This window comes from Pseudomonas sp. MPFS (assembly GCF_022537035.1).
In the GTDB taxonomy this organism is placed as follows: Bacteria; Pseudomonadota; Gammaproteobacteria; order Pseudomonadales; family Pseudomonadaceae; genus Aquipseudomonas; species Aquipseudomonas sessilinigenes.
In genome coordinates, this window is the sequence record NZ_CP066123.1 from 4488714 (window position 1) to 4546384 (window position 57671).

The following is a 57671-nucleotide window of genomic DNA, read 5'->3' on the forward strand; positions in this document are numbered from 1 at the left end:
CTGCGATGGCGGCAGTGCGCAGGACGGCCCGGGGGCCACCGTTCTTGGCGATCTTCAAGGCAAATACCGAGGCGGCCCCTTCGCGGGCCAGGTTGAAGGCGTCTTCCACGCATTCAATGGATTCGTCGGCCATGATCGGCGCCGGGCTGCTGGCATTCAGGCGCACCATGCCGGCGCGGTTGTTGCGCGAGATGGGCTGCTCGATCAGGTCGATACCGTTGTCGCCCAGGATGCGACAGGCGCGCAATGCCACCGCCTCGTCCCAGGCCTGGTTGACATCGACCCGTACGCTGGCGCGCTCACCCAGGGCCTTCTTGATGGCGATCACGTGGGCCAGGTCACGGTCCACTTCACCGGCGCCGATCTTCAGCTTGAAGATGCGGTGACGGCGCAGGTCGAGCATTTTCTCGGCTTCGGCAATGTCCCTGGCGGTGTCGCCACTGGCCAGGGTCCAGGCCACCGGCAGGGCATCGCGCACCCGGCCGCCCAGCAACTCGCTGACCGGCAGGCCGAGACGCTTGCCCTGGGCGTCGAGCAGCGCGGTCTCGATACCCGACTTGGCGAAGGTGTTGCCGCGGATGCTCTGCTCCAGGCGCAACATGGCAGCGTTGATGTTGCTGGCATCCTGGCCGATCAGCAGCGGTGCGAAGAAGCGGTCGATATTGGTCTTGATGCTGTCCGGGCTTTCGTTGCCATAGGCCAGGCCACCGATGGTGGTGGATTCCCCCAGGCCTTCGATGCCATCGGCGCAACGCAGGCGGATCAGCACCAGGGTCTGGTTCTGCATGGTGTGCATGGCCAGCTTGTGGGGGCGAATGGTCGGCAGATCGACGATGATCGTTTCGATCGATTCAATGGCAGAAGCGTGCATGTCCATACCCGTCAGGTTCTTGAAGTTCTGCCAGCGATTCTGTCCCGGCTTTTTCTGGGGTTCCAATATAGAATTGGTCTGGCTTGATACCTAAAAGGTATGCAAAGCCACCAAGGAGGAATCATGGAACTGCGTCATCTGCGCTATTTCCAGGTACTGGGGGAAACCCTCAATTTCACCCGTGCCGCCGAACGCCTGCACATCGCCCAGCCGCCCCTGAGCCGGCAGATCCAGCAGCTGGAAGACGAGTTGGGGGTGCTGTTGCTGGAGCGTGGCCGACCGCTGCGCCTGACCGCCGCCGGACGTTTCTTCTACGAGCATTCCAACCGGGTACTGGAGCAGTTGGGCAAGGTCTGCGACAACACCCGGCGCATCGGCCTGGGGCACAAGACCTGGCTGGGCATCGGTTTTGCCCCCTCGACCCTGTACGGCGTACTGCCGCAACTGATCCGCCGCCTGCGCAACAACGAGACCCTGGAGCTGGAGCTGGGACTCTCGGAGATGACCACCTTGCAGCAAGTGGAAGCCTTGAAAGCCGGGCGCATCGATATCGGTTTCGGTCGGATCCACATCGACGACCCGGCCATCGTGCAGAAGGTGTTGACCGAAGATCGCCTGGTGGTCGCCCTGCCCGCCGGGCATCCGCTGCTGGGGCAAACCGTGAGCCTTGCACAATTGGCGCAGGAACCCTTCGTGCTGTACCCGGCCAACCCGCGGCCGAGCTACGCCGACCATGTGATCGCGCTGTTCAATGCCCGGGGCCTGAACCTGAAGATCGCCCAGTGGACCAACGAATTGCAGACCGCCATCGGCCTGGTGGGCGCTGGTATCGGCATCACCCTGGTGCCGGCCTCGGTACAGGTGCTGCACCGCGACGACATCGGCTTTTGCCCGCTGCTGGAAACCGAGGCCACCTCACCGATCATCCTCAGCCGCCGGATCGGCGAACCCTCGCCGGGCCTCACCCACTGCCTGCACCTGATCGCCCAGCTGCGCGCCGAGCTCGACCGGCCTGCCGTCGACACCTGAAAAAACGCCGGCCCTATCGTTCGACAGGGCCGGCGGTCAGTTCTGTGCCTATGGTTGGCAGCGTCCTAGAACGCCAGGCCGACCTTGAAGCCGTACTCGTCACGCTTGAGCTTGGTGTTGTCGGCCACAGGGGTATCCTCGTCCAACTTGTACTCGGTGTGGGTGTAGTAGACCCCGGCCATTACCGGCAACGAACCGTTCTGGTTCATCAGGAAATTGACTTCGGCATAGGGGTTGGTGCGGTTCTTCAGGTCCACGGTGTCGCTGCCGACATCATCCACCTTCAAGCGTGCCCGGCCATTGATGGTATGACGGGCCCCCAGCTCCACGCGCATGGTCACGTCGTCGAACTGGTGGTTATAGCCCAGGGCCGCCTTGGCGAAGGGTGACTTGTTGGTAAGTTTCATGTCGTAGTCGCCGGTGTCCGGCTCGTAGCGGGTCCAGGTGTAGCCACCGCCCACCAGCACATCGACGAAGTTGCGCGCGTCCAGGGCGGCGCGCCAGCCCAGGTCGAGGTCGGCCTGGCCTTCCTTGAGCTTGTTGTCGTTCTTCTTGCCGAACTTGGCTTCGATCCCGGCCTGGTAGATCAGGCCCGACTCGGCGGTCATCTTGTTGCCGAAGTTGTAGAACACGCCACCCTCGCCCAGGTGTTCCTTGTCACTCTTACTACCGCCTTCGAGCTTGAAGTCGTTGTAGCTGCCGAGAATCCCCAGGGTGGAGATCGGCCCGGTGTCCGGTGCGGCCATGGCATTGCTGGAAAGTGCCAGCAAGGTGGCGGCAGAAGTGCTGGCCAGAAGGGTTGCGAATACCTTAGACATCGTGTGTGAATCTCCCTGTTTGATAAAGAAAAATGCTGCAGGAGCCTTTTCGAGGGAAACCCAAAGCAAAAGGTTCTATTTATTTTTCACGCTTTTTTCACATCGCTATAGCTAGCGCCTCGTTCCCTGGGGTAATGCCGATCAGTCAAGGAAATGGCAGGAGCGAGGCTTGCCCGCGATGGACTTCAGAACGCTGGGTTTATCCCGTAAACATGCGCTAGCGTTAACGAGCATCGCGAGCAATCGAGCGTCGACCGACTGCTCCTACAAGGGACTCGTGAACAGGATTACGCTACCTGGGGAGACTTTAGGTCGTACAATAGACCGTTCAATACAGAGCGTAGTCTTGGGGCAATGCATGGAAGTATCGAGAGCCGGCCTGATCATCCGGCGCATTCTGGCCTACCTCGCCGACGGCATGCTGGTACTGCTGCTGTGGTTCGCCCTGTGCCGACTGGCCGAACGCCTCCAATACCCGGATCTGGAGCCATTCTCCACCTGGTGTCTGTTGGCCACCTGGTGCCTGTATTTTCCCCTCAGCGAATATCTGTTGCGTGGCTACACCGCCGGCAAGGCCCTTTGCGGCCTGCAAGTGATCAATGGCATCGGCCAGCCGCCCTCGCTGTTGCAGGTGCTGATCCGCTCGGCGACCCGACCGCTCGAAGCCGCCATCAGCCCCGCGACCCTGCTGATTTGCTGCGAGTCCAGCCGCGGCCAGCGCATCGGCGACCGGCTGGCGCGGACCTATGTCATCCCACGCAAGGACCTGGTGCGGCTCCGTGGCTTGATCGCCGCCCAGACGGGCCTGGCCTGAGCATCTGGCCGTAACGAACTCAATCGCGCGCCTTGGCGTGGCATTCTTTCCGGGAGTATTCATGGCAATCGATCAATACCCGCATGAACAGGCCTTGGGCAAGTTCCTCGAGCAGCGCCCCGAGTTGCGCGAACAACTGGACAACCTCAACCCGCTGGAAGCCCGGGCCCGGGGCGAAACCCCGGCGCAATACCGCGCCGAGCGCCTGCACGAAGCCTTCGAGGCCGAAGCCGAGCGCCTGGGGTTGTTCGCCTGGGAACTGAGCCTGCAACTGACCGCCGCCAGCCCGGAGGAATTCCAGGCCCAGCGCCTTGAAGTACACAAGGAGGTGGCGCAAATGGCCGGCATGCCCTGGGACGAATATTGCGCCCTGCATCACCTCGACCCACGGCCTTGAACCGCATCGCCCCCGCTGTCCCGGTACAGGAGAACCGCCGATGTTGCCTTCGACTTCCACTCACTCCGCCAGTGCCGCCTTGCAGCACACGCAGAAATGGCGCGGACGCGTCGGCCTGGCCCTGGTGGCCTGCCTGTCGGTGCTGGCGGGAATGACCGATGCCATTGGCTTCATGGCCACCGGGGATTTCGTTTCCTTCATGAGCGGCAACACCACCCGCCTGGCGGTAGCCATCAGCGACGGCGAGCCGGGCCTGGTACTGCGCCTGCTGATGCTGGTGGCGACATTCATCGTCGGCAATGCACTGGGGGTGATCGTCAGCCGCCTGGCCGGACATCGCACCCTGCCCTTGCTACTGGGCATCGCCGCCCTGTTGTGTGCGTCGGCGGCCTGGCCTTTCGAGCAGCAACTGCCGGCCCTGCTGGCGGCGATCACCGCCATGGGCATGCTCAACGCGGCGGTGGAGGAAGTAAACGGCCTGCCCATCGGCCTGACCTATGTCACCGGGGCGTTATCGCGCTTTGGCCGGGGCCTGGGGCGCTGGGCCCTGGGGGAGCGCCGCAACGGCTGGCGGGTGCAGTTGATTCCCTGGAGCGGGATGTTCGCCGGGGCGGTACTGGGGGCGTTGCTGGAGCAGCATCTGGGGCTGAAGGCACTGTACGCCAGTGGCGTGTTCGCAGCGCTGCTGGGCGTGGTCTCGTTGAAGATTCCACGCCGCTGGCAGCTGGGCTACAAGAGTCGCTGAGAGCTGTTGCGATCAGCTGAACAGACCTCCGCTGTCGGTATCGATGACGATGGACGACAAGCTGATGTGACGGGGTCGAGTCAAGGCGAAGACCACGGCCTCGACGACATCGCGGTTGGTACCCTGCTCACCCTTCTGCCGTGCCGGGACCTGCTGCCAGGCCGGGTCCAGCGGCGAGATGTCTTCCAGATAGGGCGGATGCACGCAAAGCGAACGCACCGGTGTGCCGTTGAGCACCTGCCGCAAGCCGTCGGCCAGCGCCAGCTGCCCGTGCTTGGCGGCATAGAACGGCAGCGACACGCTGTGCAGGGGTGCATTGGGCAAGCCGCTGATGGAGCCGATGGTGACGATGTCCGGGCGGCTGGAGGCCTTGAGTGCCGGCAGCAGGCCCTGGGTCAAGAGGAACGTGCCACTGAGGGCCGCGTCGATCACCCCGGTGACTTCGGCAACACTGTGGGGTTGCTCGCTCGCCTCCAGCCACATGGCACCGTTGTTGATCAGGATGTCCACCTGGGGATAGCGCACGTGGATCTCGGCCAGGGCCGCCTTGACGCTGTCGCTGTTGGCCAGGTCCACCACCACCTGCCCGGCAGCACGACCGGTGCGTTGCTCGATGGCGCCGCTGACCTCGGCCAGCGCCTGCGGGTTGCGCCCACAGAGGATCAACTGGCATCCCAGGTCCGCCAGGGCAATGGCCAGCGCTGCCCCCAGTCCACGCCCTGCCCCCGTTACCACGACCACCGCCGAATCCAGATTCATCTTCCCTCGCTCCTTGTCCCAGGCTGAATTGAAGGCGCGAGTCTAGCCGCCTTGACTGCCGGCGACCCGGACAAAGCTTTACTCGATATGTCCTGCAGCTGGAGCCCGGGCCAAACGGGTTTAGCCGATCCCCGGAGAAAGCTTTATCATGGCCGCCGAGTTATCCATCGAGGCCGTCATGAAGTTCGCCATCGCCCTGTTTTCCGCCGCCCATGCGCCCTCCTCGCGCCGCGCCCTGCTGTTCGCCCAGGCGGCGCTGGCCGGCGGACACGAGATCGTCCGGCTGTTTTTCTACCAGGACGGTGTGTACAACGCTGCCAACAGCATCGTCACGCCCCAGGACGAGCAGGACTTGCCCCGGGAATGGCGCGAGTTCGTCCATCAGCACCAACTGGATGCCGTGGTATGCATCGCCGCGGCCCTGCGCCGGGGTACGCTCAATGCCGACGAGGCCGAGCGCTACCAGCGCACGGCGGTGAACATCGAGGCGCCCTGGGAGCTTTCCGGGCTCGGGCAGTTGCATGACGCGGTGCAGAGCGCCGACCGCCTGATCTGTTTTGGAGGAGCCTGAGATGGCCAAGTCCCTGCTGCTGGTCAGCCGCCAGGCCCCCTGGTCCGGTCCGGCCGCCCGCGAAGCCCTGGATATCGTCCTGGCCGGTGGCGCCTTCGACCTGCCCATCGGCCTGCTGTTTCTCGACGATGGCGTGCTGCAACTGATGCCCGGCCAACAGGCCAAGGCCCTGCGCCAGAAGGACCTGGCCGCCAACCTTCAGGCATTGTCGCTGTTCGGGGTGGACGAGCTGTTCGCCTGCCGCACCAGCCTCGACGCCCGGGGCCTGGACCCGAACAGCCTGGGCCTCGATACCGTCCAATTGCTCAGCGCCCCGGAGCTGGCCGGGATCATCGACCGTTATGACCAGGTGATTACCCTCTGATGTCGACCTTGCATGTGTTGTCCCACTCACCCTTCACCGACGACCGCCTGGCCAGTTGCCTGCGCCTGCTGGGGAGCGCCGATGCGTTGCTGCTGTGCGGCGACGCGGCCTATGCCCTGCAACCCGGTACCGCGCCCTGCAACGAGCTGGAGGCACGCGACGGCCTGAAACTCTACGTGCTGGAAGAGGACCTGCGCGCCCGGGGGCTGGCCCTGCCCGCCTGGGCCGAGGCCGTGGACTATCCCGGCTTCGTCGAACTGTCGATCCAGCATGACAAGGTCAACACCTGGCTATGAACACCCTCACCGTGGGCGCGCGCGCCATCGAACTGGACAAGGACGGCTACCTGGCCGACCTCACCGACTGGTCCGCCGAAGTGGCCCAGGCCCTGGCGGCCACCGAGGAACTGGAGCTGGGCCCCGAGCACTGGGAAATCATCGAGCTGCTCCAGGCTTTCTACCGGGAGTTCCAGCTGTCGCCCGCCACCCGCCCGCTGATCAAGTACACCGCCCTCAAGCTGGGCCCGGACAAGGGCAACAGCCTGCACCTGAACCGCCTGTTCAAGGGCACTCCTGCCAAACTGGCCGCCAAGCTGGCAGGCCTGCCGAAGCCGACCAATTGCCTATGAACGATTTCGCCCCCCTGCTCACGCAAACCCCGGACGAGCATCCCTTCGCCCAGTTCGTACGAATTCTTGGCAAGGGCAAGCGCGGCGCCCGTGGCCTGACCCAGGCAGAAGCCCGACAAGCCATGGGCATGCTGCTGGACGGCAAGGTCGAGGACACCCAGCTGGGCGCCTTCCTCATGCTGCTGCGGCACAAGGAGGAAAGCCCGGAGGAACTGGCCGGCTTCACCCAGGCCCTGCGCGAGCGCCTGGATGCCCCGGCCATCCGCCTTGACCTGGACTGGCCGACCTATGCCGGCAAGAAGCGCCACCTGCCGTGGTACCTGCTGGCAGCCAAGTGCCTGGCCCAGAACGGCGTGCGCATCCTGCTCCACGGCGCTGGCGCCCACACCGCCGGGCGCCTGTACACCGAACAATTGCTGGAACCGCTGGGCATTCCCTTGTGCCGTGACTGGCAGGCGGTGGCTACGGCCCTGGACCAGGGCAACCTGGCGTTCATCCCCCTGGTGGACTGGGCACCACAACTGCAGCGGATGATCGACCTGCGCAACGTCCTCGGCCTGCGCTCGCCGATCCACTCCCTGGCCCGCCAGCTCAACCCCCTGGGCGCCCGTTGCGGGCTGCAGAGCATCTTCCACCCCGGCTACCAGGCGGTGCACCGCGAGGCCGCCAGCCTTTTGGGCGACAACGTCATAGTGATCAAGGGCGATGGTGGCGAGATCGAAATCAATCCGGACGCCATCAGCCACTTGTACGGCACCCGCGATGGCATCGCCTGGGACGAGGAATGGCCCGCGCTGTCGGCGCAACGCCATGTGAAACCGGCCAGCCTGGAACCCGAGCATCTCAAGGCGCTATGGCGCGGCGAGGTTGAAGACAGCTACCCGCAACTGGCGCTGCTGGCGACCATGGCCCTGGCCCTGCGCGGCCTGGGCACGCCCCGGGAGCAGGCCTTCGAGCTGGCCCAGCAGTATTGGGATGCCCGCGATAGATCGATCTGATCGATCCTGATCACCCAGGTTTTGCGCTTTTTGTTCGAGCGCCCAGGCATAGACTGCACGCCTACGCATAACAGCTGAGGAGCATTCCATGGGTTTGCTGATCGAAGGACGCTGGCATGACCAGTGGTACGCCAGCGGCAAGGACGGGTCTTTCCAACGAGAACAGGCCCAGCGGCGCCACTGGGTCACCCCCGATGGCCGCCCCGGGCCCAGCGGCGAAGGCGGCTTCGCGGCCGAAGCCGGGCGTTACCACCTTTATGTTTCGCTGGCCTGCCCCTGGGCCCATCGCACCTTGATCGTGCGCCAGCTCAAGGGCCTGGAGAGCCTGGTGGAGGTGTCGGTGGTGAGCTGGTTGATGCGCGAGCATGGCTGGACCTTCGACCCGTCCCAAGGCTCCAGCGGCGATCACCTGGACGGCCTGGATTTCCTGCACCAGCGCTATACCGCCGACACCCCGGACTATACCGGTCGCGTCACCGTGCCCTTGCTGTGGGACAAGCAGCAGCGGCGCATCGTCAGCAATGAGTCGGCGGAGATCATCCGCATGTTCAACAGCGCTTTCGATGGGTTGACCGGCAATCCCCTGGACCTCTATCCGCAGCCATTGCGAGCCCGTATCGACGAACTCAACGGGCGCATCTACCCGGCCCTGAACAATGGCGTGTACCGCGCCGGCTTCGCCACTTCGCAACAGGCCTACGAGGCGGCCTTCGATGAGGTGTTTGCCGAGCTGGACGCCCTGGAAGCCTTGCTCGATGACCAACGCTACCTCGCCGGCCAGTACCTGACCGAGGCGGATGTACGCCTGTTCACCACGCTGGTTCGATTCGACGCGGTGTACCACGGCCATTTCAAATGCAACCTGCGACGTATCGCCGACTACCCGAACCTGTCCAACTGGCTTCGCGAGCTGTACCAATGGCCGGGAATTGCCGCAACCGTGGACTTTACCCATATCAAGGGGCACTACTACGCCAGCCACGCCAGCATCAACCCGACCGGCATCGTGCCCAAGGGGCCATTGCAGGATTTCGAGGGCAGCCATGATCGACAGCGCTTGAGCGGACGCGGGATATGGCGCAGAGATTGAACGCACTCGCCGCCACGATGCAGGAACACCGTGACGGCGAAACGTTTCAGGCTTGAGGCTGGGCGCCTTCGAACCAGGCCAGCTTGTCGCGCAGTTGCACCACTTCGCCAACGATCACCAGGGTTGGAGCATGGACCTCGTGCTCCGCCACCAGGGCCGGCAGGTCCGCCAGAGTTCCGGTGAAGACTCGCTGGTTGCTGGTGGTGCCCTGCTGGATCAGCGCCGCCGGGGTGCTGGCAGCACGACCGTGCTTGACCAACTGCTCGCAGATGACCGGCAGTCCCACCAGGCCCATGTAGAACACCAGGGTCTGGGCCGGCGCCACCAGATCGGCCCACGGCAGGTTGGTGGTGCCATCCTTGAGGTGACCGGTGACGAAACGTACCGATTGCGCATAGTCGCGGTGGGTCAGTGGAATCCCGGCGTAGGCCGAGCAACCACTGGCCGCGGTAATCCCCGGCACCACCTGGAAGGCGATGCCCTGGGCCGCCAGCTCCTCGATCTCCTCGCCACCACGGCCGAAAATGAACGGATCACCGCCCTTGAGCCGTACCACACGCTTGCCCTGCCGGGCCAGGTCCACCAGTTGCTGGTTGATCTGGTCCTGGGGCACCGCATGGTCGGCACGACGCTTGCCCACATAGATGCGCTCGGCGTCGCGCCGGCACAACTCAAGGATGGCCGGGGCCACCAGGCGATCGTAGAGCACCACATCAGCCTGCTGCATCAGGCGCAGGGCACGGAAGGTCAGCAGGTCCGGATCGCCCGGGCCGGCCCCCACCAGGTACACCTCGCCCTGGGCACTGGGTGCCTGGCCGGCGATCCGCGCTTGCAGCAGGCGCTCGGCCTCGGCCCCTTGCCCGGCCAGTTGGCGGTCGGCGACAGGCCCCTGGAATACCTCTTCCCAGAACGCCCGGCGCTGCTGCACATCCGGGAACAGGTTCTTGACCTGGGTTCGAAAACGCGCGGCCAGGCCGGCCAGCTGGCCGTAGGTAGACGGGATCCAGGTTTCCAGCTTGGCCCGGATCAACCGCGCCAGCACCGGCGCATCGCCGCCACTGGAGACCGCGATGACCAAGGGTGAGCGATCGACAATGGCCGGGAAAATCACGCTGCACAGGGCTGGCGCATCCACCACGTTGACCGGCAGGCAACGCCGATGGGCATCGGCGGACACCTGGGCATTGAGGGACTGGTCGTCGGTGGCGGCGATGATCAGGGCGCAGCCGTCGAGATCCGCCTCGGCGTAGCCACGCAACAGCGATTCACCGCCGCTGGCGACGATCAACTCCTGCAATTGCGCTTCTATTTCAGGTGCGACCACCCGCAGCTGCGCACCGGCATCGGCCAGCAGACGGGACTTGCGCAAGGCAATCTCCCCTCCACCGACCACCAACACACGACTGCCGCGAAGCTTGTGAAACAGCGGCAGAAATTCCATTTAGCCGATGACCTCGACACCACCCATGTAAGGCTTGAGTACATCCGGCACGCGGATCGAACCGTCGGCCTGCTGATAGTTCTCCAGCACGGCTACCAGGGTCCGGCCTACGGCCAGGCCGGAACCGTTGAGGGTGTGCACCAGCTCCGGCTTGCCGGTTTCCGGGTTGCGGAAGCGCGCCTGCATGCGGCGGGCCTGGAAGTCGCCACAGTTGGAGCACGAGGAGATCTCGCGGTACTTGTCCTGGCTCGGAACCCAGACTTCCAGGTCGTAGGTCTTGAGCGCGCTGAAGCCCATGTCGCCGGTGCACAAGGCCAGTACCCGGTACGGCAGTTGCAGCAGCTGCAGGACCTTCTCGGCGTTGGCGGTCAGGCCTTCCAGGGCATCCATGGAGGTGGATGGCTCCACCACCTGGACCATCTCGACCTTGTCGAACTGGTGCTGGCGGATCATGCCGCGGGTGTCGCGGCCCGATGCGCCAGCTTCACTGCGGAAGCATGGGGTATGGGCGACGAACTTCAACGGCAGCTGCTTGGGATCGAGGATCTCGCCAGCGACGATGTTGGTCAGGGACACTTCGGCGGTCGGAATCAGGTACAGATCGGCCTCGCCTTCGCGAGTGATCTTGAACAGGTCTTCCTCGAATTTCGGCAACTGGCTGGTGCCTACCAGGGCCGGGGCTTGCACCAGGTACGGGGTATAGGCCTCTTCGTAGCCGTGCTCGCCGGTGTGCAGGTTGATCATGAACTGCGCCAGGGCGCGATGCAGGCGGGCGATGGGGCCGCGCAGCAGGGCGAAACGCGCGCCCGAGAGCTTGGCGGCGGTTTCAAAATCCAGCCAGCCATGGGTTTCGCCCAGGGCCACGTGGTCCTTGATCGGGAAGTCGAAGCTGGCCGGGGTGCCCCAGCGGCGTACTTCGACGTTGCCGTCTTCGTCTTCGCCTAGCGGCACCGACTCGTGAGGCAGGTTGGGAATGCCGAACAGGATCGAATCCAGTTCGCCCTGGATGCTTTCCAGCTCGGCCTTGCCGGAGGTCAGCTCGTTCCCCATGCGCTCGACGTCGGCCATCAGCGGGGCGATGTCTTCGCCGCGCTGCTTGGCCTGACCGATGGACTTGGAGCGCGCGTTACGTTCGGCCTGCAGTTGCTCGGTGCGGGTCTGCACGGTCTTGCGCTGTTCTTCCAGCGCCTCGATGCGTGCCACATCCAGGGCGAAGCCGCGGGATGCCAGGCGATCCGCTACGTCCTGAAGGTTGCTACGTAACAGTTTGGAATCGAGCATGTCGTTCTCTCGTTTATCAAAGTTTGGTCAGGGACAGGCCAGCCCAGGTGGCGAGCAGCCCGCCGAATACACTCAGCGCCGCGTAGCCCAGGGCCAGCGCCACTTGTCCGCTTTCCAGCAGACGCACGGTATCCAGTGAAAAGGATGAAAAAGTCGTCAGGCCGCCGAGGAAACCGACGATCAATCCGGCACGCACTTCGATCGGCACTTCCGGACGGATCAGGAACAGTCCGTATAGCACGCCGATCAGCAGGCAGCCCACGATATTAACGGCCAGCGTCGCGGTATAGAAGTGCCGCGGCCAATTGGCGCTGATCCAGTTGCCAGTGGCGAAACGCAACAGGGTGCCGGCCACACCGCCGGCACAAACCGCGAGGATCAACGGGATCAAGGTTTTCTCCGCTGCAGGGGGCTGGCCCGGTCGAGCGCAGCCAGGTGCTTGAGCTTCTCGCCGATCTTCAGTTCCAGGCCACGGGGCACCGGCTGGTAGAGGGCCAGGGGTTCGAGTTCCTCGGGGAAATAGTCCTCGCCGGCAGCGTAGGCATCCGGCTCATCGTGGGCGTAGCGATATTCGTCGCCATAACCGAGCTGCTTCATCAGCTTGGTCGGGGCATTGCGCAGGTGGATCGGCACTTCCAGCGAACCGTGCTCGGCAGCGGCCCGCATGGCCGCCTTGAACCCCATGTATACGGCGTTGCTCTTCGGCGCGCAGGCCAGGTAGGTAATAGCCTGGGCCACGGCCAACTCGCCCTCGGGACTGCCCAGGCGCTCTTGCACATCCCAGGCCGCCAGGCACAGGCTCAGGGCCCGGGGGTCGGCGTTGCCAATATCCTCGCTGGCCATGCGCACCACGCGCCGGGCCAGGTACAGCGGGTCGCAGCCGCCGTCGAGCATGCGGGCGAACCAGTACAGGGCACCATCGGGGTTGGAACCGCGCACCGACTTGTGCAACGCGGAGATCTGGTCGTAGAAGGCCTCCCCTCCCTTGTCGAAGCGCCGGCGGGTATCCCCCAGCAGGCTCTGCAACAGCTCGGTTCCAATCTCGCCACCGTCTTCGGCCAGGTCCGAAGCATTTTCCAAGAGGTTGAGCATGCGCCGGCCATCGCCGTCGGCCGCCGACAGCAGCATCTGCAAGCCTTCGTCACTGAGGCTCAGCTGGCGCTTGCCCAAGCCCTTTTCCTCGCTCAGGGCACGCTGCACCAGGCTACCCAGGGCCGCTTCATCCAGGCTCTTGAGTACATAGACCCGGGCCCGGGAGAGCAGCGCGTTATTGAGTTCGAAGGAAGGATTCTCGGTGGTGGCACCGATGAAGATCAGGGTGCCGTCTTCCACATAGGGCAGGAAGGCATCTTGCTGGGACTTGTTGAAACGATGCACTTCATCGACGAAGAGGATGGTCCGCCGGCCGTATTGCCCGGCCTGCTGCTTGGCGATGTCCACCGCCTGGCGAATCTCCTTGACCCCAGCCAGCACCGCGGAAACCGTTTCGAAATGCGCGTCGGACACCTCCGCCAGGAGTCGTGCCAGGGTGGTCTTGCCTACGCCTGGCGGCCCCCAGAAGATCATCGAGTGCAGGGCGCCCTGCTCCAAGGCCTCGCGCAGCGGCTTGCCCCGGGCCAGCAGGTGCTGCTGGCCGACATACTCATCCAGGTTGGTCGCACGCAAGCGGGCGGCCAGGGGCTGGGCGATCGGGGCACTACGAAACAGGTCCATGGGTTACCTTCAAGCCTGCGGGCAAAGCCTTATTCTTGGATCACGTCGGCACCCTTGGGGATGTCGAACTTGAACTTGGAGGCCGGGATCGATTCGTTGGCCTTGACCCCGGTGAACAGGATATTGGTGCGCTGGCCGACACTGTCGATCAACTGCATGTCATTGATCATACCGTTGCGAAACGACAGGCGCAGACTGTCGAACAGCGTATCGCGGGTCTTGGGCTTGAGGACGAAGTCCATCACACCACCGGCTTCCTTGGAAGTGATGTCGAAGCTTTCGCTGATCTTCGACACATCGCCGGAGAGCAGCAGGGCCGGGGTCTGGGTCAGGCGCTGGTCGAGCTTCTTGATGGTCACCTGCTCCAGGTCAGGGTCCCAGAGCGAAACCTTCTGGCCATCGGAAACCATCAACTGCTCCTGGGGAGCATCGGTGTGCCAGTAGAACAGGCCAGGACGCTGCAGGGACATCTCGCCCGCGGTTTCCTGCAACTGGGTGCCGCTGCCGTCGAGGGTCAGTTGCGAGAAACGCGCACTCAGGGTCTGGGATTTTTCCAGCAACTGGGTCAGGCGAGCCACGTCTTTCGGGTCGGCATGGGCCGACAAGGTGGTCACGGCCAGTACCGGCAGCAGCAACATGCGGATCAGGCGCATGGGATTCCTCATTAAGATGGATGGGTGTACAAGCGGCGTGGCCTCACGCCGCTGATATCAGAACCGGGATCAGTCGCGCGAAGGGCCGGGGGCCAGCACTTCTCGGGAGCCGTTGGTGTTCATCGCCGTCACCACGCCGGCCATTTCCATGGCCTCGATCATCCGGGCGGCGCGGTTGTAGCCGATCTTGAGCTTGCGCTGGACCGCGGAAATGGAGGCCCGGCGGCTCTCCAGCACGAACTGTACCGCTTCGTCGTAGAGCGCGTCGGCTTCCGGATCATCGCCATCACCACCGCCGCTGCTACCTTCGAAGCCACTGCCGGCCTCTTCGACGCCATTGAGAATGTCGTCGTTGTATTCCGGAGCGCCGCGCAGTTTCCAGGCCTCCACCACGCGATGCACTTCATCGTCGGATACGAAGGCGCCATGGACCCGGATCGGCAGGCTGGTACCGGGCGGCATGTAGAGCATGTCACCGTGGCCCAGCAGTTGCTCGGCGCCCCCCTGGTCGATGATGGTCCGCGAGTCGATCTTGCTCGACACCTGGAACGCCATGCGGGTCGGGATGTTGGCCTTGATCAGGCCGGTGATCACATCCACCGACGGCCGCTGGGTCGCCAGGATCAGGTGGATACCGGCGGCCCGGGCCTTCTGGGCGATACGGGCAATCAGCTCTTCGACCTTCTTGCCGACGATCATCATCATGTCGGCGAATTCGTCCACCACCACCACGATGGTGGGCAGCTTGCTCAGCAACGGCGCTTCGTCGTGGATGCTCTCGCGGTTGTACAGTGGGTCGGACAGCGGCGTGCCGGCATCGATAGCTTCCTTGACCTTGGCATTGAAGCCCGAGAGGTTACGCACCCCCATCTTGGCCATGAGCTTGTAGCGCCGCTCCATCTCCGCCACGCTCCAGCGCAGGGCGTTGGCCGCGTCCTTCATGTCGGTGACCACCGGGCACAGCAGGTGCGGGATGCCTTCGTAGATCGACAGTTCGAGCATCTTCGGGTCGATCATGATCAGCTTGGCGTCTTCCGGCCCGGACTTGAACAGGATCGACAGGATCATCGCATTGACCCCCACCGACTTACCGGAACCGGTGGTACCGGCCACCAGCAGGTGCGGCATCTTCGCCAGGTCGGTGATGATCGGCTTGCCGCCGATGTCGTGGCCCAGGGCCAGGGTGACCGGGGACTTGAAGTTGTCGTATTCCGGAGTGGAGAGTACTTCGGAGAACCGCACGATCTGCCGGTCTTCGTTGGGAATCTCGATGCCCACGGTGGTCTTGCCGGGAATCACTTCCACCACCCGCACGCTGGTCACGGCCAGGGAACGGGCCAAGTCCTTGGCCAGGTTGGCAATGCGGCTGACCTTGACCCCGGCCGCTGGCTGGATCTCGTAGCGGGTAATCACCGGCCCTGGGTGGATGGAGTCCACCGCGACCTCGACCCCGAACTCCTTGAGCTTGATCTCCAGCAAGTGGCCGACGGCCGCCAGGGACTCGGGGGAGTAGTTGAGCTGTTTCTTTTCCGCAGGGTCGAGGATCGAGATCGGCGGCAAGGTGCCTTCCACCGCGCTGTCAATGAACAGCGGTACCTGCTTTTCCTTCTGCACCCGCTTGCTCGGCTCCGGCGCCTTGGTGACTACCGGGGTGATCACCGGTGGCACCTGCTTCTCGCGCTCGGACATGTGCTTGCTCAGGGCCTGCTCGCGCTCGATCAGGCGCTCCTTGACCTTGGCCTGCTCGCGCTTGTCGGCAACGTTCGGGGTCACGACTTCGTCGACCCGGGCATCCACCTCGCGCAGTTGCGCTACCAGCTGCTTGCGCTCCATGCGTGCGTCCCACCAACGATTGGCGGCGCCATGGAACAACTCGAACAGGTCGAGGGTGATCTTGCCGGTGACATCCATGACCTTGAACCAGGAAAGGTCGGTGAACACCGTCAAGCCAAACAGGAACAGGGCGATGAACATCAGGGTGCTGCCCTGCACGTTCAGGGCATTCTTGGCCAGGTCGCCCAGGCTCTCGCCCAAGGCGCCGCCGGCACCGGCCGGCAAGCCCGTGGCGGCATGGAAATGGATATGCGCCAGCGCGGCCCCGGACAGGACCAGGAACACCAGGCCGATCAGTCGCCAGGAAAACAGCCAGCCGCTCCACTGCCAGGGCTCATGGCGTTGGCGGAAAATCTGGTAAGTCTTGACCGCCAGCAGCAGCGGGAAGATATAAGCGAAATACCCCAGCACCATGAACAGCATGTCGGCGCTGTAGGAGCCGGCAGGACCACCGAAGTTCTGCACATCCTCGATCTTGCTGTTATGGCTCCAACCCGGGTCGTCCTTACCGTAGGTCAAAAGCGCCATCATCAAGAACAGGCACAGGGCTCCAATGGCGATCAACGCACCTTCCTTGAGTCGGTAGTGCAATTGTTGTCGCCAGAGCGGAACTACAGGTTTGGGTGCTGCGGTGGATTTCTTCAAAACGCGTCTTTTCCTGCGCCAAGGGCGCGTCCAACGGGTGATTGACTACAAGATACTGCTCAATCCGAGCAGGTAAATAAAGTTGACCGGCGTAACTGGGGCTACTTTTAACACTCTGCCCCTTGCTTCTGAAACAGTGCAATTCTGAATAAGCCTGTTACATCGTCGCATTGTACGGGTTTGTTCAAGCCATGCCACGCTAGGACGCTCTTCCAGGCATGGCCAGCGGCCTGTCACGTACTGTTCAATTGGAGCATGCATTCTCTTTTGTGACAAAGGCTTATGAGGTGTTTTTTATGAACGAAGCGAAGCATTCACGCCTGATCATTCTGGGCTCCGGCCCTGCCGGTTACAGCGCCGCCGTCTATGCCGCTCGCGCCAACCTCAAACCGACCGTCATCACCGGCCTGCAAGCTGGCGGCCAACTGACCACCACCACTGAAGTGGACAACTGGCCCGGCGATGTCGAGGGCCTGACCGGCCCGGTTTTGATGGAGCGCATGCAAAAACATGCCGAGCGCTTCGACACCCAGATCGTCTATGACCACATTCATACCGCCCAGTTGCAAAAACGCCCGTTCATCCTCATTGGCGACAGCGGCACCTATAGCTGCGACGCCCTGATCATCGCCACCGGAGCCTCGGCGCAGTACCTGGGCCTGCCCTCGGAGGAGGCCTTTGCCGGCAAAGGGGTTTCAGCCTGCGCCACCTGCGACGGCTTTTTCTATCGCAATCAGGTCGTCGCGGTGGTTGGCGGCGGCAATACGGCCGTGGAAGAAGCCCTCTACCTGTCGAATATCGCCCGGGAAGTGCACCTGGTACACCGTCGCGACAAGCTGCGGGCGGAGAAGATCCTGCAAGACAAACTGTTCGACAAGGCCGCTAATGGCAATATCCGCCTGCATTGGAACCAGCACCTGGATGAGGTCCTGGGAGACGCCAGCGGTGTCACCGGGGCCCGGCTCAGGGACAGCCAAAGCGGCGCGACCACGGACCTGGCGCTGTCGGGGGTCTTCATCGCCATCGGCCACAAGCCCAATACCGACCTGTTCAAGGATCAACTACAGATGCGCGATGGCTACCTGCTGATCAAGGGTGGCAGCGAAGGCAACGCCACGGCCACGGGCATCGAAGGCGTATTCGCCGCTGGCGATGTGGCCGACCATGTCTACCGCCAGGCCATCACCTCTGCCGGCGCTGGCTGCATGGCGGCCCTGGATGCGGAAAAATTCCTCGACGACAACTGAGTCCTCACCCTACGCTTGTGGCGGGCCATCACAGGCTCGCCACCGCCCTCCCCTACCGCAAGCCTGAATACCATGCTGACCTGGCTACAACGCAACAACCTTGTCTTCCCCCCGCTGGAAAAAGCCATGCGCGAGCCCAACGGGCTGTTGGCCGCCGGTGGCGACCTGTCCGCCGAACGCCTGGTTCAGGCCTATCGCCACGGCTGTTTTCCATGGTTTTCCGAAGGCCAGCCGATCCTCTGGTGGTCGCCCGACCCGCGTACAGTGCTGTTTCCAGATGAACTGCATGTTTCCCGCAGCCTGGGCAAACTGCTGCGCAAACAACGCTACCAGGTCACCTTCGACCAGGATTTCGCGGGGGTAATCAGTGCCTGCGCCGAACCCCGAGCCTATGCCGACAGCACCTGGATCAGCCAGGCAATGCAACAGGCCTACTTGCGCTTGCACCAGCAAGGCCACGCCCATTCGGTAGAAGTCTGGGACCAGGGCACCCTGGTGGGCGGCCTGTATGGACTGGCAATGGGCCAACTGTTCTTTGGCGAATCGATGTTCAGCCGTGCCGACAATGCCTCGAAGTTCGGTTTCGCCACCCTGGTGGAGCGACTGAAGGCGTGGGGTTTCGTACTGATCGACTGCCAGATGCCCACTGAACACTTGCATAGCCTGGGAGCCCGCGCCATTACCCGCCTGGAGTTCGCCGGCTACCTGAGGCACCACCTGGATCAACCGAGCAGCGCCACATGGCTTTCCTAGGCGGGCTTGGCGGCGGTGGCTTACACTTAATTCCAAAGCTTATCCCGAGGGTTGACTCATGACCGAGTTGGCGCGCCTGAAGTTTTATGCCACTCAACCCCATTCTTGCAGCTACCTGCCCGGCGAACAGGCCACCACCTTGTTCCTCGATCCCAGCCAGCCCATGGACGTGCACGTCTACGCGGACCTTTCGGAAATGGGGTTTCGTCGCAGCGGCGATCATCTGTATCGCCCCCATTGCCAAAACTGCAACGCCTGCGTACCTGCGCGCATTCCGGCCGCACAGTTCCTGCCCAACCGCCAGCAAAAGCGCATCCTCAAGCGCAACAGCGACCTGAGCGTCCTGGCGACCAAGCCCAGCTTCAGCGAAGAGTACTTCGACCTGTATCGCCGCTATATCGAGCAACGTCATGCCGATGGCGACATGTTCCCCCCCAGCCGCGACCAATTCGCCACATTCCTGGTGCGCGACCTGCCCTTTTCTCGCTTCTATGAGTTCCGCCTGGAGGGACGACTGCTGGCCGTGGCCGTCACCGACCTGCTGCCCAACGGCCTATCGGCGGTGTACACCTTCTATGAACCCGACGAAGAGCGTCGCAGCCTCGGACGCTACGCGATCCTCTGGCAGATCGGCGAGACCCTGCGCCAGGGGCTGGATGCGGTCTATCTTGGCTACTGGATCAAGAACTGCAAAAAAATGAACTACAAGACCCAATATCGCCCCATCGAGCTGCTGATCAACCAGAGATGGGTGATCCTGAACTAGAAGGTCTTGGCTTGAACCCCACTTTTCGGGCACAATGCACGCCGCTTTTGCCTGGCGCAGTTGCACCGGGCCATTAACTGGACACCGAGGGCTTTACTGCATGTCGAAAGAAGACAGCTTCGAAATGGAAGGCACTGTCGTCGACACCCTGCCCAACACCATGTTTCGCGTGGAGTTGGAAAATGGGCACGTCGTAACCGCGCATATCTCCGGTAAGATGCGCAAGAACTACATTCGTATTCTTACCGGTGACAAGGTGCGCGTCGAGCTGACGCCCTATGACTTGAGCAAAGGGCGCATCACTTACCGCGCCCGCTAAGCGATTAATACAAGACGCCCGGCGATGCCGGGCGTTTTTGTTGGCGTCGAAACAACCGCCAGGGTCTCGTCATGAATCCTGGCCATCAAATCCCAGACAGCACAAAGGCACCTTTCGGTGCCTTTGGCGTTTCTGGATGACCTGTACGAGTATCAGGCCATTTCCGCAGTGGTCTCGAAATCGAAGACCAGCTCGCCATCCTTGATGTCGATGTGCACTACACCGCCATGGTCGGACAACTCGCCAAACAGGATTTCCTCGGCCAATGGACGCTTGATCTTGTCCTGGATCAGGCGCGCCATCGGACGCGCACCCATGGCCACATCGTAGCCACCGGCGGCCAGCCAGCTGCGAGCAGCATCGGTCACTTCCAGCTGCACGCGCTTGTCTTCCAACTGCGCCTGGAGCTCGGTAAGGAACTTGTCCACCACGCTCTTGATCACTTCATGACTCAGGCGACCAAACTGGATAATGGTATCCAGGCGGTTGCGGAACTCCGGCGTGAAGCTCTTCTTGATCACTTCCATGGCATCGGAAGAGTGATCCTGATGAGTGAAACCGATAGAGGCTCGCGCCGCGGTTTCGGCACCGGCGTTGGTGGTCATGATGATGATCACGTTGCGGAAGTCCGCCTTGCGCCCGTTGTTATCGGTCAGGGTTCCGTGATCCATGACCTGCAGGAGCAGGTTGAAGACTTCCGGATGGGCCTTCTCGATCTCGTCGAGCAGAAGCACGCAGTGCGGTTGCTTGGTGATGGCCTCGGTCAGCAGCCCGCCCTGGTCGAAACCGACATAACCGGGGGGCGCACCGATCAGGCGCGACACGGTATGCCGCTCCATGTACTCGGACATATCGAAACGTACCAGCTCGATCCCCATGGCCTTGGCCAATTGCCGCGCCGCTTCGGTCTTGCCGACACCGGTAGGGCCGGCGAACAGGAATGAACCGACCGGTTTGTCCGGCGATTTCAGGCCCGCACGGGACAGCTTGATCGCGGTAGCCAACGAATCGATCGCCGCATCCTGGCCGAACACCGTCAACTTGAGGTCGCGCTCGAGGTTGCGCAGCAGCTCCTTATCGGAACTGGTGACATGTTTCGGCGGAATACGGGCAATTTTCGCCACGATATCTTCGACCTGCGCCACTTCGATGCGCTTCACGCGCTTCTCGGCCGGCTGCAGGCGCTGGAAGGCGCCCGCCTCGTCGATGACGTCGATGGCCTTGTCCGGCATATGACGGTCGTTGATATAGCGCGAGGCCAACTCCGCCGCTGCGCGCAGGGCTTCATCGCTGTACTCGATACTGTGGTGCTGCTCGAAGCGCGCCTTGAGTCCGCGCAAGATGCCAATCGTGTCCTCGACCGAGGGCTCGGTGACATCAACTTTCTGGAAGCGCCGAGCCAAGGCCCGATCCTTCTCGAAAATCCCGCGAAATTCCTGGAACGTGGTCGAACCGATGCAACGGATATCACCCGAGGACAGCAGCGGCTTGAGCAGGTTCGACGCATCCATCACGCCGCCGGACGCGGCGCCGGCCCCGATGATGGTATGGATTTCATCGATGAACAGGATCGCTTGCGGGCGCTTCTTCAACTCACCCAGCAATGCCTTGAAGCGCTTCTCGAAGTCGCCCCGGTACTTGGTACCAGCGAGCAAGGCGCCAAGATCCAGGGAATAGACCACGCTATTGCTCAGCAGGTCAGGCACCTGGTTATCGACAATGCGCTTGGCCAGGCCTTCGGCGATGGCGGTCTTGCCCACGCCTGCCTCACCCACCAGCAATGGATTGTTCTTGCGCCGGCGAGCCAGGATCTGCGCCACGCGCTCGACTTCATGCTCTCGACCCACCAATGGATCGATTCGCCCCTGGCGGGCCAGTTCGTTGAGATTGCTGGCATAGGCATCCAGCGGATTGCCAGAGGAGGAAGGTTCGCCACCCTCCTCGTCCTGCATTTCCTGCTCACCTTCAGAATGATCGCCATGCCCCGGCACCTTGGAAATGCCATGGGCGATATAGTTGACCACGTCGATACGGGCAACGCTCTGCTGCTTGAGCAGGAACACGGCCTGGCTTTCCTGCTCGCTGAAGATCGCTACCAGCACATTGGCACCGGTTACTTCACGCTTGCCCGAGCTCTGCACATGGAACACCGCGCGCTGCAATACGCGCTGGAAGCCCAGGGTTGGCTGGGTCTCGCGATCTTCATCGTGCACAGGAATCAATGGCGTGGTGGAGTCGATGAACTCCTGCAGGTCATGCTTGAGCTTGTCGAGGTTTGCTCCGCAGGCACGGAGAACAGTTGCGGCGGCCTCATTATCCAGAAGCGCCAACAAAAGATGCTCGACAGTCATGAACTCATGACGCTTCGAACGAGCTTCCTTGAAGGCGAGATTGAGGGTGACTTCGAGCTCGCGGTTTAACATAGCTTCACCTCATACCCAAGTGGTCGGAGTTAACCGTCCTTCTCGATTTCACAGAGTAGCGGATGCTGGCTTTCCCTGGCGTACTGGTTGACCTGCATGGCCTTGGTCTCGGCGATGTCGCGGGTAAACAATCCACACACTGCCCGCCCTTCGGTATGGACGGCCAGCATGACCTTGGTCGCCAGCTCGCGATTCAGGTTAAAAAACATCTCGAGCACTTCGACGACGAAATCCATCGGCGTGTAGTCATCGTTGAACAAAACCACCTTGTACATTGGCGGCGCCTGCAATGCGGGCTTGGCCTCCTGTACCGCCAAGCCAGCGGAATCGTCGTCGTGCAAGTCCGGGCGATCCTGATTGAATGTTAGTCGAATCTGGCTGATTGCATGCATGGAAAGAAAGGTTCGTCAGTTGTGCAAATACAGTGGTGGGGGCGCTCTTTGAGGAATTCAACTCCGACCGCCGGGTCACCTTGACTATCGGCAAAACGGTGTTACAACCAATAGGGCCCACATTGGGTAATAAACGTCCGCGGCGTCAATCTTTTTACCAAGTTTGGCGGCGGATGAACTGGATGATACTCCAGTGATGGAGTCTGTTGCAGAGGGATATGAGTATGGCTAGCGGTAAGGTCAAGTGGTTCAACAATGCCAAGGGTTACGGCTTTATTAATGAGGAGGGCAAGAGCGATGACTTGTTTGCCCATTACTCGGCCATCGAAATGGATGGCTACAAGACCTTGAAAGCCGGACAGGCCGTGAGCTTCGAGATCATCCAAGGGCCCAAGGGACTGCATGCGGTCAAAATAAACTCCTTGAAGGCACCCGGCGAAACTGTCGCCACCGAAGTCCTCCATGAGAGCGCCTTGAGCTGATTCACCCAACATCCAGTCATAAAAAACCGGCCGATTCAAGGGATTGAATCGGCCGGTTCGTTTTGCCCGCAGCTCAGCTTACATGTGCGAGATCAGCGCATCACCGAAGGCCGAGGACGACAACAGGGTGGCACCGTCCATCAGGCGTTCGAAGTCGTAGGTCACGGTCTTGGCCGAGATAGCACCATTGGTGCCCTTGATGATCAGATCCGCCGCCTCGGTCCAGCCCATATGGCGCAGCATCATCTCGGCGGAGAGGATCAGCGAGCCCGGGTTGACCTGGTCCTTGCCGGCATACTTGGGCGCGGTACCGTGGGTCGCCTCGAACATGGCCACGGTGTCGGACAGGTTGGCGCCCGGGGCGATACCGATACCACCAACTTCCGCTGCCAGGGCGTCGGACAGGTAGTCACCGTTCAGGTTGAGGGTAGCGATCACATCGTATTCAGCCGGACGCAGCAGGATCTGCTGGAGCATGGCATCGGCGATGGCATCCTTGACGATGACGTTCTTGCCGGTTTTCGGGTTCTTGAACTGCATCCATGGACCGCCATCGAGCAAGGTCGCACCGAACTCCTCGGCCGCCACTTCATAGGCCCATTCCTTGAAGGCACCTTCGGTGAACTTCATGATGTTGCCCTTGTGCACGATGGTCAGCGAGTCGCGATCGTTGTCCACCACATACTGCAGCGCCTTGCGCGCCAGGCGCTTGGTGCCCTGCAGGGATACCGGCTTGACGCCGATGCCGCAATTCTCGTCGAAACGGATCTTGGTGACGCCCATTTCCTCTTTAAGGAACTTGATCACCTTGGTGGCCTCGGCCGAACCGGCCTTCCACTCGATACCGGCGTAGATGTCTTCGGAGTTCTCACGGAAGATGGTCATGTCCACATCGCCAGGCTTCTTCACCGGGCTGGGCACGCCTTCGAACCAGCGCACCGGACGCAGGCACACATACAGGTCCAGTTGCTGGCGCAGCGCCACGTTCAGCGAGCGAATACCGCCACCGACCGGGGTGGTCAGCGGGCCCTTGATGGAAACCACGTAGTCCTTCACCGCGTCCAGGGTTTCCTGGGGAAGCCAGGTGTCCTGGTCGTACACTTGAGTCGCTTTTTCCCCGGCATAGACTTCCATCCAGGAAATCTTGCGTTCGCCGCCGTAGGCCTTCTTAACTGCAGCATCGACAACCTTGATCATGACCGGGCTGATATCGACACCAATACCGTCGCCTTCGATGAAAGGAATAATCGGGTTGTTAGGAACATTGAGAGAATGGTCTGCGTTGACGGTGATTTTGTCGCCGACTGCTGGAACCTGAATCTTCTTGTATCCCATGCTGAACTCCGTTGTGTGGATTGAACATCTGGCTGCGTTCGAGCGTAACCCAGTTGCATCTGGACGGGAACCTCATGTTCCACCCATATGCCGCGAAAGCTGCGCAGCGCGCGGCCTACAAGCCTGAAAGCAAAGGGAAAACTGCCAAATTCGAGCACTGCAGACGACTCTACTCCGCCCCCTTGCCTGCGACCTTTAGACCAATGGACGAGCGCCCACGCCTATGAAGCGACGGCGTTTTGCTAGCTACCTATGTATAATGTCGCCGCTGACCACAGAGTCACGACGGCCGAACGCTCTGCAACCGGAAAAAGACTAGCCGAGACTGGCCGCCCAAAGCCGGGTTGTTACCGCAGCCCACCCGCTTGACGCTCGACTGATGCACCCAACATCACCGCGAAGAAACCTCGACATTCGGCTCATGGATGACCTTTGAACGAAAGCGCTTACCCGGCGCACCTCGAGTTTCTGCGCACGCTTTAGCAAAGAAGAGAGTTAATCCGAATATGCCCACCCGCTCGAAGATCATCTACACCTTCACCGACGAAGCACCCGCCCTCGCCACCTATTCCCTGCTGCCTATCGTAGAAGCCTTCACCGCTTCGGCTGATATCGCCGTGGAAACCCGCGACATCTCCCTGGCAGGCCGCATCCTCGCCAGCTTCCCCGAGCAGTTGGGCACCAAGGCCGTGCCGGACCACCTCGCCGAACTGGGCGAGCTGGCAGTCACTCCAGAAGCCAACATCATCAAGCTGCCGAACATCAGCGCCTCGGTCCCGCAACTGCAAGCGGCCATCAAGGAGCTGCAGGCCCAGGGCTATGCCCTGCCGGACTACCCGGAAAACGCCAGCACCGACGCCGAGAAAGACGCCAAGGCACGCTACGACAAGGTCAAGGGCAGCGCCGTGAACCCGGTCCTGCGTGAAGGCAACTCCGACCGCCGCGCCCCGCTGTCGGTGAAAAACTACGCCCGCAAGCACCCGCACAAGATGGGCGCCTGGACCCAGGACTCCAAGTCCCACGTTGCCCACATGAGCGACGGCGACTTCTACGGCAGCGAAAAGGCCGCGCTGATCGAAGCCGCCGACAGCGTCAAGATCGAGTTGATCGCCCAGGACGGTACCGCCACTGTCCTGAAGGAAAAAACCAGCGTACAAGCCGGTGAGATCCTCGACTGCGCCGTGATGAGCAAGAAGGCCCTGCGCGCCTTCATCGCCGCCGAAATCGAAGATGCCAAGGCAAAGGGCGTACTGCTGTCGGTCCACCTCAAAGCCACCATGATGAAGGTCTCCGACCCGATCATGTTCGGCCAGATCGTCGCCGAGTTCTACCAGGACGCCCTGGCCAAGCACGCCCAAGTGCTGCAGGAAATCGGCTTCAACCTGAACAACGGCATCGGCGACCTGTACGCCCGCATCAAGGCCCTGCCAGCCGAGCAGCAAGCTGCGATCGAGGCTGACATCCAGGCCGTCTACGCCGCCCGCCCTGCCCTGGCCATGGTCAACTCCGACAAGGGCATCACCAACCTGCACGTGCCGAGCGACGTCATCGTCGACGCCTCGATGCCGGCCATGATCCGTGACTCCGGCAAGATGTGGGGCACCGACGGCCAGCTGCACGACACCAAGGCGGTGATCCCGGATCGCTGCTACGCCACCATCTACCAGGCCGTGATTGAAGACTGCAAAGCCAATGGCGCCTTCGACCCGACCACCATGGGCAGCGTGCCGAACGTCGGCCTGATGGCGAAAAAAGCCGAAGAGTACGGCTCCCACGACAAGACCTTCCAGATCAAGGCCGACGGCGTGGTACGCGTCACCGACAGCAAGGGCGGCCTGCTGCTGGAGCAGAAAGTCGAAGCTGGCGACATCTTCCGCATGTGCCAGACCAAGGACGCGCCGATCCAGGACTGGGTCAAGCTGGCCGTCAACCGCGCCCGCGCCAGCAGCACCCCGGCGATCTTCTGGCTCGACCCGATGCGCGCCCACGACGGCGTGATGATCGAGAAGGTCCAGGCCTACCTGAAGGACCACGACACCAGCGACCTGGACATCCGCATCATGTCGCCGGTCGAAGCCATGAAATTCACCCTGGCCCGCACCCGCGACGGCAAGGACACCATCTCGGTGACCGGTAACGTGCTGCGTGACTACCTGACCGACCTGTTCCCGATCATGGAACTGGGCACCAGTGCCAAGATGCTGTCCATCGTGCCATTGATGAACGGCGGTGGCCTGTTCGAAACCGGCGCCGGCGGCTCCGCTCCGAAGCACGTGCAACAGCTGCTGGAAGAAAACTTCCTGCGCTGGGACTCCCTGGGCGAGTTCCTGGCACTGGCCGCCTCCCTGGAGCACCTGGGCAACACCTACGACAACGCCAAGGCCCTGGTCCTGGCCAAGACCCTGGACCAGGCGACTGGCCAGTTCCTGGACAACAACAAGTCGCCATCGCGCAAAGTCGGCAACATCGACAACCGCGGCAGCCACTTCTACCTGGCACTGTACTGGGCCCAGGCCCTGGCAGCCCAGACCGAGGACGCAGCACTGCAAGCGCAGTTCGCTCCTCTGGCCAAGGCCCTGAGCGAGAACGAAGCGACCATCGTCGCCGAACTCAACGGCGTACAAGGCAAGCCAGTGGACATCGGCGGCTACTACGCAGCCAACCCTGAGCTGGTGAGCAAGGCCATGCGCCCGAGCGCCACGCTCAACGCGGCTATCGCTGCACTGGCTTAAGCCATACCGCTGTAACGCAAACCCCGGCCCCGCGCCGGGGTTTGTGCTTTCTGGACAACCTCATGCCTGCAGAAGCTTGCTCGCGAAAAGGGGCCGCGATGGGTCAGGCGAAACGCGTTACCTTCATCGCGAGCAAGCTTCGCTCCTACAGGCACGGGTGTTCGTTTTATGATGATCGCCCACTCAAACAGAGCCCTACCTATGGAATGGCAACCCCATATCACCGTCGCCACCATCGTCGAGGACCAGGGACGCTTCCTGTTCGTCGAGGAGTTCCAGGGCGACCAGGCGGTCCTCAACCAGCCCGCCGGACACCTGGACGCGAATGAAAGCCTGCTGCAGGCAGCCGTGCGCGAAACCCTTGAAGAAACCGGCTGGGACGTGGAGTTGACCGGCGTAGTGGGCATCTACCTCTACACCGCCCCCAGCAACGGCGTGACCTACCAGCGCGTGTGCTTCGCCGCCAGGCCGTTGCGCCACCACCCCGACTACCCACTGGACGACGGCATCATCGGCCCACGCTGGCTGACTCCAGAGCAATTATTGGAGCAGCGCGCCCACTGGCGCAGCGAGCTGATCCTGCAGTGCCTGGACGATTACCTGGCCGGTCACCTGCACAGCCTGGCGTTGATCCGTCCGTCGCTTTGATCGCAGTTTCCCCCTTGCAGGCGTCAGCCTGTTAGAATCCCGTCCTTTTTCCAGACACCCGTTGAATTCCTATGCGTGATCCAGCCCCTTCTGACACCCAAAAGAAGCGCGTCATTGTCGGCATGTCCGGCGGCGTGGATTCTTCCGTTTCCGCCCTCCTGCTGATGGAGCAGGGTTACCAGGTGGAAGGCCTGTTCATGAAGAACTGGGAGGAAGACGACGGAACCGAATACTGCACCGCCATGGACGACTTGGCCGACGCCCAGGCCGTCTGCGACAAGCTGGGCATCAAGCTGCACACCGCCAACTTCGCCGCCGAGTACTGGGACAATGTGTTCGAGCACTTCCTGGAGGAGTACAAGGCCGGCCGCACGCCGAACCCGGACATCCTGTGCAACCGGGAAATCAAGTTCAAGGCGTTCCTGGACTACGCCATGATGCTCGGCGCCGACCTGATCGCCACCGGCCACTACGTGCGCCGCCGTGATATCGACGGTCGCACCGAGCTGCTCAAGGGCCTGGACCCGAACAAGGACCAGAGCTACTTCCTGCATGCCGTGGGCGGCGAGCAGATCGCCAAGACCCTGTTCCCGGTGGGCGAACTGGAAAAACCCGAAGTACGCGCGATTGCCGAGAAACACGATCTGGCCACAGCAAAGAAGAAAGACTCCACCGGCATCTGCTTTATCGGTGAACGACGCTTCAGCGACTTCCTCAGGCAGTACCTGCCGGCCCAGCCCGGCGAGATCAGGACCACCGAGGGTGAAGTCATCGGCCGCCATCACGGCCTGATGTACCACACCATCGGCCAGCGCCAGGGCCTGGGCATCGGCGGCCTGAAGGACGCCGGCGACGAGCCGTGGTACGTGCTGGCCAAGGACCTGGAGCACAACGAGCTGATCGTCGGCCAGGGCAACGACCACCCCTGGCTGTTCTCCCGCGCCCTGCTGGCCTCGGAGATCTATTGGGTCAACCCCGTCGACCTCAGCCAGCCTCGACGCCTGACCGCCAAGGTGCGCTACCGCCAGGGCGACCAGGCCTGCACTCTGGAACAGACCGCCAACGGCTACCGCGCCACCTTCGACGACCCGCAACGCGCCGTGACCCCGGGCCAGTCCGTGGTGTTCTACGACGGTGAAATCTGCCTCGGCGGCGGCGTCATCGAAGTGGCAGAGCCCTGGACCAGCAAGGACCAGCGTCCATGAGCCCGATCCAGGAGCAATTGACCGCACTGGGCGGGGTATTCCTCGCCGCGGTCCTGGTGGACCGGATCGCCAAGACCGGACAAGTCAGCGAGGCCGCCCTGAGCTGCATGCTCGGCAGCCTGCTGATCCGCGACCCGAAGGACACCCTGGAAGTCTATGGCGGCGACGATATCAACCTTCGCGAAGGCTATCGCGCACTGATCGGCGCCCTCGAGCGCGACCCCAGCACGCTACAGCGCGAACCCTTGCGCTATGCCCTGTCGATGCTGGGCCTGGAGCGCCAACTGGCCAAGCGCGACGACCTGCTGGAGACCATCGGCAAGCGTCTGCCCCAGATCCAGTCCCAGGTGGAGCACTTCGGCCCAGCCCACGAGAACGTCATCGCCGCCTGTGGCGGCCTGTACCAGGACACCCTGAGCACCCTGCGCCAACGCATCCAGGTCCACGGCGACATGCGCAACCTGCAGCAGCCGAGCAATGCCTCGAAGATCCGCGCACTGCTGCTGGCCGGTATCCGCTCGGCACGCCTGTGGCGCCAACTGGGCGGCCATCGCTGGCAATTGGTGATCAGCCGGCGCAAGTTGCTCAAAGAGTTGTATCCATTGATGCGCAGCAGCTGAGCTGCGCTCGCCCTACCCGCTTTTCAAGAGCTGCGCGTAAGACGCTGGTCAGTTGGCAACGGACCGGCGGATATTTTCATGTATGATACGCGCCCCATTTCGTTGCCCGACTGTCCGAGAACACCCCATGCAGCTCTCTTCGCTCACTGCGGTTTCCCCTGTTGACGGCCGCTACGCCGGCAAAACCCAGGCCCTGCGGCCTATTTTCAGCGAATACGGCCTGATCCGTGCTCGCGCCCTCGTTGAAGTACGCTGGCTCCAGCGCCTGGCTGCCCACAACGCCATCAGCGAAGTACCGGCCTTCTCCGCCGAAGCCAACGCCGTACTCAACGCGCTGGCAGAAAACTTCACCCTTGAGCACGCCGAGCGTGTCAAGGAAATCGAGCGCACCACCAACCACGACGTCAAGGCCATCGAGTACCTGCTCAAGGAGCAAGCTGCCAAGCTGCCCGAGCTGGCCAAAGTCAGTGAGTTCATCCACTTTGCCTGCACCAGTGAAGACATCAACAACCTGTCCCACGCCCTGATGCTGCGCGAAGGCCGCGACGAAGTGATGCTGCCGCTGATGCGCCAGACCGCCAACGCCATCCGCGAACTGGCGATCCGCTTCGCAGAAGTGCCGATGCTCTCGCGCACCCATGGCCAGCCGGCTTCGCCGACTACCCTGGGCAAGGAATTGGCCAACGTGGTGTACCGCCTGGAGCGCCAGATCGCTCAGGTCGCTGCCGTACCGCTGCTGGGCAAGATCAACGGCGCCGTAGGCAACTACAACGCCCACCTGTCGGCCTATCCGGACATCGACTGGGAAGCCAACGCCCGCGCCTTCATCGAAGACGAGCTGGGCCTGGCCTTCAACCCCTACACCACGCAGATCGAACCGCACGACTACATCGCCGAGCTGTTCGACGCCATCGCCCGCTTCAATACCATCCTGATCGACTTCGACCGCGATGTCTGGGGCTACATCTCCCTGGGGTATTTCAAGCAGAAGACCATCGCTGGCGAAATCGGCTCTTCGACCATGCCGCACAAGGTCAACCCGATCGATTTCGAGAACTCCGAAGGCAACCTGGGCATCGCCAATGCGCTGTTCCAGCACCTGGCCAGCAAACTGCCAATCTCCCGCTGGCAGCGCGACCTGACCGACTCCACCGTGCTGCGCAACCTGGGCGTCGGTTTTGCCCACAGCGTGATTGCCTACGAGGCCAGCCTGAAGGGCATCAGCAAGCTGGAGCTCAATGCACAGAAAATCGCCGAGGACCTGGACGCCTGCTGGGAAGTACTGGCCGAGCCGATCCAGACTGTAATGCGTCGCTACAACATCGAAAACCCGTACGAAAAGCTCAAGGAGCTGACTCGCGGCAAAGGCATCAGCCCCGAGGCACTGCAGACTTTCATCGACGGCCTGGACATGCCAGCCGCGGCCAAGGCCGAGCTCAAGCAGCTCACCCCGGCCAACTACATCGGCAACGCCGTGGCCCAGGCCAAGCGCATCTGACGTAGCGCTTGATTTTTCGACGCCCGGCCGCGCCGGGCGTTTTTATTCCTGCTAGAAAAATACATTTTTTCAATAGGTTACACATGAATCCTGATACTCCTCTGCAACTTCTGGGCGGCCTCACCGCACGGGAATTCCTGCGTGACTACTGGCAGAAGAAACCGCTGCTGGTCCGCCAGGCAATACCTGACTTCCAAAGCCCGATCGACGCCGACGAGCTCGCCGGCCTCGCCCTGGAAGAGGAAGTCGAATCACGCCTGGTGATCGAGAACGGCGAACGCCCCTGGGAACTGCGTCGCGGCCCCTTTGCCGAAGACGAGTTCAGCAAACTGCCGGAGCGCGACTGGACCCTGCTGGTCCAGGCCGTCGACCAGTTCGTCCCAGAAGTCGCCGAGTTGCTGGAGCAGTTCCGCTTCCTGCCCAGCTGGCGCATCGACGATGTGATGATCAGCTTCGCGGCCCCGGGCGGTAACGTCGGCCCGCACTTCGACAACTACGATGTGTTCCTGCTGCAGGGCCAGGGCAAGCGCAACTGGAAAGTTGGCCAGATGTGCGACTCCGACAGCCCGCTGATGCAACATGCGGACCTGCGCATCCTCGCCGAATTCGAAGAAACCGAAAGCTGGGTACTGGAGCCGGGCGACATGCTGTACCTGCCGCCGCGCCTGGCCCACTACGGCATTGCCGTGAACGACTGCATGACCTACTCGGTAGGCTTTCGCGCACCAAGCGCCGCCGAAGTGCTGACCCACTTCACCGACTTCCTCAGCCAGTTCCTGCCGGACGAAGAGCGCTACACCGACGCCGACGCACAACCGGCCATCGATCCGCACCAGATCCAGCGCGATGCCCTCGATCGCCTCAAGAGCCTGCTGGCCGAACACATGAGCGACGAACGCTTGCTGCTGACCTGGTTCGGCCAGTTCATGACCGAACCTCGCTATCCAGAACTGGTAGCAGGCCCGGAGGCGCTGGAGGAAGAGGACCTGCTCGACAGCCTGGAACAGGGTGCCGTGCTGATCCGTAATCCAAGCGCACGCCTGGCCTGGTCCGAGGTGGATGAAGACTTGTTACTGTTTGCCAGCGGCCAAAGCCGCCTGCTTCCCGGTAAACTGCGCGAACTGTTGAAAATGATTTGCGCCGCTGATGCCTTGCATGTCGACAATCTTGGCCCCTGGCTGGCAGATGACGATGGGCGCGGCCTGCTGTGCGAACTGATCAAGCAAGGGAGCCTGGGATTTGCCGATGAATAAGACTCACGTACGTGTCGCAGACTGGCAAAGGGATAACGCCGAGATCCGGCGCATTCGTGAAGCGGTATTCATTGCCGAACAATCGGTTCCACCCGAGCTGGAGTGGGATTCCGACGACAATGGCGCCGTGCATTTCCTGGCTTTCGAAGGCGATTTCGCCATCGGCACCGCACGCCTGCTACCCGACGGTCACGTCGGCCGGGTCTCGGTGCTCAAGGACTGGCGCGGCCTGAAGGTCGGCGATGCGCTGATGCGCGCAGTGATCGACGAAGCCGAGAAGCGCGGCCTGAAGCAGCAGATGCTCAGCGCCCAGGTCCAGGCCACGCCGTTCTACGAGCGCCTGGGCTTCTCCATCGTCAGCGAGGAATTCCTCGAAGCAGGCATCCCCCACGTCGACATGGTGCGCGGCGCCTGATAGCCCACTCGCCCACGCGTGCAACAGACGCCCCGCCATCCCCTGCGCCCTCGAGGCCAGGACCAGGATGGCGGGGCGTTTTGCCGTCCAGGATTCAACTTGCCCCACCCCAGGCCGACAAAGTGTCAAACTCAAAGCCTTACGCCAGCTATTCGCGGAGATAACGGATATGTCCCTACGCACCCTACTCACGACACTGCTGCTGACCTTCAGTTGCTCAGGCATGGCGGCCACCGAAATCGTGCCCCTGAACAATCGCACCAGTGCCGACCTGCTGCCGGTGGCACAGAATTTCCTCGGCAAGGATGGCAAGGTCAGCACCTATGGCAACCAGTTGATCGTCAACGCCGAGCCGGGCCGTATCGCTGAACTGCGCGCCTTTCTCGCCCAACTCGACACCCCCGCCAGACGCCTGCTGATCACCGTCGACACCAACGAGAACAACTTCCAGGACAACCAGGGCTACACCGTCAACGGCGCACCGCAGGCCCGCATCATCAACCGCAGTACCGAGAGCCGCGACGGCGGAATCCAGCAGGTCCAGGCCAGCGAAGGCGTACCGGCGCTGATCCAGGTCGGCCAGAGCGTGCCCCTGACCAGCACCCAGACCGACTCCTATGGCCGCCTGCTCAATCAGACCCAGTACCGTAATGTCACCCAGGGGTTCTATGTCACGGCCAGCGTGACCGGGCAAACCGTGCACCTGGCCATCAGCACCAATCGCGACCGCATGAGCCAGGAGCGCCCCGATGTAGTGAACGTGCAAAGCACCGACACAACGGTCAGCGGCCGGCTGGGCGAGTGGATCACCCTGGCCGGCGTCAATCGCCAGACCCAGGCCGACAAACAGGGCCTGGGCCGCAGTTACTCGACCCAAGGCCGGGATGACATGACGTTGCGAGTCAAGGTCGATGCCCTGGACCAAAGCACCGAAAACTGACTGATTAGTCGTCTTAGACCAAAGATGTAGTGCCTTGAAAAAAGCACTACAAAACATTTGACGAGGCAAAAAACCGCGGGCATGATGGCCTCGCTCCCGCTAATCAGGGGCCCTGGCAAGGGCCTTCGGATCGTTGCTCTAACCCACCCACCTGAGCCGATTCGTGTCTGTACCGCCCACAAGGTGTGTTTGACGAGATTGCGACTGGAACGAAGTTGTCCCGAGGGACGGAAGCGTAATTAGGTAGATCGGCAACACACTGAAGGAACGCACCAAGGCCCACGACGCCCGAATGCGCCCGCAGCTCGCCTCCACCTGCTCACTTTCCCCTCGAGCCCATCGTTCGACCGTCGCACTCCCGCCAGACTCGACTTGAGCATCCAGCCTCTGGTCAGCGAGCAGCCTTCTACGCACTTTTTCAGGACCTGCGTAATCGGCGGAGCAGGAATTTTCCACCAAGACCTATGCGACGAGGTTTATCTCCATGGCACTGACACGCGAACAGCAAATTGCAGCCCTCGAAAAAGACTGGGCCGAAAACCCGCGCTGGAAAGGCGTGACCCGTACCTACTCCGCCGCCGATGTCGTTCGCCTGCGCGGTTCCGTCCAGCCAGAGCACACCCTGGCCCGCATGGGTGCGGAAAAACTGTGGAACCTGGTGACCAAGGGTGCCCACCCATCCTTCCGCCCGGAAAAAGACTTCGTCAACTGCATGGGCGCCCTGACCGGCGGCCAGGCCGTGCAACAGGTCAAGGCTGGCATCCAGGCCATCTACCTGTCCGGCTGGCAAGTGGCTGCCGACAACAACTCGGCCGAATCCATGTACCCAGACCAGTCGCTGTACCCGGTGGACTCGGTTCCAACCGTGGTCAAGCGCATCAACAACTCGTTCCGTCGTGCCGACCAGATCCAGTGGAAAGCCGGCAAGAACCCAGGTGACGAAGGCTACGTCGACTACTTCGCACCGATCGTGGCTGACGCCGAAGCCGGTTTCGGCGGCGTCCTGAACGCCTACGAGCTGATGAAGAACATGATCGAGGCAGGCGCCGCCGGCGTTCACTTCGAAGACCAGCTGGCTTCCGTGAAGAAGTGCGGCCACATGGGCGGCAAGGTACTGGTTCCAACCCAGGAAGCCGTACAGAAGCTGACCGCTGCCCGCCTGGCGGCCGACGTTGCCGGCGTACCGACCATCATCCTGGCCCGTACCGACGCCAACGCCGCTGACCTGCTGACCAGCGACTGCGATCCATACGACCAGCCATTCGTGGTGGGCGAGCGCACCCAGGAAGGTTTCTACAAAGTACGCGCCGGCCTCGACCAGGCTATCGCCCGCGGCCTGGCCTACGCGCCATACGCCGACCTGATCTGGTGCGAAACCGCCAAGCCGGACCTGGACGAGGCCCGTCGCTTCGCCGAGGCGATCAAGAAGGAGTACCCGGACCAGATCCTGTCGTACAACTGCTCGCCTTCCTTCAACTGGAAGAAGAACCTGGACGACGCCACCATCGCCAAGTTCCAGCGCGAACTGTCGGCAATGGGCTACAAGCACCAGTTCATCACCCTGGCCGGCATCCACAACATGTGGCACGGCATGTTCAACCTGGCACACGACTACGCCCGCAACGACATGACCGCCTACGTGAAGCTGCAGGAGCAGGAATTCGCCGACGCCTCCAAAGGCTACACCTTCGTGGCACACCAGCAGGAAGTGGGCACTGGCTACTTCGACGACATGACCACCGTGATCCAGGGTGGCAAGTCCTCGGTAACCGCCCTGACCGGCTCCACCGAAGAAGAGCAGTTCCACTGATCCAGGCATCACGCCCTGATCAAGCGGCCAATGCAGACCCGGTAAGAACAACTGCATTGCTGTAAATCTGACGCCCCGACTGGTTCGGGGCGTTTTTTTGCCCGCGGCTTCCCCGATCACTCCACGCAACGCACTTGCGGGACACAGGGCATCGATCTGCCGGGCGCAGGATCCCGACACAGGACCACTGCGGCATAAAAATCATCGAAACATTGACCCAGGGCGGTATCGCCGCCGGTAAAACGGGTTAAAAGGTGCGCCCCTGCTACTTGCAGTAACAGGGATATAACAAGCAACTTTCCCGCTCATCGAAGGGAAGCACTTTTAAATAGCCTCTAAACAATATTGATTATCATTTAGATATTGCATTCTTCGTTACAGCAGCAACAAAACATAATTAACGAAATCTCCGCTAATGCCCGCAGGCTGCGGCTTGCGGGGCTGCTGAGGTGAGCTATGTCCTTATTACGATAAACAATTTCGCTTCAGAAATTTTACTTGCCCGGTGTTTAGCCATAAAATCAGCGCGATTGATTGCACTGCGACATATCGTCACTGTTTTATCTCTTTTTCAAGCTCAGAGACTCTTGCTCTCTGTTAAGGATTACCAGCATGCCCGAAGCGACAGGACTCATGGCCCACAACTGGGGCTTTGCCATTTTCCTTCTGGGTGTTGTCGGCCTCTGCGCCTTCATGCTCGGCCTCTCCAGCCTGCTCGGGTCAAAAGCCTGGGGCCGCAGTAAAAACGAACCGTTCGAGTCCGGCATGCTACCTACCGGTGGCGCCCGCTTGCGGCTCTCAGCCAAATTCTATCTGGTCGCGATGCTCTTCGTGATCTTCGATATCGAAGCCCTATTTCTCTTTGCCTGGTCTGTGTCCGTCCGCGAAAGCGGCTGGACCGGATTCGTCGAAGCTCTCGTTTTCATAGCAATTCTGTTGGCAGGTCTTGTCTACCTTTGGCGAGTGGGGGCTCTTGACTGGGCTCCGGAAGGTCGTCGTAAGCGGCAGGCGAAGCTAAAACAATGAGGCTTTGGCGATGCAATACAATCTCACCAGGATCGACCCTGATGCTCCTAACGACCAATATCCAATCGGCCAACGGGAAACCGTTGCCGATCCGTTAGAGGATCAGGTCCACAAAAACATCTTCATGGGCAAGCTGGAAGACGTGCTGAGTGGCGCGGTCAACTGGGGTCGCAAGAACTCCCTGTGGCCGTACAACTTCGGTCTCTCCTGCTGCTACGTGGAAATGACCACCGCCTTCACGGCGCCCCACGACATCGCGCGCTTTGGCGCCGAGGTTATCCGGGCATCGCCACGCCAGGCGGACTTCATGGTCATTGCCGGTACCTGCTTCATCAAGATGGCACCGATCATCCAGCGTCTCTACGAGCAAATGCTCGAGCCCAAGTGGGTCATCTCCATGGGTTCGTGCGCCAACTCCGGTGGCATGTACGACATCTACTCCGTAGTTCAGGGGGTGGACAAGTTCCTGCCCGTGGACGTCTACGTACCTGGCTGCCCGCCCCGTCCCGAGGCATTCCTGCAGGGCTTGATGCTCTTGCAAGAATCCATTGGCCAGGAGCGTCGCCCACTTTCCTGGGTCGTCGGCGACCAAGGCGTGTATCGCGCTGAAATGCCGTCGCAGAAGGAACAGCGCCGCGAACAGCGTATTCAGGTCACCAACCTGCGCAGCCCTGACGAAGTCTGATCCAGATCTGTTCTTAACCAAGAAACGACACTGGCTTCACTCTTTACGTTGACCGAAAGCGATAAAAAACCATGACTACAGGCAGTGCTCTGTACATCCCGCCTTATAAGGCTGACGACCAGGATGTGGTCGTCGAACTCAATAACCGTTTTGGCGCCGAGGCGTTCACCGCCCAAGCCACCCGCACCGGCATGCCGGTGCTTTGGGTTACCCGCTCCAAGCTCGTCGAAGTCCTGACCTTCCTGCGCAACCTGCCCAAGCCATACGTCATGCTCTATGACCTGCACGGCGTGGACGAGCGCCTGCGCACCAAGCGCCAGGGCCTGCCGGATGCCGACTTCAGCGTCTTCTACCACCTGTTGTCGATCGAACGAAACAGCGACGTGATGATCAAGGTGGCCCTGTCCGAGGGCGACCTGAACCTGCCCTCCGTCACCAGCATCTGGCCCAACGCCAACTGGTATGAACGCGAAGTCTGGGACATGTTCGGCATCGATTTCGCCGGCCACCCTCACCTCTCGCGGATCATGATGCCGCCGACCTGGGAAGGTCACCCGCTGCGCAAGGACTTCCCGGCCCGCGCCACCGAATTCGACCCGTTCAGCCTGAACCTGGCCAAGCAGCAACTGGAAGAAGAAGCCGCCCGCTTCCGCCCTGAAGACTGGGGCATGAAGCGTTCCGGGGCCAACGAGGACTACATGTTCCTCAACCTGGGACCGAACCACCCTTCGGCCCACGGTGCCTTCCGCATCATCCTGCAACTGGACGGTGAAGAGATCGTCGACTGCGTACCGGACATCGGCTACCACCACCGTGGTGCCGAGAAGATGGCCGAGCGCCAGTCCTGGCACAGCTTCATTCCCTACACCGACCGTATCGACTACCTCGGCGGGGTGATGAACAACCTGCCGTACGTGCTCTCGGTCGAGAAGCTGGCCGGCATCAAGGTGCCGGAGAAGGTCGACACCATCCGCATCATGCTGGCCGAGTTCTTCCGGATCACCAGCCACCTGCTGTTCCTGGGTACCTACATCCAGGACGTGGGCGCCATGACCCCGGTGTTCTTCACCTTCACCGACCGCCAGCGCGCCTACAAGGTCATCGAGGCCATCACCGGCTTCCGCCTGCACCCGGCCTGGTATCGCATCGGCGGCGTGGCCCATGACCTGCCGCGCGGCTGGGACAAGCTGGTCAAGGAGTTCGTCGATTGGCTGCCCAAGCGCCTCGACGAATACACCAAGGCCGCCCTGCAGAACAGCATCCTCAAGGGCCGGACCATCGGTGTCGCCGCCTACAACACCAAGGAAGCCCTGGAGTGGGGCACCACCGGTGCCGGCCTGCGTTCCACCGGTTGCGACTTCGACCTGCGCAAGGCCCGTCCATACTCGGGCTACGAGAACTTCGAGTTCGAAGTCCCACTGGCCCACAACGGCGATGCCTACGACCGCTGCATGGTCCGCGTCGAGGAGATGCGCCAGAGTATCCGCATCATCGACCAGTGCATGCGCAACATGCCGGAAGGCCCGTACAAGGCGGATCATCCGCTGACCACGCCGCCGCCGAAAGAGCGCACCCTGCAGCACATCGAGACCCTGATCACGCACTTCCTGCAAGTTTCGTGGGGCCCGGTGATGCCGGCCAACGAATCCTTCCAGATGATCGAGGCCACCAAGGGCATCAACAGTTACTACCTGACGAGCGACGGCGGCACCATGAGCTACCGCACCCGGATCCGCACCCCAAGCTACGCGCACCTGCAGCAGATCCCTTCGGTGATCCGCGGCAGCATGGTCGCGGACTTGATCGCGTACCTGGGCAGTATCGACTTCGTTATGGCTGACGTGGACCGCTAAGCATGAACAGCACGCTTATCCAGACAGACCGTTTCGCCCTGAGCGAAACCGAGCGCTCGGCCATCGAGCACGAGATGCATCACTACGAGGACCCGCGCGCGGCGTCCATCGAGGCCCTGAAGATCGTCCAGAAGGAACGTGGCTGGGTGCCGGACGGCGCCATCTATGCCATCGGCGAAGTGCTGGGCATCCCCGCCAGCGACGTCGAGGGCGTGGCCACCTTCTATAGCCAGATCTTCCGCCAGCCAGTAGGCCGCCACATCATTCGCGTGTGCGACAGCATGGTTTGCTACATCGGTGGCCACGAGTCGGTAGTCAGCCAGATCCAGAGTGAGCTGGGCATCGGCCTCGGCCAGACCACCGCCGACGGTCGCTTCACCCTGCTGCCGGTGTGCTGCCTGGGCAACTGCGACAAGGCCCCGGCGCTGATGATCGACGACGATACCTTTGGCGACGTGCAACCTGCCGGCGTCTCCAAGCTGCTGGAGGGTTACGTATGACCATTACTTCCTTCGGCCCGGCCAACCGCATCGCGCGCACCGCCGAAACCCACCCGCTGACCTGGCGCCTGCGTGACGACGGCGAGCCGGTCTGGCTGGCCGAGTACGAGTCCAAGAACGGCTATGCCGCTGCCCGCAAGGCACTGGCGCAGATGTCCCAGGACGATATCGTCCAGGCCGTCAAGGACTCCGGCCTCAAGGGGCGTGGTGGTGCAGGCTTCCCCACTGGCGTGAAGTGGGGCCTGATGCCCAAAGACGAATCCATGAACATCCGCTACCTGCTGTGCAACGCGGACGAAATGGAACCCAACACCTGGAAGGACCGCATGCTGATGGAGCAACAGCCCCATCTGCTGGTCGAAGGCATGCTGATCAGCGCCCGTGCGCTGAAGGCCTACCGCGGCTACATCTTCCTGCGTGGCGAGTACACCACCGCGGCCAAGCACTTGAACCGTGCCATCGAGGAAGCCAAGGCCGCAGGCCTTCTGGGCAAGAACATCCTCGGCTCGGGCTTCGACTTCGAGCTGTTCGTGCACACCGGTGCCGGTCGCTACATCTGCGGTGAAGAAACCGCGCTGATCAACTCCCTGGAAGGCCGTCGCGCCAACCCGCGCTCCAAGCCGCCCTTCCCTGCCGCCGTCGGCGTGTGGGGCAAGCCGACGTGCGTGAACAACGTCGAGACCCTGTGCAACGTGCCGGCCATCGTCGCCAACGGCAACGACTGGTACAAGTCGCTGGCCCGCGAAGGCAGCGAAGACCATGGCACCAAGCTGATGGGCTTCTCCGGCAAGGTGAAGAACCCGGGCCTGTGGGAACTGCCGTTCGGCGTTACCGCCCGCGAGCTGTTCGAAGACTACGCCGGCGGCATGCGCGATGGCTTCAAGCTCAAGTGCTGGCAGCCAGGCGGCGCCGGTACCGGCTTCCTGCTGCCCGAGCACCTGGATGCGCAAATGTACGCCGGCGGCATTGCCAAGGTGGGCACCCGTATGGGTACCGGCCTGGCCATGGCGGTGGACGACAGCGTCAACATGGTGTCCTTGCTGCGCAACATGGAAGAGTTCTTCGCCCGTGAGTCGTGCGGCTGGTGCACCCCGTGCCGCGACGGTCTGCCATGGAGCGTGAAGATGCTGCGCGCCCTGGAAAAAGGCCAAGGCCGCGCCGAAGACATCGAGACCCTGCTGGGTCTGGTCAACTTCCTCGGCCCAGGCCGTACCTTCTGTGCTCACGCACCGGGTGCCGTCGAGCCATTGGGCAGTGCCATCAAGTATTTCCGGTCCGAGTTCGAGGCCGGTGTCGCTCCGGCAAGTGCTGGCGACGCCCTGCGCCCGAACCTGGCCAAGCCAATCCAGGCCGGGCCGATCGTGGTCGGCGCATAACAAGATGAATCGCGGATGGTCCGTGCCATCCGCCGGCCTCGCGGCCCGCCCGACTCGTTCGGTGCGGGCCGCAGGCCCACCGATTTCCATTAGCCACGCCCGCTCACGCGGGCCAACGAAGAACTTTGAACCATGGCCACTATCCACGTAGACGGCAAAGCGCTCGAAGTCAACGGTGCGGACAACCTGCTACAGGCTTGTCTGTCACTCGGCCTCGACATCCCCTATTTCTGCTGGCACCCGGCGCTCGGTAGCGTCGGCGCCTGCCGGCAGTGTGCGGTCAAGCAGTACACCGACGAGAACGACACCCGCGGTCGTATCGTCATGTCCTGCATGACCCCTGCCTCCGACGGCACCTGGATCTCCATCGAAGACGAGGAATCCAAGGCGTTTCGCGCCAGCGTCGTCGAATGGCTGATGACCAACCACCCGCACGACTGCCCAGTGTGCGAGGAAGGCGGTCACTGCCACCTGCAGGACATGACGGTAATGACCGGCCACAATGAACGCCGCTACCGTTTCACCAAGCGTACCCACCAGAACCAGGAGCTCGGCCCGTTCATCGCCCACGAGATGAACCGCTGCATCGCCTGCTATCGCTGCGTGCGCTACTACAAGGATTACGCTGGCGGCACCGACCTGGGTGTCTACGGCGCCCACGACAACGTGTACTTCGGTCGCGTCGAAGATGGCGTGCTGGAAAGCGAATTCTCCGGCAACCTCACCGAGGTCTGCCCGACCGGTGTGTTCACCGACAAGACCCACTCCGAGCGCTACAACCGCAAGTGGGACATGCAGTTCTCGCCGAGCATCTGCCATGGCTGCTCCAGCGGCTGCAACATCAGCCCCGGCGAGCGCTACGGTGAACTGCGACGCATCGAGAACCGCTTCAACGGTTCGGTCAACCAGTACTTCCTCTGCGACCGTGGCCGCTTCGGTTATGGCTACGTCAACCGCAAGGACCGTCCTCGCCAGCCACGCCTGGCCGACGGCACCCAGCTGAACCTGGACCAGGCCCTGGACCAGGCTGCCGACCTGCTGCGCGGACGCAACATCGTCGGTATCGGCTCGCCACGCGCCAGCCTGGAAAGCAACTATGCGTTGCTGGAACTGGTCGGCGCCGAGCACTTCTACTCTGGCATCGAAGCCAGCGAGCTGGAGCGCATCCGCCTGGCGATGCAAGTGCTCAAGGACAGCCCGCTGCCGATTCCCAACCTGCGTGAAGTCGAAGACCACGACGCGGTGTTCGTCCTCGGCGAGGACCTGACCCAGACCGCCGCCCGCATGGCCCTGGCCCTGCGCCAGTCGGTCAAGGGCAAGGCCGAGGAAATGGCCGACGCCATGCGCGTCCAGCCATGGCTCGACGCCGCGGTGAAGAACATCGGCCAGCACGCGCTGAACCCGCTGTTCATCGCCAGCCTGGCTGCAACCCGCCTCGACGACGTCGCCGAAGAGTGTGTGCACGCCGCTCCCGACGACCTGGCCCGCATCGGTTTCGCCGTGGCCCACGCCATCGACGCCAGCGCGCCGGCAGTGGAAGGCCTGGACCGCGAGGCCCAGGAACTGGCCCAGCGTATCGCCGATGCCCTGCTGGCAGCCAAGCGCCCGCTGATCGTGTCCGGTACCTCCCTGGGTTCCAAGGCACTGATCGAGGCCGCGGCCAACATCGCCAAGGCCCTGAAGCTGCGCGACAAGGCCGGCTCCATCAGCCTGGTGGTGCCAGAGGCCAACAGCCTCGGCCTGGCCATGCTCGGTGGCGAATCGGTGGACGCGGCCCTGCAAGCGGTGATCGACGGCCGTGCCGACGCCATCGTGGTCCTGGAAAACGACCTGTACACCCGCACCGACGCCGCCAAGGTGGATGCCGCACTGAGCGCCGCCAAGGTAGTGATCGTGGCCGACCACCAGCAGACCGCTACCGTGGAACGCGCGCACCTGGTGCTGTCCGCGGCGAGCTTCGCCGAAGGCGATGGCACTCTGGTCAGCCAGGAAGGCCGCGCCCAGCGCTTCTTCCAGGTCTTCGACCCGACCTACCTGGACGCCAGCATCATGGTCCACGAAGGCTGGCGCTGGCTGCACGCCCTGCGCAGCACCCTGCTGAACAAACCGGTGGACTGGACCCAACTGGACCAGGTGACCGCTGCCTGCGCCGCGAGCAACACGCAACTGGCCAGCATCGTCGATGCCGCGCCGTCCGCTGCGTTCCGCATCAAGGGCTTGAAGCTGGCCCGCGAACCGCTGCGCTACAGCGGCCGGACCGCCATGCGCGCCAACCAGAGCGTGCACGAACCGCGTACTTCGCAAGACCCGGATACCGCCTTCGCCTACTCCATGGAAGGTTACTCGGGCTCCGCCGAGCCGCGTTCGCAAGTGCCATTCGCCTGGTCGCCGGGCTGGAACTCGCCGCAAGCCTGGAACAAGTTCCAGGACGAAGTCGGCGGCCACCTGCGCGCCGGTGATCCGGGTACCCGCCTGATCGAAAGCCAGGGCGATCGCCTGAGCTGGTTCGCCAGCGCACCGAAGGCTTTCTCCCCGGCCCAGGGCACCTGGCAGGCCGTGCCGTTCTACCACCTGTTCGGCAGCGAGGAGAACTCCTCGAAGGCCGCTCCGGTACAAGAACGCATTCCAGCCGCCTACGTGGCCCTGGCCAAGTCCGAGGCCGACCGCCTGGGTGTCAACGATGGCGCCATGCTCGCGATCAACCTGGCTGGCCAGACCCTGCGCCTGCCACTGCGGATCAACGAAGAGCTGGGTGCCGGCCTGGTGGCCCTGCCTGCCGGCCTGGCCGGAATTCCTCCGGCATTCGCAGGCAAATCCGTTGACGGTCTGCAGGAGGCGGCGCAATGAGTTGGTTTACCCCTGAAGTGATCGACGTGATCCTCACAGTCGTCAAGGCGATCGTCATCCTGCTGGCGGTGGTGATCGCCGGTGCGTTGCTGAGCTTCGTCGAACGTCGCCTGCTGGGCTGGTGGCAGGACCGCTACGGTCCGAACCGCGTTGGCCCGTTCGGCATGTTCCAGATCGCTGCCGACATGCTGAAGATGTTCTTCAAGGAAGACTGGACCCCGCCGTTCGCCGACAAGGTGATCTTCACCCTGGCACCGGTGGTGGCCATGAGCGCCCTGTTGATCGCCTTCGCGATCATCCCGATCACCCCGACCTGGGGTGTCGCGGACCTGAACATCGGCCTGCTGTTCTTCTTCGCCATGGCTGGCCTGTCGGTCTACGCGGTGCTGTTCGCCGGCTGGTCGAGCAACAACAAGTTCGCCCTGCTGGGCAGCTTGCGTGCCTCGGCCCAGACCGTGTCCTACGAAGTGTTCATGGGCCTGGCGCTGATGGGCATCGTGGCCCAGGTCGGTTCGTTCAACATGCGCGACATCGTCGAGTACCAGGCGCAGAACCTGTGGTTCATCATTCCGCAGTTCTTCGGCTTCTGTACCTTCTTCATCGCAGGCGTGGCCGTGACTCACCGTCACCCCTTCGACCAGCCCGAAGCGGAACAGGAACTGGCCGACGGTTACCACATTGAATATGCCGGCATGAAGTGGGGCATGTTCTTCGTTGGCGAATACATCGGCATCATCTTGATCTCGGCACTGCTGGTCACCCTGTTCTTCGGTGGCTGGCACGGTCCGTTCGGCATCCTGCCGCAACTGTCCTTCGTCTGGTTCGCTTTGAAAACCGCGTTCTTCATCATGCTGTTCATCCTGCTGCGCGCCTCGATCCCGCGCCCACGCTATGACCAGGTGATGGACTTCAGCTGGAAGTTCTGCCTGCCGCTGACCCTGATCAATTTGCTGGTGACCGCTGCGCTCGTGCTCTACAACGCGCCAGCCGTTGCGGCCCAGTGAGGATTTGACCCATGTTCAAATATATTGGCGACATCGTGAAGGGTACTGGTACCCAGTTGCGCAGCCTGGTCATGGTCTTCGGCCATGGCTTTCGCAAGCGCGACACCCTGCAATACCCGGAAGAGCCGGTGTACCTGCCGCCCCGCTACCGTGGTCGCATCGTACTGACCCGCGATCCCGACGGCGAAGAGCGCTGCGTAGCCTGCAACCTGTGCGCGGTGGCCTGCCCGGTGGGCTGCATCTCGCTGCAAAAAGCTGAAACCGAAGACGGTCGCTGGTACCCGGACTTCTTCCGCATCAACTTCTCGCGCTGCATTTTCTGTGGTCTCTGCGAGGAAGCCTGTCCGACCACCGCGATCCAGCTGACACCGGATTTCGAGATGGCCGAGTTCAAACGTCAGGACCTGGTTTACGAGAAGGAAGATCTGCTGATCTCCGGTCCCGGAAAGAACCCTGATTACAACTTCTATCGTGTTGCAGGTATGGCCATTGCCGGTAAGCCCAAAGGCACCGCGCAGAACGAAGCCGAGCCGATCAACGTGAAGAGCTTGCTGCCTTAAGGAAGAACGATGGAATTCGCTTTCTATTTCGCGTCAGGTGTTGCGGTGGTCTCCACGCTTCGTGTGGTGACCAATACCAACCCTGTGCACGCCCTGCTCTACCTGATCATTTCGCTGATCGCCGTGGCGATGACCTTCTTCAGCCTCGGCGCGCCGTTCGCCGGAGCCCTGGAAGTGATCGCCTACGCCGGCGCCATCATGGTGCTGTTCGTATTCGTGGTGATGATGCTCAACCTCGGTCCGGCTGCCGTCCAGCAAGAGCGTATCTGGCTCAAGCCGGGTATCTGGATCGGGCCGGTGATCCTCGCTGCCCTGCTGCTGGCCGAACTGCTGTACGTCCTGTTCAGCCACCAGAGCGGTGCCGGTATCGGTCAAACCACCGTAGGCGCCAAGGCCGTGGGCATCAGCCTGTTCGGTCCTTACCTGCTGGTAGTCGAACTCGCCTCGATGCTGCTGCTCGCCGCAGCCGTCACGGCGTTCCACTTGGGCCGCAACGAGGCGAAGGAGTAATACGATGCCTACTATCCCTCTCGAGCATGGGCTGGCGGTTGCCGGCATCCTGTTCTGCCTCGGTCTGGTCGGCCTGATGGTCCGCCGTAACATCCTCTTCGTGTTGATGAGCCTGGAAGTGATGATGAACGCCTCGGCACTGGCCTTCATCGTCGCTGGCGCCCGCTGGGCGCAGCCGGATGGACAAGTGATGTTCATCCTGGTGATCAGCCTGGCAGCCGCCGAGGCCAGTATTGGCCTGGCGATCCTGCTGCAGCTGTATCGCCGCTTCCACACTCTCGACATCGATGCTGCCAGTGAGATGCGCGGATGAACCTTCTCTTCCTGACTTTCGTCTTCCCCCTGATCGGCTTCCTGCTGCTGTCGTTCTCCCGCGGGCGGTTCTCGGAGAACCTGTCCGCGCTGATCGGCGTAGGCTCGGTAGGCCTCTCGGCCGCCACCGCCGCCTACGTGATCTGGCAGTTCAATGTCGCCCCGCCAGCAGGCGGCGCGTACAGCCAGCTGCTATGGCAGTGGATGTCGGTGGACGGCTTCGCGCCGAACTTCACCCTGTACCTGGACGGCCTCTCGGTGACCATGCTCGGCGTAGTCACCGGCGTCGGCTTCCTGATCCACCTGTTCGCGTCCTGGTACATGCGTGGCGAAGCCGGCTACTCGCGGTTCTTCTCCTACACCAACCTGTTCATCGCCAGCATGCTGTTCCTGATCCTCGGCGATAACCTGCTGTTCATCTACTTCGGTTGGGAAGGCGTGGGCCTGTGCTCGTACCTGTTGATCGGTTTCTACTACAGCAACCGCAACAACGGTAACGCCGCACTCAAGGCCTTCATCGTCACCCGTATCGGCGACGTGTTCATGGCCATCGGCCTGTTCATCCTGTTCCAGCAACTGGGCACCCTGAACGTCCAGGAACTGCTGGTGGCCGCGCCGCAGAAGTTCCAGGCAGGTGACTTCTGGATCACCCTGGCGACCCTGATGCTGCTCGGCGGCGCGGTCGGTAAATCGGCCCAGCTGCCGCTGCAGACCTGGTTGGCGGACGCGATGGCGGGCCCGACCCCGGTTTCGGCACTGATCCACGCCGCGACCATGGTGACCGCGGGTGTCTACCTGATCGCCCGTACCCACGGCCTGTTCACCCTGGCGCCGGAAATCCTGCACTTGGTGGGCCTGGTCGGCGGCGTGACCCTGGTACTGGCCGGCTTCGCCGCGCTGGTACAGACCGACATCAAGCGCATCCTCGCCTACTCGACCATGAGCCAGATCGGCTACATGTTCCTGGCCCTGGGCGTGGGTGCCTGGGATGGCGCGATCTTCCACCTGATGACCCACGCCTTCTTCAAGGCCCTGCTGTTCCTGGCCTCTGGTGCGGTGATCGTGGCCTGCCACCACGAGCAGAACATCTTCAAGATGGGCGGCCTGTGGAAGAAACTGCCCCTGGCCTACGCCAGCTTCATCGTCGGTGGTGCGGCCCTGGCGGCCCTGCCTCTGGTGACCGCCGGCTTCTACTCCAAGGACGAGATCCTCTGGGAAGCCTTCGCCAGCGGCAACCAAGGCCTGCTGTATGCCGGCCTGGTGGGTGCGTTCATGACCTCGCTGTACACCTTCCGCCTGATCTTCATCGCCTTCCACGGTGAAGCCAAGACCGAAGCCCACGCCGGCCACGGCATTTCCCACTGGCTGCCGCTGGTGGTGCTGATCGTGCTGTCCACCGGTATCGGCGCGATGATCACTCCGCCCCTGCACGGCGTGCTGCCTCTGAGCGCCGGCCATGCTGGCGGCGAAGCCAAGCACAGTCTGGAAATCGCCTCGGGCGCCATCGCCCTGGCCGGTATCCTGCTGGCTGCCCTGTTGTTCCTTGGCAAGCGTCGCGTGGTAACCGCCATCGCCAACAGCGGCATCGGACGTCTGCTCTCGGCCTGGTGGTTCGCCGCCTGGGGCTTCGACTGGATCTACGACAAACTGTTCGTCAAGCCATACCTGGCGATCAGCCATGTACTGCGCAAGGACCCGCTCGATCAGACCATCGGTTTGATCCCGCGTATGGCCAAGGGGGGCCACAACTCCCTGAGCCGTACCGAAACCGGTCAACTGCGTTGGTACGCCGCTTCGATGGCCGCCGGTGCCGTGCTGGTCATCGGTGCCATTGTGCTGGTAGCGGTCTGATATGAACCTTGCGAACTTGCGAAAGGAATTGAGCCCGTCATGATTCTGCCTTGGCTAATCCTGATCCCCTTCATCGGCGGCCTGCTGTGCTGGCTGGGTGAGCGCTTCGGCGCCACCCTCCCCCGCTGGATTGCGCTGTTGACCATGACCCTGGAACTCGCCCTCGGCCTCTGGCTGTGGGCCCACGGTAACTATTCATTTGCTCCGGCGCCTGGCGCCGATCCAACTTGGGCCATCGAGTTCAAGCACCAGTGGATCCAGCGCTTCGGCATCAACGTGCACCTGGCCCTGGACGGCCTGTCGCTGTTGATGATCCTGCTGACCGGCCTGCTGGGTATCCTCTCGGTACTCTGCTCCTGGAAAGAAATCGAGCGTCACGTGGGCTTCTTCCACCTGAACCTGATGTGGATCCTGGGCGGCGTTGTCGGCGTGTTCCTGGCGCTGGACCTGTTCATGTTCTTCTTCTTCTGGGAAATGATGCTGGTGCCGATGTACTTCCTCATCGCGCTCTGGGGTCATAGCTCGGCCGATGGCAAGAAGACCCGGATCTACGCGGCGACCAAGTTCTTCATCTTCACCCAGGCTTCCGGCCTGATCATGTTGGTGGCGATCCTGGGCCTGGTGCTGGTCAACTTCAACAACACCGGGGTAATCACCTTCGATTACGCCCAGTTGCTGAAGACCAAGATGTCCACCGCCACCGAGTACATCCTGATGCTCGGCTTCTTCATCGCCTTCGCGGTGAAGCTGCCGGTGGTGCCGTTCCACTCCTGGTTGCCTGACGCTCACGCCCAGGCACCGACCGCCGGTTCCGTGGACCTGGCCGGTATCCTGCTCAAGACCGCGGCCTATGGCCTGCTGCGCTTCGCCCTGCCGTTGTTCCCCAACGCTTCGGCGGAGTTCGCACCGATCGCCATGACCCTGGGCCTGATCGGGATCTTCTACGGTGCCTTCCTGGCCTTCGCCCAGACCGACATCAAGCGCCTGATCGCCTTCTCCAGCGTGTCCCACATGGGCTTCGTGCTGATCGGCATCTACTCCGGCAGCCAGCAAGCCCTGCAAGGCGCGGTGATCCAGATGCTGGCCCACGGTGTTTCGGCAGCCGCGCTGTTTATCCTCAGCGGCCAGCTGTACGAGCGCACCCATACTCGCGACATGCGTGAAATGGGCGGCCTGTGGTCGCGTATCGCCTACCTGCCGGCCATCAGCCTGTTCTTCGCAGCCGCCTCCCTGGGCCTGCCGGGCACCGGCAACTTCGTCGGCGAGTTCCTGATCCTGATCGGTACCTTCGTCAGCGCGCCATGGATCACTGCGATCGCCACTTCCGGCCTGGTGTTCGGCTCGGTCTACTCGCTGATCATGATCCACCGTGCCTACTTCGGCCCGTCCAAGTCGGATGCGGTGCTGCACGGCATGGATGCTCGCGAACTGATCATGGTGCTGGGACTGGCGGTACTGCTGATCTACATCGGCGTATACCCGCAACCGTTCCTCGATACCTCTGCCGCCACCATGCATGGCGTGCAGCAATGGCTCAGCACCGCCTTCACTCAACTCGCTTCGGCCCGGTAAGAGCGCTATGGACTTTACGATTCAACACTTTATCGCCCTGGCGCCGCTGTTGATCACCAGCGCCACCCTTGTGGTGGTGATGTTGGCGATCGCCTGGCGTCGCAACCACTCCCAGACCTTCCTCCTCTCGGTGGCGGGTCTGAACCTGGCATTGCTGTCGATCTTCCCGGTGCTGAAAGTGGCACCCTTGGCGGTCACGCCGCTGTTGCAGATCGACCAGTTCGCCTGCCTGTACATGGCCCTGATCCTGGTGGCCACCCTGGCCTGCGTCACCCTGGCCCACGCCTACCTGGGCGATGGTGGCAGCGGTTACCCGGGCAACCGCGAAGAGCTGTACCTGCTGATCCTCCTGGCCGCCGCCGGTGGCCTGGTGCTGGTCAGCGCGCAGAACCTGGCCGGCCTGTTCATCGGCCTGGAACTGCTGTCGGTACCGGTCTACGGCCTGGTGGCCTATGCCTTCTTCAACAAGCGCTCCCTGGAAGCCGGCATCAAGTACATGGTGCTGTCGGCCGCCGGCTCGGGCTTCCTGTTGTTCGGCATGGCCCTGCTCTACGCAGAAGCCGGCAGCCTGAGCTTCAGTGGCATCGGCCATGCCCTGGCGGCCACCGGCCTGCCAAGCCCGCTGGCGCAACTGGGCCTGGGCATGATGCTGATCGGCCTGGCGTTCAAGCTGTCGCTGGTGCCCTTCCACCTGTGGACCCCGGACGTCTACGAAGGGGCCCCGGCACCGGTGGCGGCCTTCCTGGCCACCGCCAGCAAGGTCGCGGTGTTCGCCGTGCTGGTGCGCTTGTTCCAGCTGTCGCCAGTGGCCAGCAGCGGCGTCCTGAGCAACGTCCTGACCGTGATCGCCATTGCCTCGATCCTGGTGGGTAACCTGCTGGCGCTGACCCAGAGCAACCTCAAGCGCCTGCTGGGTTACTCGTCCATCGCCCACTTCGGTTACCTGCTGATCGCCCTGGTGGCGAGCAAGGGCCTGGCGATGGAAGCCATCGGCGTGTACCTGGTCACCTACGTGATCACCAGCCTGGGCGCCTTCGGCGTGATCACCCTGATGTCCTCGCCCTACAAAGGTCGCGACGCCGACGCCCTGTACGAGTACCGCGGCCTGTTCTGGCGCCGTCCGTACCTGACCGCCGTGCTCACCGTGATGATGCTGTCCCTGGCCGGTATCCCGCTGACCGCGGGCTTCATCGGCAAGTTCTACATCATCGCCACCGGTGTCGAAGCGCACCAATGGTGGCTGGTAGGCTCGCTGATCCTGGGTAGCGCCATCGGCGTGTTCTACTACCTGCGCGTGACGGTCACCCTGTACCTGATCGAGCCGAACCTGCGTCGCGTCGATGCCCAACTGCACTGGGAACAGAAAGCCGGTGGCGTCATGCTGCTGGCCATCGCGGTGCTGGCGTTCTTCCTCGGCGTGTACCCGCAGCCACTGCTGACCCTGGTCCAGCATTCCGGCCTGGCGGGCTGATCGCCCAAGCGACAACGCTCCAAACAGAACGGCACCTTCGGGTGCCGTTTTTTATTTCAGGCGCCACGCCCTCCCCTCTTCCCACGCACCGCCACCGAGGTGATGAATATCCGCCAGCAACTCAACCTCTCGCGCTCGGTATTCGCCATGTACCTGCGCACCAACACCCGGACCCTGGAGAACTGGGAACAGGGCCGCGCTCCCCCCAATGCCCAGGCCACTACCCTGATACGCCTGGTGGAGCGCTATCCCGACACGGTGGAACGCCTCGCTTCGCTGGCCTGAGCCAGCAGGCAGCGTTCAACAGGCAACAAAAAACCCGCGCCAGGCGGGTTTCTTGTTGTAGCGAACGTCGGCTCAGTCAGCCAGGCGCCAGGTAGTGCCGCCCTTGCCATCTTCCAGGATCACGCCCATGGCGGTGATCTGGTCGCGGATTCGGTCGGATTCGGCCCAGTCCTTGTTGGCACGAGCCGCCAGGCGAGCCTGGATAAGCGCCTCGACCTGCTCTGCATCGACCCGATTGCCAGCACCGGCCTGCAGGAAGTCCTCGGCCTCCAGCTGCAATACGCCCAGCACATCGGCCAGTTGCCGCAAGCGGGCCGCCAGGCCAGCCGCCGCATCGAGGTCGCTCTCACGCAGGCGGTTGATCTCGCGCACCATCTCGAACAGCACGGCACAGGCTTCCGGGGTACCGAAGTCGTCGTTCATCACCTGGGTGAAACGCTCGACGAAGGCCTCGCCGCCGGCAGGGGCCACTTTCGGCAGGCCCTTGAGCGCGTGGTAGAACCGCTCCAGGGCGCCCTTGGCGTCCTTGAGGTTGTCTTCCGAGTAGTTGATCGCGCTGCGGTAGTGGCTGGACACCAGCAGGTAGCGCACCACCTCCGGATGGTACTTGTCGAGCACGTCGCGAATGGTGAAGAAGTTGTTCAAGGACTTGGACATCTTCTCGCCGTTGATGCGAATCATGCCGCAGTGCATCCAGGCATTGGCGTAGGTCTTACCGGTGGCTGCCTCGCTCTGGGCGATCTCGTTCTCGTGGTGCGGGAACTCCAGGTCGCTGCCACCGCCATGGATGTCGAAGGTCTCGCCCAGGCAGCAGGTGGACATCACCGAGCACTCGATATGCCAGCCCGGACGCCCGGCGCCCCACGGCGACTCCCAGCTCGGCTCGCCCGGCTTGGTGGCCTTCCACAGGACGAAGTCCAGCGGGTCCTGTTTCGCTTCGTCGACCTCGATCCGCGCACCGATACGCAGGTCCTCGATCTTCTTGCGCGACAGCTTGCCGTAGCCCATGAACTTGGCGACGCGGTAGTACACGTCACCATTGCCAGGCGCGTAGGCATAACCCTTGTCGATCAAGGTCTGGATCATGCTCAGCATGCCAGGGATATGATCCGTGGCCCGTGGCTCCAGGTCCGGCTTCTTGATGTTCAGCCGGGCCTCGTCCTCGTGCATGGCCGTGATCATGCGCTCGGTCAACGCGTTGTACGGCTCGCCGTTCTCCCGTGCCCGATTGATGATCTTGTCTTCGATATCGGTGATGTTGCGCACGTAGGTCAAGTTGTAGCCGCTGAAACGCAACCAGCGGGTCACCAGGTCGAAGGCGACCATGCTGCGGCCGTGGCCGATGTGGCAGTAGTCGTACACGGTCATCCCGCACACGTACATGCGCACATTGTTGCCATCCAGGGGCTTGAAGACTTCTTTGCTCTTGGTGAGCGTGTTGTAGATCGTTAGCACGTTAGTTCCTTGACTGAATCACTGACCCCAGGAGTCGCGCAGGGTCACGGTACGGTTGAATACCGGGGCACCTGGTTTCGAGTCCTTGATATCCGCGCAGAAGTAGCCTTCGCGCTCGAACTGGAAACGGTCCTCCGGCTGTGCGTTGCCCAACGAGGGTTCGGCACGACAACCAGTGAGCACTTGCAGGGAGTCAGGGTTGATGTTGTCCAGGAAACTGGCGCCGTCCTCGGCCTTCTCCGGGTTCGAGGAACGGAACAGGCGATCGTACAGGCGTACTTCGCACTCGACGCTGGCGGCGGCCGGCACCCAGTGGATCACGCCCTTGACCTTGCGGCCCTCCGGGTTCTTGCCCAGGGTGTCCGGATCGTAGGAGCAACGCAGTTCGACGATGTTGCCATCGGCATCCTTGATCGCCTCGTCGGCGCGGATCACGTAGCTGCCGCGCAGGCGCACTTCACCGGCCGGCTCCAGGCGCTTGTAGCCTTTTGGCGGCTCTTCCATGAAGTCGTCACGATCGATGTAGATTTCACGGGCGAATGGCAGCACGCGCACGCCCATGTCTTCTTTCGGATGACGCGGCAGCTCGAGGTTCTCGACCTGGCCTTCCGGGTAGTTGGTGATCACCACCTTCAATGGACGCAGCACGCACATGGCACGCGGGGCGCTCTGGTCGAGGTCGTCACGAATGCTGAATTCGAGCATGCCGAAATCCACCACGCCGTCGGAACGGTTGGTGCCGATCATCTCGCAGAAGTTACGGATCGACTTGGGGGTGTAGCCACGACGGCGGAAGCCCGACAGGGTCGACATGCGCGGGTCGTCCCAGCCGTTGACGTGCTGCTCGTCCACCAGTTGCTTGAGCTTGCGCTTGCTGGTGATGGTGTAGTTCAGGTTCAGGCGGCTGAACTCGTACTGGCGTGGCTTGCACGGCACCGGCAGGTTGTCCAGGAACCACTCGTACAGCGGACGATGGCTTTCGAACTCCAGGGTGCAGATCGAATGGGTGATGCCTTCGATGGCGTCCGACTGACCGTGGGTGAAGTCGTAGATCGGGTAGATGCACCACTTGTCACCGGTCTGGTGGTGATGGGCATGGCGAATGCGGTAGAGGATCGGGTCGCGCAGGTTCATGTTCGGCGAGGCCATGTCGATCTTGGCCCGCAGTACGCGTTCACCGTCCTTGAACTCGCCGGCCTTCATGCGGGCGAACCAGTCCAGATTCTCTTCCACCGAGCGCTCGCGGAACGGGCTGTTCTTGCCCGGCTCGGTGAGGGTGCCACGGTATTCCTTGGCCTGCTCGGGAGTCAGGTCGTCGACATAGGCCTTGCCCGCCTTGATCAGCTCCACCGCCCAATCGTGCAACTGGTCGAAATATTGCGAGGCATAGCGCACTTCACCGGCCCACTCGAAGCCCAGCCACTTGACGTCGCGCTCGATGGCGTCGATGTACTCCTGGTCTTCCTTGGCCGGGTTGGTATCGTCGAAACGCAGGTGGGTGACGCCGCCGAATTCCTGGGCCAGGCCGAAGTTCACGCAGATCGACTTGGCATGACCGATGTGCAGGTAGCCGTTGGGCTCCGGCGGGAAGCGGGTCACGATCTGAGAGTGTTTACCCGAATCCAGGTCCGCCTGGATGATCGGGCGCAGGAAGTTGACCGGTACGGCCGGTCCAGTCTTGGAATTGGAGGTAGGGTCGACAGTGGGCTTGCTCATAGGATCCTTGAACGTACAAGTGCGCGGCCGGATGCGGCCTGATAAATCAAAACGGATATCATAGCCGATGCTGTCAAGTGCCTGACAGAGCGCAGCTTTAAAACTGCGGCTATTAATAGCAGGCAAGTTAAAAAACCACCTCGAAATTCGCGGCTCTCAGGCTAAACTGCGCTCCTTGGCCGCAGGATGCGCCAGATCGGTCCGGACCGCTTGCCTGTCCCGGCCCCGAAGATTTCTTGAAAACGCTTTCCTTATAAAGAGTACCGACCATGACCCAAGTCAAACTGACCACCAACCACGGCGAGATCGTGCTGGAACTGAACGCCGAGAAAGCCCCGTTGACCGTGGCCAACTTCGTCGAATACGTGAAAGCCGGTCACTATGAAAACACCGTCTTCCACCGCGTCATCGGTAACTTCATGATCCAGGGCGGTGGTTTCGAACCTGGCATGAAAGAGAAGAAAGACAAGCGTCCAAGCATCCAGAACGAAGCGGACAACGGCCTTTCCAACGACAAGTACACCATCGCCATGGCCCGCACCATGGAGCCGCATTCGGCCTCCGCGCAGTTCTTCATCAACGTCACCGACAACAGCTTCCTCAACCACAGCGGCAAGACCGTGCAGGGCTGGGGCTACGCAGTATTCGGCAAGGTGATCGCCGGCACCGAAGTGGTCGACAAGATCAAGGGCGTGGCCACCACCATGAAGGCCGGCCACCAGGACGTACCCGCAGAAGACGTGATCATCGAGAAAGCCGAGATCATTGAGTGATACTGCTGATTTCAGACCTGCATCTGGAAGAGCAACGCCCGGACATCACCCGGGCGTTTCTGGATTTACTCGGTGGCCGCGCCCGCGGCGCCGAGGCGCTGTACATCCTCGGCGACTTCTTCGAGGTATGGATCGGCGACGATGCCATGACCCCCTACCAGCTTTCTATCTGCCAGGCATTGCGGGAACTGAGCGACAGCGGTACGCAAGTCTTCCTGATGCATGGCAATCGCGACTTCCTGCTCGGCAAGGCCTTCTGCAAGGCCGCCGGCGCCACCCTGCTCAAGGACCCCTGCGTCGTCGAGTTATACGGCGAACCGGTGCTGCTGATGCACGGTGACAGCCTGTGCACTCGGGACGAGGCTTACCAGCGCATGCGCCGTTACCTGCGCAACCCGCTGAGCCTGTGGATCTTGCGAAACCTGCCACTGCGCACCCGGCACAAGCTGGCACGCAAGCTGCGCAACGAAAGCCGGGCGCAGACCCGCATGAAGGCCAACGATATTGTCGATGTGACCCCCGACGAAGTACCGAGGGTGATGCAACAGCACGGTGTACGCACCCTGGTGCATGGCCATACCCATCGTCCGGCGATCCACAAGCTGCAAATCGGCGAGCAAGCGGCCAAGCGCATCGTACTGGGCGACTGGGATCGACAGGGTTGGGCGTTGCAAGTGGATGAACAAGGCTTCCACCTGGCGGCCTTCGACTTCATGCCCTGCGTACCGGCCCTGCCCGACTCACCCTAGGCACTTGCTGCCCGGGTGATGGAGCCGACTGGCCAAGAGCCGGTTGAACCGGTGACGGATTCAACGAGCTCTTGGCTGGCACCCGGCCTTGGCCAGGCCTCAGTGCCCGGCCGACGCCGGCCCCGCCTTGGCGGCGAACGGCGGCTTGGCCAGCCACACCAGCAGGATCAGCCCCATGAAACTCCAGCCCAGCAACGTGAAGTAATCCACCGTGGACAGCATGTAGGCCTGGCTGGTGAGGATCTGGTCAAGTTGTGCATAGGCCTTGGTGCTCGCCCCGCCCAGGCTGCTCAGGGTATCCCGGGTAGCCGGATCGAAGGTGCTGATGTGCTCGCTCAGATAGGCATGGTGCTGGTCCGCCCGGCGAATCCAGATCCAGGTGGTCAGCGATGCCGCGAAGCTCCCGCCCAGGGTCCGCAGGAACGTCGCCAGGCCGGCACCATCGGCAATTTCGTGGGGCGGCAGGTCCGACATCAGGATGCTCAGGGTCGGCATGAAGAACAGCGCCACGCCAATGCCCATGAACAACTGCACCAGGGCGATGTGCTGGAAGTCCACCTCGTTGGTGAAACCGGCGCGCATGAAGCAGCTCAGGCCAATGGCCAGGAACGCCAGGCCGGCGAGCAGGCGCAGGTCGAACCGGTGGGCGTACTTGCCGACGAAGGGCGACATCACGACCGGCAGGATCCCGATCGGCGCAACGGCCAACCCGGCCCAGGTGGCGGTGTAGCCCATCTGGGTCTGCAACCATTGCGGCAGGATCAGGTTGATCCCGAAGAACCCGGCATACCCCCCTACCAGCACGATGGTGCCGATCCGGAAGTTGCGGTGGGCAAACAGCCGCAGGTTGACCACCGGATGCCGATCGGTCATTTCCCAGATCACGAAGACCGCCAGGGCGATCACCGAGACCAGCGTGCCGATAATGATGAAGCTGGACTCGAACCAATCCAGGTCGTTGCCCTTGTCGAGCACGATCTGCAACGCCCCGACCCCGACGATCAGGCTGAGCAGGCCGATGTAGTCCATCGGCTGGCGACTGGTGACCACCGGCCGCGCCTTGAGCTGCTGCATCACCACCCAGGCGGCGAACAACCCGATGGGGATGTTGATGAAGAAGATCCAGGGCCAACTGTAGCTGTCGGTGATCCAGCCCCCCAGGATCGGCCCGGCGATCGGTGCCACCACCGTGACCATCGCCAGCAATGCCAGGGCCATCCCCCGTTTCGCCGGAGGGTACACGGCAATCAGCAGGGTCTGGGTCATTGGATAAAGAGGACCGGCCACCACTCCCTGCAATACCCGAAAGCCCACCAGCTCGGGCATCGAGGTGGAAATACCACACAGGAACGAGGCCAGCACGAACAGCAGCGTGGCCCAGATGAACAGCTTCACTTCACCGAAACGTCGGCTCAGCCAGCCGGTCAACGGCAAGGCGATAGCGTTGCTCACGGCGAACGAGGTAATCACCCAGGTGCCCTGCTCCGAGCTCACGCCCAGGTTGCCGGAAATGGTCGGCAACGCCACGTTGGCGATAGTGGTGTCGAGCACTTGCATGAAGGTTGCTAGCGACAGGCCGATGGTACTCAGCAGGAGGCTGGGGGGCGTGAAAGAGGCATTATTGCTCATCGCGAATCC

54 protein-coding genes and 1 pseudogene (1 of these 55 only partly in view) are annotated in these 57671 nt (G+C 62.3%); 40 read left to right on the forward strand and 15 right to left on the reverse strand.

Going from position 1 to position 57671, the window contains the following annotated elements; translation table 11 throughout:
- A protein-coding gene (locus I9018_RS20570; protein ID WP_241110181.1) for a muconate cycloisomerase family protein crosses the window boundary here: on the reverse strand, positions 1-871 show its 5' portion. Its footprint begins 278 nt before the window's first position; only the first 871 of its 1149 coding nucleotides appear in the window; the start codon lies at positions 869-871; its stop codon lies off the left edge, out of view.
- A 123-nt stretch (positions 872-994) separates the two neighbouring features.
- Here I9018_RS20570 and I9018_RS20575 point away from each other — a divergent pair, with 123 nt between their 5' ends.
- Entirely contained in the window at positions 995-1900 is a 906-nt protein-coding gene (locus I9018_RS20575) for a LysR family transcriptional regulator (protein WP_241107380.1), read from the forward strand.
- Positions 1901-1965: 65 nt separating this feature from the next.
- Here the strand turns inward: I9018_RS20575 and I9018_RS20580 are convergent, their stop codons facing one another.
- The gene (locus I9018_RS20580; RefSeq protein WP_068582333.1) at positions 1966-2718 is read right to left on the reverse strand and encodes an outer membrane beta-barrel protein; all 753 of its coding nucleotides are present in this window, start codon (positions 2716-2718) and stop codon (positions 1966-1968) included.
- Between the two features lie 358 nt (positions 2719-3076).
- Here I9018_RS20580 and I9018_RS20585 point away from each other — a divergent pair, with 358 nt between their 5' ends.
- From I9018_RS20585 to I9018_RS20595, 3 genes are all read left to right on the forward strand, one after another.
- Complete coding sequence (locus I9018_RS20585) at positions 3077-3532, forward strand: RDD family protein (RefSeq protein WP_241107381.1); 456 nt, start codon at positions 3077-3079, stop codon at positions 3530-3532.
- Positions 3533-3593: 61 nt separating this feature from the next.
- Positions 3594-3929 (forward strand): DUF6388 family protein, encoded by a 336-nt coding sequence (locus I9018_RS20590; RefSeq protein ID WP_124348067.1) that lies wholly within the window; start codon positions 3594-3596, stop codon positions 3927-3929.
- A gap of 40 nt (positions 3930-3969) precedes the next feature.
- Positions 3970-4674: a YoaK family protein gene (locus I9018_RS20595; RefSeq protein WP_241107382.1), complete on the forward strand. Its 705-nt coding sequence runs from the start codon at positions 3970-3972 to the stop codon at positions 4672-4674.
- Positions 4675-4686: 12 nt separating this feature from the next.
- Here the strand turns inward: I9018_RS20595 and I9018_RS20600 are convergent, their stop codons facing one another.
- Positions 4687-5433 (reverse strand): SDR family NAD(P)-dependent oxidoreductase, encoded by a 747-nt coding sequence (locus I9018_RS20600; protein ID WP_068582322.1) that lies wholly within the window; start codon positions 5431-5433, stop codon positions 4687-4689.
- 178 nt (positions 5434-5611) lie between these two features.
- Here I9018_RS20600 and tusD point away from each other — a divergent pair, with 178 nt between their 5' ends.
- From tusD to I9018_RS20630, 6 genes are all read left to right on the forward strand, one after another.
- The gene (gene tusD, locus I9018_RS20605; RefSeq protein WP_241110182.1) at positions 5612-6004 is read left to right on the forward strand and encodes a sulfurtransferase complex subunit TusD; all 393 of its coding nucleotides are present in this window, start codon (positions 5612-5614) and stop codon (positions 6002-6004) included.
- Between the two features lies 1 nt (position 6005).
- Entirely contained in the window at positions 6006-6368 is a 363-nt protein-coding gene (gene tusC, locus I9018_RS20610; RefSeq protein WP_241107383.1) for a sulfurtransferase complex subunit TusC, read from the forward strand.
- Positions 6368-6664 (forward strand): sulfurtransferase complex subunit TusB, encoded by a 297-nt coding sequence (gene tusB, locus I9018_RS20615; protein WP_068582317.1) that lies wholly within the window; start codon positions 6368-6370, stop codon positions 6662-6664. The genes tusC and tusB overlap by 1 nt, the downstream gene beginning before the upstream one ends.
- Positions 6661-6996, forward strand: coding sequence for a TusE/DsrC/DsvC family sulfur relay protein (locus I9018_RS20620; RefSeq protein WP_068582314.1), 336 nt, complete (start codon positions 6661-6663; stop codon positions 6994-6996). The genes tusB and I9018_RS20620 overlap by 4 nt, the downstream gene beginning before the upstream one ends.
- A complete protein-coding gene (locus I9018_RS20625) occupies positions 6993-7994 on the forward strand; it encodes a glycosyl transferase family protein (RefSeq protein WP_241107384.1) in 1002 nt (333 codons plus the stop codon). The genes I9018_RS20620 and I9018_RS20625 overlap by 4 nt, the downstream gene beginning before the upstream one ends.
- A gap of 88 nt (positions 7995-8082) precedes the next feature.
- Positions 8083-9084, forward strand: coding sequence for a glutathione S-transferase family protein (locus I9018_RS20630; RefSeq protein ID WP_241107385.1), 1002 nt, complete (start codon positions 8083-8085; stop codon positions 9082-9084).
- A 46-nt stretch (positions 9085-9130) separates the two neighbouring features.
- On the opposite strand, the gene cysG is transcribed toward I9018_RS20630, so the two are convergent.
- The 6 genes from cysG to I9018_RS20660 form a co-directional block, all read right to left on the reverse strand.
- Positions 9131-10525 carry a siroheme synthase CysG gene (gene cysG, locus I9018_RS20635; RefSeq protein WP_068582306.1) on the reverse strand — a complete coding sequence of 465 codons (1395 nt, stop codon included), beginning with the start codon at positions 10523-10525 and terminating at the stop codon, positions 9131-9133.
- Positions 10526-11806 (reverse strand): serine--tRNA ligase, encoded by a 1281-nt coding sequence (gene serS, locus I9018_RS20640; protein WP_068582303.1) that lies wholly within the window; start codon positions 11804-11806, stop codon positions 10526-10528.
- 16 nt (positions 11807-11822) lie between these two features.
- Positions 11823-12197, reverse strand: coding sequence for a fluoride efflux transporter CrcB (gene crcB / locus I9018_RS20645; RefSeq protein ID WP_068582300.1), 375 nt, complete (start codon positions 12195-12197; stop codon positions 11823-11825).
- The gene (locus I9018_RS20650) at positions 12194-13519 is read right to left on the reverse strand and encodes a replication-associated recombination protein A (RefSeq protein ID WP_068582298.1); all 1326 of its coding nucleotides are present in this window, start codon (positions 13517-13519) and stop codon (positions 12194-12196) included. The genes crcB and I9018_RS20650 overlap by 4 nt, the downstream gene beginning before the upstream one ends.
- 29 nt (positions 13520-13548) lie before the next feature.
- The gene (gene lolA / locus I9018_RS20655; RefSeq protein ID WP_068582295.1) at positions 13549-14172 is read right to left on the reverse strand and encodes an outer membrane lipoprotein chaperone LolA; all 624 of its coding nucleotides are present in this window, start codon (positions 14170-14172) and stop codon (positions 13549-13551) included.
- Positions 14173-14241: 69 nt separating this feature from the next.
- Positions 14242-16650, reverse strand: coding sequence for a DNA translocase FtsK (locus I9018_RS20660; RefSeq protein WP_124348072.1), 2409 nt, complete (start codon positions 16648-16650; stop codon positions 14242-14244).
- A 296-nt stretch (positions 16651-16946) separates the two neighbouring features.
- Here I9018_RS20660 and trxB point away from each other — a divergent pair, with 296 nt between their 5' ends.
- From trxB to infA, 4 genes are all read left to right on the forward strand, one after another.
- Positions 16947-17897: a thioredoxin-disulfide reductase gene (gene trxB, locus I9018_RS20665; protein ID WP_241107386.1), complete on the forward strand. Its 951-nt coding sequence runs from the start codon at positions 16947-16949 to the stop codon at positions 17895-17897.
- Positions 17898-17969: 72 nt separating this feature from the next.
- Positions 17970-18650 carry a leucyl/phenylalanyl-tRNA--protein transferase gene (gene aat, locus I9018_RS20670; protein ID WP_068582284.1) on the forward strand — a complete coding sequence of 227 codons (681 nt, stop codon included), beginning with the start codon at positions 17970-17972 and terminating at the stop codon, positions 18648-18650.
- A 58-nt stretch (positions 18651-18708) separates the two neighbouring features.
- Positions 18709-19416: an arginyltransferase gene (locus I9018_RS20675; RefSeq protein WP_068582281.1), complete on the forward strand. Its 708-nt coding sequence runs from the start codon at positions 18709-18711 to the stop codon at positions 19414-19416.
- 100 nt (positions 19417-19516) lie between these two features.
- Positions 19517-19735: a translation initiation factor IF-1 gene (infA, locus tag I9018_RS20680; RefSeq protein WP_002553999.1), complete on the forward strand. Its 219-nt coding sequence runs from the start codon at positions 19517-19519 to the stop codon at positions 19733-19735.
- 152 nt (positions 19736-19887) lie between these two features.
- Here infA and clpA read toward each other — a convergent pair whose 3' ends face one another.
- Positions 19888-22158, reverse strand: a complete 2271-nt coding sequence (clpA, locus tag I9018_RS20685) for an ATP-dependent Clp protease ATP-binding subunit ClpA (RefSeq protein WP_068582278.1) — start codon at positions 22156-22158, stop codon at positions 19888-19890.
- Positions 22159-22187: 29 nt separating this feature from the next.
- Positions 22188-22550, reverse strand: a complete 363-nt coding sequence (clpS, locus tag I9018_RS20690; RefSeq protein ID WP_011062173.1) for an ATP-dependent Clp protease adapter ClpS — start codon at positions 22548-22550, stop codon at positions 22188-22190.
- A 224-nt stretch (positions 22551-22774) separates the two neighbouring features.
- Between clpS and cspD the strand changes: the two genes are divergently transcribed.
- Positions 22775-23032, forward strand: coding sequence for a cold shock domain-containing protein CspD (cspD, locus tag I9018_RS20695; RefSeq protein ID WP_068582275.1), 258 nt, complete (start codon positions 22775-22777; stop codon positions 23030-23032).
- A 78-nt stretch (positions 23033-23110) separates the two neighbouring features.
- Here cspD and icd read toward each other — a convergent pair whose 3' ends face one another.
- Positions 23111-24367, reverse strand: coding sequence for an NADP-dependent isocitrate dehydrogenase (icd, locus tag I9018_RS20700; protein WP_011062175.1), 1257 nt, complete (start codon positions 24365-24367; stop codon positions 23111-23113).
- A 506-nt stretch (positions 24368-24873) separates the two neighbouring features.
- Here icd and I9018_RS20705 point away from each other — a divergent pair.
- The 23 genes and pseudogenes from I9018_RS20705 to I9018_RS20815 all read left to right on the forward strand — a co-directional run.
- Positions 24874-27099 carry an NADP-dependent isocitrate dehydrogenase gene (locus I9018_RS20705; protein ID WP_241107387.1) on the forward strand — a complete coding sequence of 742 codons (2226 nt, stop codon included), beginning with the start codon at positions 24874-24876 and terminating at the stop codon, positions 27097-27099.
- Between the two features lie 201 nt (positions 27100-27300).
- Positions 27301-27747, forward strand: a complete 447-nt coding sequence (locus tag I9018_RS20710) for an NUDIX hydrolase (RefSeq protein ID WP_068582269.1) — start codon at positions 27301-27303, stop codon at positions 27745-27747.
- A gap of 71 nt (positions 27748-27818) precedes the next feature.
- Complete coding sequence (mnmA, locus tag I9018_RS20715) at positions 27819-28952, forward strand: tRNA 2-thiouridine(34) synthase MnmA (protein WP_241107388.1); 1134 nt, start codon at positions 27819-27821, stop codon at positions 28950-28952.
- Positions 28949-29572: a high frequency lysogenization protein HflD gene (gene hflD, locus I9018_RS20720; protein ID WP_011062179.1), complete on the forward strand. Its 624-nt coding sequence runs from the start codon at positions 28949-28951 to the stop codon at positions 29570-29572. Before mnmA ends, hflD begins: the two co-directional genes overlap by 4 nt.
- A 127-nt stretch (positions 29573-29699) precedes the next feature.
- A complete protein-coding gene (gene purB, locus I9018_RS20725) occupies positions 29700-31070 on the forward strand; it encodes an adenylosuccinate lyase (RefSeq protein ID WP_068582263.1) in 1371 nt (456 codons plus the stop codon).
- Between the two features lie 83 nt (positions 31071-31153).
- On the forward strand, positions 31154-32323 hold the full coding sequence (locus I9018_RS20730; RefSeq protein ID WP_068582261.1) for a cupin domain-containing protein: 1170 nt from the start codon (positions 31154-31156) through the stop codon (positions 32321-32323).
- Positions 32316-32738 (forward strand): GNAT family N-acetyltransferase, encoded by a 423-nt coding sequence (locus I9018_RS20735; protein WP_241107389.1) that lies wholly within the window; start codon positions 32316-32318, stop codon positions 32736-32738. Before I9018_RS20730 ends, I9018_RS20735 begins: the two co-directional genes overlap by 8 nt.
- A gap of 169 nt (positions 32739-32907) precedes the next feature.
- Entirely contained in the window at positions 32908-33678 is a 771-nt protein-coding gene (locus I9018_RS20740; RefSeq protein WP_241107390.1) for a secretin N-terminal domain-containing protein, read from the forward strand.
- A 484-nt stretch (positions 33679-34162) separates the two neighbouring features.
- On the forward strand, positions 34163-35488 hold the full coding sequence (gene aceA, locus I9018_RS20745) for an isocitrate lyase (protein WP_068582254.1): 1326 nt from the start codon (positions 34163-34165) through the stop codon (positions 35486-35488).
- Between the two features lie 612 nt (positions 35489-36100).
- Positions 36101-36514, forward strand: a complete 414-nt coding sequence (locus I9018_RS20750; protein WP_022639645.1) for an NADH-quinone oxidoreductase subunit A — start codon at positions 36101-36103, stop codon at positions 36512-36514.
- A gap of 10 nt (positions 36515-36524) precedes the next feature.
- Positions 36525-37199: an NADH-quinone oxidoreductase subunit B gene (locus I9018_RS20755; protein ID WP_022639646.1), complete on the forward strand. Its 675-nt coding sequence runs from the start codon at positions 36525-36527 to the stop codon at positions 37197-37199.
- A 71-nt stretch (positions 37200-37270) separates the two neighbouring features.
- Positions 37271-39052 carry an NADH-quinone oxidoreductase subunit C/D gene (gene nuoC / locus I9018_RS20760; protein WP_068582251.1) on the forward strand — a complete coding sequence of 594 codons (1782 nt, stop codon included), beginning with the start codon at positions 37271-37273 and terminating at the stop codon, positions 39050-39052.
- 2 nt (positions 39053-39054) lie between these two features.
- Entirely contained in the window at positions 39055-39552 is a 498-nt protein-coding gene (gene nuoE / locus I9018_RS20765; RefSeq protein WP_012313767.1) for an NADH-quinone oxidoreductase subunit NuoE, read from the forward strand.
- Complete coding sequence (gene nuoF, locus I9018_RS20770) at positions 39549-40928, forward strand: NADH-quinone oxidoreductase subunit NuoF (RefSeq protein ID WP_022639648.1); 1380 nt, start codon at positions 39549-39551, stop codon at positions 40926-40928. The genes nuoE and nuoF overlap by 4 nt, the downstream gene beginning before the upstream one ends.
- A 132-nt stretch (positions 40929-41060) precedes the next feature.
- A complete protein-coding gene (nuoG, locus tag I9018_RS20775) occupies positions 41061-43775 on the forward strand; it encodes an NADH-quinone oxidoreductase subunit NuoG (protein ID WP_241107391.1) in 2715 nt (904 codons plus the stop codon).
- Positions 43772-44779 carry an NADH-quinone oxidoreductase subunit NuoH gene (gene nuoH, locus I9018_RS20780; protein WP_022639650.1) on the forward strand — a complete coding sequence of 336 codons (1008 nt, stop codon included), beginning with the start codon at positions 43772-43774 and terminating at the stop codon, positions 44777-44779. The genes nuoG and nuoH overlap by 4 nt, the downstream gene beginning before the upstream one ends.
- 11 nt (positions 44780-44790) lie before the next feature.
- A complete protein-coding gene (gene nuoI / locus I9018_RS20785) occupies positions 44791-45339 on the forward strand; it encodes an NADH-quinone oxidoreductase subunit NuoI (RefSeq protein WP_022639651.1) in 549 nt (182 codons plus the stop codon).
- Positions 45340-45348: 9 nt separating this feature from the next.
- A complete protein-coding gene (gene nuoJ / locus I9018_RS20790) occupies positions 45349-45849 on the forward strand; it encodes an NADH-quinone oxidoreductase subunit J (protein ID WP_068582499.1) in 501 nt (166 codons plus the stop codon).
- A 4-nt stretch (positions 45850-45853) separates the two neighbouring features.
- Complete coding sequence (gene nuoK / locus I9018_RS20795; protein WP_022639653.1) at positions 45854-46162, forward strand: NADH-quinone oxidoreductase subunit NuoK; 309 nt, start codon at positions 45854-45856, stop codon at positions 46160-46162.
- Positions 46159-48012, forward strand: coding sequence for an NADH-quinone oxidoreductase subunit L (gene nuoL / locus I9018_RS20800; protein ID WP_068582502.1), 1854 nt, complete (start codon positions 46159-46161; stop codon positions 48010-48012). The genes nuoK and nuoL overlap by 4 nt, the downstream gene beginning before the upstream one ends.
- Before the next feature lie 39 nt (positions 48013-48051).
- The gene (gene nuoM, locus I9018_RS20805; protein WP_068582505.1) at positions 48052-49584 is read left to right on the forward strand and encodes an NADH-quinone oxidoreductase subunit M; all 1533 of its coding nucleotides are present in this window, start codon (positions 48052-48054) and stop codon (positions 49582-49584) included.
- 7 nt (positions 49585-49591) lie between these two features.
- Positions 49592-51055 (forward strand): NADH-quinone oxidoreductase subunit NuoN, encoded by a 1464-nt coding sequence (nuoN, locus tag I9018_RS20810; RefSeq protein WP_241107392.1) that lies wholly within the window; start codon positions 49592-49594, stop codon positions 51053-51055.
- Positions 51056-51142: 87 nt separating this feature from the next.
- Positions 51143-51340 (forward strand): annotated as a pseudogene (locus I9018_RS20815) (transcriptional regulator); the annotation flags it as partial.
- A 72-nt stretch (positions 51341-51412) separates the two neighbouring features.
- Here I9018_RS20815 and cysS read toward each other — a convergent pair.
- Positions 51413-52795, reverse strand: a complete 1383-nt coding sequence (cysS, locus tag I9018_RS20820) for a cysteine--tRNA ligase (protein WP_241107393.1) — start codon at positions 52793-52795, stop codon at positions 51413-51415.
- Between the two features lie 18 nt (positions 52796-52813).
- Positions 52814-54511, reverse strand: a complete 1698-nt coding sequence (locus I9018_RS20825; RefSeq protein ID WP_068582514.1) for a glutamine--tRNA ligase/YqeY domain fusion protein — start codon at positions 54509-54511, stop codon at positions 52814-52816.
- 269 nt (positions 54512-54780) lie between these two features.
- Between I9018_RS20825 and I9018_RS20830 the strand changes: the two genes are divergently transcribed.
- Positions 54781-55284: a peptidylprolyl isomerase gene (locus I9018_RS20830; protein WP_068582517.1), complete on the forward strand. Its 504-nt coding sequence runs from the start codon at positions 54781-54783 to the stop codon at positions 55282-55284.
- Positions 55281-56033, forward strand: coding sequence for a UDP-2,3-diacylglucosamine diphosphatase (lpxH, locus tag I9018_RS20835; RefSeq protein ID WP_241107394.1), 753 nt, complete (start codon positions 55281-55283; stop codon positions 56031-56033). The genes I9018_RS20830 and lpxH overlap by 4 nt, the downstream gene beginning before the upstream one ends.
- Before the next feature lie 99 nt (positions 56034-56132).
- Here lpxH and I9018_RS20840 read toward each other — a convergent pair whose 3' ends face one another.
- Entirely contained in the window at positions 56133-57662 is a 1530-nt protein-coding gene (locus I9018_RS20840) for a DHA2 family efflux MFS transporter permease subunit (RefSeq protein WP_241107395.1), read from the reverse strand.
- Positions 57663-57671 lie beyond the last annotated feature (9 nt).

Bases quoted from the DNA above. Each gene is read 5' to 3' on its own strand.
- nuoK (WP_022639653.1), top strand. From the start codon at position 45,854: ATGCCTACTATCCCTCTCGAGCATGGGCTGGCGGTTGCCGGCATCCTG.
- nuoF (WP_022639648.1), top strand. From the start codon at position 39,549: ATGACCATTACTTCCTTCGGCCCGGCCAACCGCATCGCGCGCACCGCC.
- nuoC (WP_068582251.1), top strand. From the start codon at position 37,271: ATGACTACAGGCAGTGCTCTGTACATCCCGCCTTATAAGGCTGACGAC.
- nuoH (WP_022639650.1), top strand. From the start codon at position 43,772: ATGAGTTGGTTTACCCCTGAAGTGATCGACGTGATCCTCACAGTCGTC.
- tusB (WP_068582317.1), top strand. From the start codon at position 6,368: ATGTCGACCTTGCATGTGTTGTCCCACTCACCCTTCACCGACGACCGC.
- clpA (WP_068582278.1), bottom strand. From the start codon at position 22,158: ATGTTAAACCGCGAGCTCGAAGTCACCCTCAATCTCGCCTTCAAGGAA.
- trxB (WP_241107386.1), top strand. From the start codon at position 16,947: ATGAACGAAGCGAAGCATTCACGCCTGATCATTCTGGGCTCCGGCCCT.
- I9018_RS20705 (WP_241107387.1), top strand. From the start codon at position 24,874: ATGCCCACCCGCTCGAAGATCATCTACACCTTCACCGACGAAGCACCC.
- I9018_RS20650 (WP_068582298.1), bottom strand. From the start codon at position 13,519: ATGGACCTGTTTCGTAGTGCCCCGATCGCCCAGCCCCTGGCCGCCCGC.
- I9018_RS20625 (WP_241107384.1), top strand. From the start codon at position 6,993: ATGAACGATTTCGCCCCCCTGCTCACGCAAACCCCGGACGAGCATCCC.
- I9018_RS20735 (WP_241107389.1), top strand. From the start codon at position 32,316: ATGAATAAGACTCACGTACGTGTCGCAGACTGGCAAAGGGATAACGCC.
- nuoI (WP_022639651.1), top strand. From the start codon at position 44,791: ATGTTCAAATATATTGGCGACATCGTGAAGGGTACTGGTACCCAGTTG.
- I9018_RS20710 (WP_068582269.1), top strand. From the start codon at position 27,301: ATGGAATGGCAACCCCATATCACCGTCGCCACCATCGTCGAGGACCAG.
- nuoG (WP_241107391.1), top strand. From the start codon at position 41,061: ATGGCCACTATCCACGTAGACGGCAAAGCGCTCGAAGTCAACGGTGCG.
- mnmA (WP_241107388.1), top strand. From the start codon at position 27,819: ATGCGTGATCCAGCCCCTTCTGACACCCAAAAGAAGCGCGTCATTGTC.
- nuoM (WP_068582505.1), top strand. From the start codon at position 48,052: ATGATTCTGCCTTGGCTAATCCTGATCCCCTTCATCGGCGGCCTGCTG.
- I9018_RS20590 (WP_124348067.1), top strand. From the start codon at position 3,594: ATGGCAATCGATCAATACCCGCATGAACAGGCCTTGGGCAAGTTCCTC.
- lolA (WP_068582295.1), bottom strand. From the start codon at position 14,172: ATGCGCCTGATCCGCATGTTGCTGCTGCCGGTACTGGCCGTGACCACC.
- tusC (WP_241107383.1), top strand. From the start codon at position 6,006: ATGGCCAAGTCCCTGCTGCTGGTCAGCCGCCAGGCCCCCTGGTCCGGT.
- nuoL (WP_068582502.1), top strand. From the start codon at position 46,159: ATGAACCTTCTCTTCCTGACTTTCGTCTTCCCCCTGATCGGCTTCCTG.
- I9018_RS20600 (WP_068582322.1), bottom strand. From the start codon at position 5,433: ATGAATCTGGATTCGGCGGTGGTCGTGGTAACGGGGGCAGGGCGTGGA.
- purB (WP_068582263.1), top strand. From the start codon at position 29,700: ATGCAGCTCTCTTCGCTCACTGCGGTTTCCCCTGTTGACGGCCGCTAC.
- I9018_RS20755 (WP_022639646.1), top strand. From the start codon at position 36,525: ATGCAATACAATCTCACCAGGATCGACCCTGATGCTCCTAACGACCAA.
- clpS (WP_011062173.1), bottom strand. From the start codon at position 22,550: ATGCATGCAATCAGCCAGATTCGACTAACATTCAATCAGGATCGCCCG.
- serS (WP_068582303.1), bottom strand. From the start codon at position 11,806: ATGCTCGATTCCAAACTGTTACGTAGCAACCTTCAGGACGTAGCGGAT.
- cspD (WP_068582275.1), top strand. From the start codon at position 22,775: ATGGCTAGCGGTAAGGTCAAGTGGTTCAACAATGCCAAGGGTTACGGC.
- I9018_RS20630 (WP_241107385.1), top strand. From the start codon at position 8,083: ATGGGTTTGCTGATCGAAGGACGCTGGCATGACCAGTGGTACGCCAGC.
- aceA (WP_068582254.1), top strand. From the start codon at position 34,163: ATGGCACTGACACGCGAACAGCAAATTGCAGCCCTCGAAAAAGACTGG.
- I9018_RS20575 (WP_241107380.1), top strand. From the start codon at position 995: ATGGAACTGCGTCATCTGCGCTATTTCCAGGTACTGGGGGAAACCCTC.
- tusD (WP_241110182.1), top strand. From the start codon at position 5,612: ATGAAGTTCGCCATCGCCCTGTTTTCCGCCGCCCATGCGCCCTCCTCG.
- I9018_RS20675 (WP_068582281.1), top strand. From the start codon at position 18,709: ATGACCGAGTTGGCGCGCCTGAAGTTTTATGCCACTCAACCCCATTCT.
- hflD (WP_011062179.1), top strand. From the start codon at position 28,949: ATGAGCCCGATCCAGGAGCAATTGACCGCACTGGGCGGGGTATTCCTC.
- aat (WP_068582284.1), top strand. From the start codon at position 17,970: ATGCTGACCTGGCTACAACGCAACAACCTTGTCTTCCCCCCGCTGGAA.
- nuoE (WP_012313767.1), top strand. From the start codon at position 39,055: ATGAACAGCACGCTTATCCAGACAGACCGTTTCGCCCTGAGCGAAACC.
- nuoN (WP_241107392.1), top strand. From the start codon at position 49,592: ATGGACTTTACGATTCAACACTTTATCGCCCTGGCGCCGCTGTTGATC.
- I9018_RS20840 (WP_241107395.1), bottom strand. From the start codon at position 57,662: ATGAGCAATAATGCCTCTTTCACGCCCCCCAGCCTCCTGCTGAGTACC.
- cysG (WP_068582306.1), bottom strand. From the start codon at position 10,525: ATGGAATTTCTGCCGCTGTTTCACAAGCTTCGCGGCAGTCGTGTGTTG.
- icd (WP_011062175.1), bottom strand. From the start codon at position 24,367: ATGGGATACAAGAAGATTCAGGTTCCAGCAGTCGGCGACAAAATCACC.
- I9018_RS20585 (WP_241107381.1), top strand. From the start codon at position 3,077: ATGGAAGTATCGAGAGCCGGCCTGATCATCCGGCGCATTCTGGCCTAC.
- I9018_RS20730 (WP_068582261.1), top strand. From the start codon at position 31,154: ATGAATCCTGATACTCCTCTGCAACTTCTGGGCGGCCTCACCGCACGG.
- I9018_RS20825 (WP_068582514.1), bottom strand. From the start codon at position 54,511: ATGAGCAAGCCCACTGTCGACCCTACCTCCAATTCCAAGACTGGACCG.
- I9018_RS20750 (WP_022639645.1), top strand. From the start codon at position 36,101: ATGCCCGAAGCGACAGGACTCATGGCCCACAACTGGGGCTTTGCCATT.
- I9018_RS20595 (WP_241107382.1), top strand. From the start codon at position 3,970: ATGTTGCCTTCGACTTCCACTCACTCCGCCAGTGCCGCCTTGCAGCAC.
- I9018_RS20620 (WP_068582314.1), top strand. From the start codon at position 6,661: ATGAACACCCTCACCGTGGGCGCGCGCGCCATCGAACTGGACAAGGAC.
- nuoJ (WP_068582499.1), top strand. From the start codon at position 45,349: ATGGAATTCGCTTTCTATTTCGCGTCAGGTGTTGCGGTGGTCTCCACG.
- infA (WP_002553999.1), top strand. From the start codon at position 19,517: ATGTCGAAAGAAGACAGCTTCGAAATGGAAGGCACTGTCGTCGACACC.
- I9018_RS20740 (WP_241107390.1), top strand. From the start codon at position 32,908: ATGTCCCTACGCACCCTACTCACGACACTGCTGCTGACCTTCAGTTGC.
- I9018_RS20830 (WP_068582517.1), top strand. From the start codon at position 54,781: ATGACCCAAGTCAAACTGACCACCAACCACGGCGAGATCGTGCTGGAA.
- I9018_RS20580 (WP_068582333.1), bottom strand. From the start codon at position 2,718: ATGTCTAAGGTATTCGCAACCCTTCTGGCCAGCACTTCTGCCGCCACC.